A 53,092-nucleotide genomic window follows, 5' to 3' on the forward strand; every position below is an offset into this window, starting at 1 on the left:
GCGCTATCTCAATCCCGGCGCCGGGATTGAACGGTGCAAGGCCCTGCCCGATCAGCCCCTGCCCGTCTCGCCTTTCGAATGGGCGCCACTGGCCGGGCGCGATAACGGGCTTTATGCGCAGGCGGCCTGCGCTGTGCTGATCTGGGCGGCGCATCAGGGGGGCGACCCGGCGATCCTCGCCCGGCTCGACACCGGCACGGCCTTTCCCTGAGCGCAAGGCGGATTGCACTTGACCTTGGCGCGCCTGCGCAGAAAAAGAAGCCATGGCACAGGCATCTCTGAAAATCGACCTCGACGCCGTGGTCGCGAATTGGCGCGCTCTCGATGCGCGCTCTGGTGAGGCAACGCGCACGGCTGCGGTCGTGAAGGCCGACAGCTACGGGCTGGGGGCTGCGACGGTCGCACCCGCCCTCTATCGGGCCGGCGCGCGCGCGTTCTTCGTGGCGCTCACCGAGGAAGGCGCGAAGCTGCGTCCGCATCTGGGCGAGGATGCGCAGATCTTCGTGCTGGGCGGCCATATGGCCGGCGATGCCGAGGCGATCCGCGCGGGACGCCTGATCCCGATGCTGAACTCGCCCGAGCAGATGGCGCGCCATCTCGAGGCGCTGCCCGACGCGCCGTTCGGCGTGCAGCTCGATACCGGCATGAACCGGCTCGGGATGGAAAACGAGGACTGGCAGGAGGCCGCGCCTGCACTGCTCGAACGCGGCATCGAGCTGGTGATGAGCCACCTCGCCTGTGCCGACGAGCCCGAGCATGAGATGAACGCGCGCCAGCTGGCGGAGTTCAGGCGGATGACGGACGGGATGGCCGTAAAGCGCTCCCTTTCGGCCACCGGCGGCATCCTGCTTGGCCCCGATTATCATTTCGACCTCACCCGTCCAGGCATCGGTCTCTATGGCGGACGCCCCTTCGAGGCGGCGCTAGGCGTGGCGACCCTGTCGCTCCCGGTGATCCAGACCCGCGTGGTCCAGCCCGGCGAAACGGTGGGCTACGGCAATGCCTGGCAGGCCGAGCGGATCACCACGATCGCCACCCTCGCCGCCGGTTACGCGGACGGGATCCACCGGGTGCTGTCGAACATCACCGATCTTTATGCGGGCGATATCCCCTGCCCGCTGCGCGGCCGGGTCTCGATGGACCTGCTGACCGTGGATGTGACCGATCTCGACGAGGTGCCCGATACGCTCGACCTGATCGGTCCCTATCAGGGCGTCGATGCGCTGGCCGATGCCGCGGGCACGATCGGCTATGAGCTGCTGACGGCGCTCGGGCCGCGCTACAACCGGGTCTATTCGGAGCAGACCGGGTGAGCGTGCAAGCGCTCACCTCTCCCCTTGCGGCGCTCGGGCGGGCGACGCTGGCGCTTTTCGCCGCCACGGGTCGGCTGACCTTCTTCGTCGGCCAGACGCTGAGCCACCTGATCCGTCCGCCTTTCTACGCGCGTGAATTCTGGCTGGCCTGTCTCAATATCGGCTGGCTGTCACTGCCGGTAGTCGGGATGACCGCGCTTTTCACCGGCGCGGCACTGGCGCTGCAAATCTATGCGGGCGGCGCGCGCTTTTCGGCCGAACAGGTCGTGCCCTCGATCACCGCGATCGGCATGGTGCGCGAGCTTGGCCCGGTTCTGGGCGGCTTGATGGTGGCGGCGCGCGTCGCCTCCAGCATCGCAGCCGAGATCGGCACGATGAAAGTGACCGAACAGATCGACGCGCTGACCACGCTCTCCACCAACCCGATGAAATACCTCACCGTCCCGCGCGTCGTGGCGGCCACGCTTTGCGTGCCGATCCTCGTGGGCATTGGCGACATCATCGGGATCATGGGCGGCTGGATGGTCGGCACGACACGGCTTGGCTTCAACTCGGCCACCTATCTCAAGAACACCTGGGATTTCCTGGAATTTTGGGACGTGGGTTCGGGCCTCGTGAAGGGCGCGGCCTTCGGCTTCATCGTGGCCACGATGGGCTGCTATCACGGGATGAATTCGGGCCGGGGCGCGCAGGGCGTGGGCCGAGCAACGAAATCCGCCGTGGTCGCGGCCTCCGTTGCGATCCTTGCCGCGAACTACCTGCTGACGGAGGCCTTCTTCTCGGCATGATCACGCTTGAAGCCCTCACCAAGAGCTTCGGCTCCAAACATGTGCTGCGCGGCGTGGACCTCGTGGTGCCGACCGGGCAATCGACCGTGATCATCGGCGGTTCGGGCACCGGAAAATCGGTGCTGCTGAAATGCATCCTCGGGCTGATCGAGCCTGATGGCGGCACGATCACGCTGGACGGCGCGGATGTGCGGGTCGGCGACCGCGACGCCTTTCTCGCGCGCTTCGGGATGCTGTTTCAGGGAGGCGCGTTGTTCGACAGCCTCTCGGTCTGGGAAAACGTGGCCTTCCGCCTGCTGCGCGGCTCGCTCAAGCGCCCGAAACCCGAGGCACGCGAGATCGCCATCGAGAAGCTGCGCCGCGTGGGCCTGTCACCGGATGTGGCCGATCTCTTCCCGGCAGAGCTCTCGGGCGGGATGCAGAAGCGCGTAGGCCTTGCGCGCGCCATCGCCGCCGAGCCCGAGATCATCTTCTTCGACGAACCCACGACCGGGCTCGACCCGATCATGGCGGGCGTCATCAACGAGCTGATCCGCGAGATCGTGACCGAGATGGGCGCGACCGCGATGACGATCACCCATGACATGTCCTCGGTGCGCGCGATTGCCGACCGGGTCGCGATGCTGCATGCGGGCAAGATCCGCTGGGAAGGCCCGATCGCTGAAATGGACGCAACACCAGACCCTTACGTGCAACAGTTCATCCATGGTCGCGCCGAGGGCCCGATCGAGACGCTGCGCTGAGAGCGCGTGACTTCGCGCCCCCTTGCGGCTAGACCAAAAATGAAGACCGTCTCGCGAGGGCCCATGCTGAAATTCGCCAATCTGGCGCTGCTGATCCTGTTTCCCATCGCCTGGGCCGCGCCGCTTCTGCGCGCGGGGCTGCTGCCGTTCTTCGGGCTCGACACGATCTCGGTGCTCAGCGGGCTCCAGACGCTGTGGCAAAAGGATATCTTCCTCGCCGTCGTGGTCAGCTTCCTTGCCCTCTTCGCCCCCTATCTCAAGGTGATCGGCATCGCGCTGATCCAGTTCGACCTTGCCTCGCCCAAGCTCAAACCGGCACTGAACCTGCTGGGCAAGCTCGCCATGGCCGATGTCTTCCTGATCGCGATCTATATCGTTGTCGCGAAAGGCGTGGGCGTGGGCCGGCTCGAGACCGGCTGGGGGCTCTACTTGTTTACCGCCTGTGTCGGCGCCTCCTTCGCGATCTCGCATCTGGAGACGAAAAAGGCGCCGCAGGCCTGAGCCCCGGCGCCTTTCGGGTGTTCTTTCGGTTTCAGTCTCAGTGCACCGAGACCGGCGCCAGATCGTTCTGGCGGGCCAGCACGAAGGCCAGCTTGCGATCCTTGACCAGTGCGAGGCGCTCGCCATCGCTGTCATGGACCGCATAGAGATGATCCACGCCAGCCAGCTCCGCCTGCAATTCCTTGGGCAGATCCTGCACCGCCACTTCGCGGACATAGACGATGGGCTGCTCACCCTTGTCGCCAAAATCGAATTTCGTGTTCATGCGCGTCTCCTTTCCTGCCGTTCCTGCCGAGGCCTCATTTCCGGGCGATCGGGATGGTTTGCACAATCGTCTCGGGGTGGGCCCGCTTGAGATCGACATGCAAGAGCCCGTTCTCGGTCGTGGCCCCCGCCACCTCGACGCCATCGGCCAGAACGAAGCTGCGCTGGAAGGCGCGCGCCGCGATGCCGCGATGCAGGAAGATCCTCTCTTCCTCGTCGTCGGATTGGCGTCCCCGGATCACCAGCGCCCGATCTTCGAGCGTGATCGACAGGTCCTCCTCGCGAAAGCCCGCGACGGCCAAGGTGATGCGGAAGGCATCCTCGCCGCGCTGTTCGATATTGTAGGGGGGATAGGCGTCCGACCCTTTCGCGGTGCGCTCCACCAGCCGCTCAAGCTGATCGAAGCCCAGAAGGTAGGGATGTGCGCCAAAGCTCAGTTTCGTCATCAGGCAAGCCCTTGTTCAAGCGACGTTGCGAAAACGGACCCCGGCAACCGGCAATCCGCCTGAAACAAATATGGGCGGGGTGCCCGCGCGCCGCAAGAGGCGGAACTGTAACCAAGGCGCGGATTTTTCTCCTAAGTGTTTCGCAAACTGCTATATTGCAGGTCTCGCCCGGTCGTTTCAGTCGAGTCGGGAGATCGTTGTTTTCGTGACAGGACCGGATGCCGGACATGAATGCCCATATCGAGATGAACCACGAAGAAGTGCTGCGTGTGAAACTCGAGGTACTCAAACGCGAACATCGCGATCTCGACGAAGCGATCCACGCCCTCACCGAAACCGTCCATTCCGATCAACTGCGCTTGGTGCGCCTGAAAAAGCAGAAACTGGCGCTCAAGGACCAGATCGCACGGATCGAGGACCAGCTCACCCCCGACATCATCGCCTGAGCCCGCCGCAAGGCCTTGCCGCGACGGCACAGATTTCTATAGTGCGCGCTCCATCTGCGAGAGGGGATTTCATGGGCGTGAAAGTGGGAATCATCATGGGCAGCCAGTCAGACTGGCCCACGATGAAAGAAGCGGCGACTGTTCTCGACGAACTCGGTGTGGCCTATGAGGCTAAGATCGTCTCGGCGCATCGCACGCCCGACCGCCTCTGGGACTATGGAAAGACCGCCGTCGATCGGGGCCTGCATGTGATCATCGCGGGTGCAGGCGGCGCGGCCCACCTGCCCGGCATGATGGCCTCGAAGACCCGCGTGCCGGTGATCGGCGTGCCGGTCCAGACCCGCGCGCTCTCGGGTGTCGACAGCCTCTATTCGATCGTGCAGATGCCGAAAGGCTTCCCGGTCGCGACGATGGCGATCGGCGCGGCGGGTGCTGCCAATGCCGGCCTGATGGCAGCAGGCATCCTCGCGCTCGATGATCCCGAACTCGCCGCGCGGCTCGATGACTGGCGCGAGGCGCTTTCGGCCTCGATCCCGGAGGAACCGCAAGATGACTAATCCCCTGCCCGCCGGTGCGATCATCGGCATCCTTGGCGGCGGTCAGCTTGGCCGGATGCTCTCCGTCGCGGCCTCGCGCCTTGGCTACAAGACCCATATCTTCGAGCCCGGCGCGAACCCGCCCGCGGGCGAGGTGGCTCATGCGGTGACCACCGCGCCCTATGAGGACGAGGCCGCGCTGCGCGCCTTTGCCGAAGCCGTGGACGTGATCACCTATGAGTTCGAGAACGTGCCGACCTCGGCGCTCGATCTTCTCGAAAGCCTCAAACCCATCCGTCCGAACCGCCGCGCGCTCGCAGTCAGCCAGGATCGTCTGGTCGAGAAGGCCTTCCTCAACGATCTGGGCCTGCCGACCGCACCTTTCGCCGCGGTGGATGATCTGACCGACCTGAAAGAGGCGATCGCCGAGATCGGCTGCCCCGCGATCCTCAAGACCCGCCGCTTCGGCTATGACGGCAAGGGTCAGGTGGTGATCAACGCTCCCGAAGAGGCCGAAGCGGCGCTCGCGGATATGAAAGGCGCGCCCGCGATCCTCGAAGGCTTCGTGACCTTCTTCAAGGAGGTCTCGGTGATTGGCGCGCGTGCAGAAGACGGCGCGATTTCCTGCTTCGATCCGGGCCAGAACAAGCACGAGGACGGCATCCTGCGCACGACCACCGTGCCTGCCGCGATCACCGATGCGCAGCGCACCGACGCGGTGCTGCTCGCGGCCAAGATCCTCAACAAGCTCGATTATATCGGCGTGATGGGGGTGGAGCTGTTCGTCACGCGCGACACCCTGATCGTGAACGAGATCGCTCCGCGCGTGCACAATTCGGGCCACTGGACGCAGGCGGGCTGCGCGGTCGACCAGTTCGAGCAGCATATCCGCGCCGTAACCGGCTGGCCGCTGGGCGATGGTTCGCGCTATGCCGATGTCGAGATGGAGAACCTGATCGGCGACGACATGGACCGGGTGCCCGCGCTTGCGAAACTCGCGCGCTACCAGATCCATCTCTACGGCAAGGCCGAGGTGAAACCGGGCCGCAAGATGGGACATGTGAACCACATTCTCTGAAGCCACGCTGACATAGCAAAAGCGCCGGCCCGTGCCAGCGGGCCGGCGCTTTCGTTTCTGATCCGGTCAGAGTGCTTAACGCAGGTTCACTTCGCCGCCACCGTGAAACGCGTGCCCCAGGGGTCCGTCACGCTGTCACCGAAGCGCTCGGAGAATTGCGCGAGCGCCTCGGGCTCTGCACGTAGCCCCACCTCGGCCAGACCCGTCGCGGGTTGGTGGCGTTCCTTCGCGCCGCGGCTGTTCCAGACGTTCGTCGCGAGGTGGTGGTGATAGCCGCTCCAGCCGTGGAAATTCGCCCCCGGATAGCGCGCCATCACATTGGAGCCAAGCGTATCGCGATAAAAGGGCTCGGCCGGATCGAGCGCGCCCACCTGAAGGTGCACATGCCCGATGACGGTGCCGCTCGGCGCCCCACGCCACGGAGCGCGGGCCTCGGCCATCACGTCGCGCAGATCGAGCCGCTCGGTCGCCATCAGGATCTGATCGCCCTTGCGCGGCCAGTCCTCGCGACCCCGGTCGCGGTAAATCTCGATCCCGTTGCCTTCGGGGTCCGACAGGTAGAGCGCCTCGCTCACGAGGTGATCCGAGGCCCCTTCCAGCCGCCAACCCTTCTCGGCCGCGCGGTTGAGCCAGGCGCCCAGATCTGCGCGTTCGGGCAGAAGGAAGGCGGTGTGAAAAAGCCCTGCCTCTTCGCAGCCCGATTTGCGGGCGGTCTTGTCGGCCTGGAGTTGCACAAGCACCTGACCCCCGACCCCGTAGCGCGCCTCGGAAGCATCGCGAGAGATCCGCTCCAACCCGATCACATCCTCGTAGAAGGTGCCGACCCGATCGAGGTCATGGACCACGAGGGTCACATGCCCGATCTGAACGATTGCATCACTGGTTGCCATCTTGGCCTCCTCTTATTTCCGCGTTGGGCGGAGCGCATAGGCCCCGTCCCCGAGCAGCGCGAGCGCAAATTGCACCGCAGCCCACATCATCGGGTATTCCCAGCCGCCGCCTTGGTTGGCAAAGCTGAACCCATTGGCCCAATGCGCGGTGAAGGCCGCGCCGAGCAGGATGAAGGCAAGCCCGAACGAGACGATCCGCGCGTAGATCCCCGCGATCAGGGCAAGGCCGCCCACAATCTCGGCGATCATCGTCACCACCCCGAGCCAGCCCGGAAGGCCGAGCGACTGGAAGAAACCCATCGTGCCCGCAGGGGTGAAGACCAGCAGTTTGGTCAGCCCGTGCGTCAGGAACAGAGCCCCCGTCACGAGGCGCAGAACGAGAATGCCATAAGGCGCAAGTTTGGTATCGGTCATTTTGATCTCCCGTGGCCGCCGCCTCTCCGAACCCCTGTCCGGTGCCTTGCAGCCTTTGCATGGGCGGAAGATGATCCATCCTTTCTTCCAATGAAATGGTTATGGTATGGAATGACTTTCCACATTATGTTCTCAATGTAATGGATATCACCGATCAGCTCCGCGCCTTTGTCGCCACCGCCCAGACCGGCTCCTTCACCGCGGCCGCCGAGCGGCTGGGGATTTCGAACCGGCTTACCTCGAAATACGTGGCCGAGCTTGAGGAGCGGCTCGGCACGCGGCTCTTGCAGCGCACGACCCGGCGCGTCGGCCTGACCCCCGCAGGCGAGCGAATGCTGGCAGAGGCCCCTGCGCTGCTCGACGGGCTCGACGATCTGCTCAGCGAGGTCTCCGAACAATCACGCGGGTTTTCCGGAAGCCTGCGGATCTCGGCCCCGGTCACGTTCGGCGAGGTCTACGTCGCCGAGATGCTCGCCCGCTTCGCCGCCCCGCATCTGGATCTGACGATCGACCTGCAGCTTTCGGATGCGCAGACCGATCTGGCCGCCGAAGGGATCGACCTCGCTTTTCGTATCGGCATGCTGAGCGATCACAGCCTTCGCGCGCGCAAACTCTGCGATATCGGGATGCGGGTCGTGGCTTCGCCTGATTATCTCGCCCATCGCGAGCGCCCCGAACGCCCCGAGGATCTCGCGCGGCACCGCTGCATCCATGACACAAATCACGGCCCCACCCGGCGCTGGCGCTTCCGTAATGGCGGCAGTGTGCTCGACGTGCCGGTGCCTGCGCAGATCATGGTCAACAGTGCGCGCGCCACCTGCGAGCTGGCGCTGGCCGGGCACGGGATCGCCTATGGGCCCGATTTCGTGATGGCCCCCGAGATCGCGGAGGGACGGCTGGTGTCGGTATTCCCGCCCGAAATCCTCCATGACACCGCGCTTCACGCCGTCTATCTCGACGGGCCGAAACTGCCGCGCAAACTGCGCGCCTTGATCGAATTCGCCCGCGAGGATGCACGCAAGGCCTTCGATCCGCTCTAGGCCAGCGCCGGATCAGCCGCCAGCCGAGCGTTTGAGAGCCTGCGTGATCTGTGGCGGCTCGGGCGCCTGCCCCTCCGCCCGCTGATCCATCATGTCCTCGACAAAGAGGCTCAGAAGCGCGCCGCGACCGTTCACCCCGGCCTTGCGATAGATCGCGGCGCTTTGCGCCTTCACCGTGCCTTCCGAGGTTTCGCGCAGCGCCGCGATCTCGGAGATCGACAGCCCCTTGATCGCGAAAAGCGCCACCTCGCGCTCTGCTGCCGTCAGCCCCCAATCGGCGAAACGCTGCTCGAGCAGGTCCTCGAAGGCCGAGGTCGCAAGCCGCAGCCGATCGCGGGTCCGGGCCCCGTCGCGCAACGCACTGGCAAGCGCGAAGGCCCCCAGCCCGAGCCCGAGGACAAGGCCTAGCGCCGCACCGATCTCGAGGATCTCTCGACTTTGCCAGCTGATCGGCGCGGGATAGAGGCCAAAAACAGAAAGAAGAATATCGGAAACGAAAAACAGCGCGCAGACCGCTTGAAGCAGCAGAATGGCGCCCACGACCGCCGTTCGGCGGTAACGAGACTTCATCGGCCTTTACCTGTCGCCGGCTCAATCGTCATCATCGCCGCCACCGTCATCCCCGCCGCCATCGTCGGACCCGCTATCCGAACCACTGTCGGAATCACTGTCGGAGCCGCCATCGTCAGATCCCTCCGAGCCGCCGCTGTCGCTCTCCGAGTCCGATTCGCTCCGGTCATCGGAGTCGCCGCTGTCCGAGGTCGTCCCAGGCGAGCTTCCACCCCCCTCGGAGCGCAAACGGTCGTTACCGAGGATCGGCGCACGCCCCTTGCGTGACAGATCGCGCAGGATCTCGCCGGTGCGCGGATCAAGGACGATCTCGCGCTCGATATCCTTACGCTCCGCAGTGATCCGGATCCGGCCGAGGAAGGATCGCTCGACCTCGATCTCGCGATAGCCATAGGCACGCAATTGCCGGACCACCGCCTCGGTGGCGGTTTCCGCGACGGCCTGCCCCGTCCCGGCGACCAGCGCCACGAGACCCGCGACCACGAAGCTTCGCCTCTTCATTCCCACGCTCTCCAGATCTTCCTCAAGCGTGACTATGCCCGGTGCATGATGCACCGGGCAAGCCACTCAACCATCAATCGTCGTCGCTGCCGCCCGAGTCGTGATCACCCGAGTCATGATCGCCGGAATCGTGATCACCGGAATCGTGATCGCCCGAGTCATGATCGCTCGTCTCGTGGTCCGAACCCGAGTGATCGTCCTCGCGGTCCGAGCTGTGATCGTCATCCATCGAATCGTGATCCTCCCCGTCATCGTCGGAGAAATCCTCGGAGCGGGTCTGGACGCTCACGCCCTGAGTCATGTCCGCACCGGCCCGCGCCCGGTAGGTTTCCTGGCTGCGGATCTGGCCCGTCGCGCGATCATAGATCACCTCGATCTTCGTGCCGTTCGGGTTGTAGCCCTCGGCCTTGACCTCGGTCGGGCCGACTTCGATCTCGATATTGGTGAAACCGTTCTGCTGCAGATTGGCGGCAATCCCGTCGGTCGACACCTCGGCCAGGGCGAAATGCGCACCAGCGGCCAGAATGGCCAGCGCGGCGAGCGGGGTTTTCATGGTCATCATCGTCATTCCTCCGAATATGGGCTGCCGCGATCACGGCAAGGTGAGGCCAAGATCAGGCCCCTCCCCCCACCGGTCCATCGGTCCGAAGGTTAGACAGCGGGTTTCAAACCTAAGTCGAAAGCCCATAAACCTAGGTTTATGCCGACTCAGCCCTCCATTTCGAAGCCCAGGTGACGCGCTACGGTGAACACGTCCTTGTCGCCACGACCGCACATGTTCATCACGATGATATGGTCTTTGGGCAGATCAGGCGCGATCTTCATCACATGCGCCAGTGCGTGCGAGGGCTCGAGCGCCGGGATGATCCCCTCAAGCCGGCAGGAGAACTGGAACGCCTCCAGCGCTTCCTTGTCGGTGATGTTCACATATTCCGCGCGGCCCGTGTCGTGCAGCCAGCTATGCTCGGGCCCGATGCCCGGATAGTCGAGCCCGGCCGAGATCGAGTGCCCTTCGAGGATCTGCCCGTCCTCGTCCTGCAACAGGTAGGTCCGGTTGCCATGCAGCACGCCCGGGCGCCCGCCGGTGAGCGAGGCGCAATGCTCCATCTTCTCGTCGACACCATGGCCGCCAGCCTCGACGCCGATGATGCGCACCGAAGGATCATCGAGGAATGGGTGGAACAGGCCCATCGCGTTCGAGCCGCCGCCGATCGCCGCGATCAGCGTGTCGGGCAGACGGCCCTCGCCTTCCTGTTCTTCCAGTTGCCAGCGGACTTCCTTGCCGATGACCGACTGGAAATCGCGCACCATCGCCGGATAGGGATGCGGGCCCGCCACCGTGCCGATGCAATAGAACGTGTCGCGCACATTGGTCACCCAGTCGCGCAGCGCATCGTTCATCGCGTCCTTCAGCGTGCCCCGGCCCGATTTCACCGGCACCACCTCGGCGCCCAGAAGGCGCATGCGGAAGACGTTGGGCGCCTGACGCTCGACATCCGTCGCGCCCATATAAACCACGCATTTCAACCCGAAGCGTGCGCAGACCGTGGCCGTCGCCACACCATGCTGACCCGCACCGGTCTCGGCGATGATCCGGGTCTTGCCCATGCGCTTTGCCAGCAGGATCTGCCCCAGCACGTTGTTGATCTTGTGCGCGCCGGTGTGGTTGAGCTCATCGCGCTTGAGATAGATCTTCGCGCCGCCCAGCTCCTCGGTGATCCGGGGGGCGAAATACAAGGGCGACGGACGGCCCACGTAATATTTCCACAGATGGTCCATCTCGGCCCAGAACTCCGGGTCGGTCTTGGCCTTCTCGTATTCCTCTTCCAATGCGAGGATCAGCGGCATCAGCGTCTCGGAGACGAACCGCCCGCCGAAAATGCCGAACCGCCCGTTCTCGTCGGGCACGTTCATGAAGGAATTGATCAGGTCGTCGGCCATGGCTCACCTCGCGCGTCTGTTCCGCAAAGCTCTAGCGTCAAAGCGCGGCGAGATAAATCCCCCCGCCCCTTCTTCTTGACCCAAATATCTCGGGGGAGTCTCCGCAGGAGACGGGGGCAGCGCCCCCTTTCTCGCGCATGATTTGTCGCCATCGGCGACGGGCAGAGCCCCCTTCCCGATCGCCAATCATCGCCCCCCGCAGACAGGGGGCGAAGCGCTTTCCGTCACAGATAATCCGCGCGCGCGAGCCCGTATTTCGCCATCTTCTCGTTGAGCGTCCGGCGCGGCAGGCAAAGCTCTTCCATCACCGCCGAGATAGACCCTTTGTGGCGGCGCATCGTATTGTCGATCAGCATCTTTTCGAAGCTCTCGACATATTCCTTGAGCGGCTTGCCCTCGGTGGTGATCGCGGCCGGTCCCGCCTCTTCGTCATCGGCCATCAGGAGCGACGCGATCGAGCCCGAGCCGCGGCGCGATTGCAGGACGGCGCGTTCGGCCACGTTGATGAGCTGGCGGACATTGCCCGGCCAAGGCGCCTGCAACAGCTGCGCGGCCTCCTGCGCGGTCACCTCGGGCACGTCGCAGCCGTATTCATCGGCGAATTGCTCGGACATGCGGTTGAAGAGGGTCAGGATATCCTCGCCGCGCGCACGCAGCGGCGGCAGGGTAATCTTGAGGGCGGCCAGGCGATAATAGAGGTCGGGGCGCAGCGCGTCCTCGACCGTCTTGCCCTCGCCATGGGTGTTGCAGATGGCGACGATCCGGGTTTCGGCGGGCGCGCCCTGATCGTTGATGAATTGCAGAAGACGTGCCTGAAGCGATTGGCTGAGCGCCTCGACATCCTCGAGACACAGCGTGCCCCCGCGCGCTTCCTCGACGAGCGGCAGACCGCCCTCTTCGACCGGGCCGAAAAGCTTGGCGGCCAGCGCTTCTTCCGTCAGCGCCGCACAGCTCACCACGACGAACTTCTTGCCCGCGCGCGGGCCGGTCGCATGCAACGCATGGGCGACCAACGTCTTGCCGGTGCCGGTCTCGCCGTCGATCAGCACGTGCCCATCGGCCTGGGAGAGATCGAGAATGTCCTCGCGCAGACGCTCCATCGGCTCGGAGGTGCCGATCAGCTTGCCCATCACCTTCTCGCCCTCGGCGAGATCGCGGCGCAGCGCCCGATTGTCGAGCGTCGTGCGGCGCATCTGCGTCGCGCGCTTGGCCAGCTCCGTCATCCGATCCGGCGAGAACGGCTTTTCCATGAAATCCATCGCGCCGAGCCGCATCGCCTCGACCGCCATCGGCACATCGCCATGGCCGGTGATCATGATCACCGGAAGACCGCTGTCGATCCCCATCAGGCGCTTGAGAAAGGCCATCCCGTCCATGCCCGGCATGCGGATATCCGAGATCACCACCCCCGGCCAGTCCGGTCCGATCTCCTTGAGCGCCTCTTCCGCGCTTGCGAAGGTCGCGGTGTCGAATCCCGACAGCGCCAGCCACTGGCTGACCGACTGCCGCATATCTTCCTCGTCATCGACGATCGCCACTTTCAACGTTCTTGCCATGTCTTACTCCGCGGCCCTGATGGACCTGTTCTTGTCCGATAGCAGCGGCAGCTGGACCTCGAAGACCGCACCCCCGCTCTCGGAATTATGGGCGGTCAGACGACCGCCGAAGTCACTAATGATGGAAGAGGAAATCGCGAGACCCAACCCGGTTCCCTCTCCCGGTTTTTTTGTTGTCCAGAACGGCTCGAACAGCTTGTCGAGATCGGTGATCCCGGGGCCGTTGTCGCGCACGCTCAGCACCGCCGTCTCGCCGCTGGTGAGCAGGATCTCGACCTGCGGCTCTTCCACCGATTTGGTGGCGTCGAGCGCGTTTCGCAACAGGTTGATGATAACCTGCTCGAGCCGGATCCGGTCGGCCATCACCATCACGGCGGCGCGCGGCATCGTTCGGATGATGTGGACCTTGCGGGTCTTGAGCTGCGGCTCCATCATCGAGAGCGCCTCGGAGAGCGCCGAGCGCAGATCGACGGGCTCGAAGGCTTCGCCGCCCTTGCGGGCATAGGATTTGAGCTGGCGCGTGATCGCCCCCATCCGCCCGATCAGATCGTCGATACGCTGGAAAGACGACAGCGCCTCCTCGACGCGGGCGCGCTGCAAAAGCAGCTTCGCGCCCGCCAGATAGGTCTTCATCGCGGCCAGCGGCTGGTTGAGCTCGTGGCTTACCGCCGCCGACATCTCGCCCAGAGCCGCCAGTTTCGACGACTGCGCCAGCGTCTGTTCGGCCACGGCGAGATCCTTCTGCGCCTTCTCGCGTTCCGCGATCTCGCGGCTCAGACGGGCGTTGAGCGCGCGCAGCTCCGCCGATTCGGCACGCAGCGCCTGGCTTTGCCGACGCGCGCGCCGCGAGAGGCCATAGAAGACGAAGGCCAGCAGGATCGCGAAGCCCATGATCTGCAAGGCCAGCACCGCATTCACCCGCTCGCGCACGGAATCGTAGCTGGTAAAGGCGATCATCTTCCAGCCACGGAAGGGGATGCGCGCCTCGGTGCGCATCACCGCCTGACCGCGCAAGTAAGCGTCGGGCGCCTCGTTCGCCCAATCGGCCGTCGCCTGAAGCGCGCGCTGGATCGCCGAGGGCGCCGAGCGCGCCGCAAGCGCCTCGGCCATGGTGACGCCGCGCCAGCGCGGCTCGGTCGTCAGGATGATCTTTCCTTCGCTGTCGACCACCGCCAGCGCATCCGAAATCCCCGCCCAGGCCCGCTCGAATTTCGATAGATCCGCCTCGACCACGATCACACCGACGGGACGGTTGTCCTGGATCACCGCGCGCGAATAGTCGAATTCCGTGCCGCCCGCCTCGTTCGTATTGACCGAGAAGATCGTCCCCCGCGATCGCGTCGCATCGACGAAAAAGGGAGTGTTGGAGAAATTCATCCCGATCTGGGTGCGATTGGTCGACGCGACGACGCGGCCTTGCATATCCAGAAGCCGGATCGAGGCGACCGCAACCTCCTTGCGCGCCGTGATCAGCTGCGCCGAGGCAGTGGAATAATCCGTCGTATCGAGCGCCTGCGTGAGCTGCGGATCGCGCGCCAGCAGCAGCGGCACGACGGAAGTCCGCTGCAGCTCCGACATGATGTTGCCGGTGTAAAGCGCCAGACGCAGCTCGGTGCGCACCCGCGTGGTTTCCGTGAAACGCTGGGTAAGCCATTGATTGGTCACCCACATCACCGCCCCCGCGAGCACGAGGATCACCACGACCGCGATGCGCAGCATCCAGCGCGAACGCCGCGTGCGACCGATCGGGCCGAAACCGCTGTCGCCCTCGGGCAGCGGTTCCTGCAGGATCAGCGGGTCTGGCATCGCTTGCGTCATGCGCGAAGTCTAAGCCAGAGGCAAAGCTGCAACAAGCACGGGCGGTTAGGCGCTCTCGAGCACCGAAGTCAACGCGCGGAAAAGCGCCGCCCCGTCGGCGCCGCCTTGCGCATCCTCGATCACACGTTCGGGATGCGGCATCATGCCCAGCACACGGCGGTTTTCCGACAGCACGCCCGCGATATCGTCGACCGAGCCGTTGGGGTTCTCGACATAGCGGAAAGCCACGCGATCCTCGCCTTGAAGCCGCGCCAGCCCTTCGGCGTCGATCTGGTAATTGCCGTCGTGATGGGCGACCGGGATCACGATCTCCTGCCCCGCCTCGTAGCCGGAGGTAAAGGCGCTGTCGGTGGTCGCGACACGCAGCGACAGGGGTTTGGAGACGAATTTCAGCCCCGCATTGCGCATCAGGGCGCCCGGCAGAAGCTTCATCTCGGTCAGCACCTGAAACCCGTTGCAGATCCCCAGCACATAGCCGCCGCGCCCCGCGAAATCGGCCACCGCGCGGCCGATCGGCGAGCGCGAGGCGATTGCGCCGCAGCGCAGGTAATCGCCGTAGGAGAAACCGCCCGGCACGCCGATGATATCGACACCGGCGGGGATCTCGGTCTCCTTGTGCCAGACCTTGACGACCTCGGCCCCGGCCTGCGCGAAGGCCACGCTCAGATCACGGTCGCAATTCGAACCGGGGAAGGTGATGACGGCGGCTTTCATGGGCGCAAACTCCTAGCCAAAAGTTTCGCGCCCTCGAATTGGCGCAAATATCCCAGGGGGTCCGGGGGAGGATCCCCCGGCGCGGCGCGATCAGGCGATCTCGATCGTGTATTTCTCGATCACGGTATTGGCGAGCAGCTTCTCGCACATATCCTTGACCTCGGCCTCGGCCGCAGCCTTGTCGGTCGCGGCCAGATCGAGCTCGATCACCTTGCCCTGGCGCACGGCCTCGACACCGCCGAAGCCCATATGGCCAAGCGCGTGGCGCACGGCCTCACCTTGCGGGTCGAGCACCCCATCTTTCAGCATCACATGAACGCGGGCTTTCATCCGGGAGGCTCCTTTCAGTTGATCAGCGTCGGTTTGATCGGCTGCGTGTTCGTGGGCAGCACGCCCAGACGCTTGGCCACTTCGGTATAGGCATCGGTCAGCGAGCCGAGATCGCGGCGGAACACGTCCTTGTCGAGCTTCTGGCCCGTCTTGATGTCCCACAGGCGGCAGCTGTCGGGGCTGATCTCGTCGGCAACGATCAGGCGCATGAAATCGCCATCCCAGATCCGGCCGATCTCGATCTTGAAGTCGATCAGCTTGATGCCCACGCCGTAGAAGACGCCGGTGAGGAAGTCGTTCACCCGCAGTGCCAGCGCCACGATATCATCGAGATCCTGCTGGTTGGCCCAGCCGAAGGCGATGATGTATTCCTCGGGCACGAGCGGATCGCCGAGCTCGTCGTTCTTGTAGCTGTATTCGACGATCGGGCGCGGCAGCGGCGTACCCTCCTCGAGACCCAGACGCTTCGCGATGGAGCCCGCCGCGAAATTGCGTACGATCACCTCGAGCGGCACGATCTCGACCTGGCGGATCAACTGCTCGCGCATGTTGAGCCGCTTGATGAAGTGGTTCGGCACGCCGATATTCGCGAGGCCCGTCATGAAATACTCGGACAGGCGGTTGTTCAGGACACCCTTGCCTTCGATCGTCGCTTTCTTCTGCGCGTTGAAGGCGGTCGCGTCGTCCTTGAAATACTGCACGAGCGTTCCGGGCTCGGGGCCTTCATACAGGATCTTCGCCTTGCCTTCGTAGATCTTCTTGCGCCGGGGTGCCATCGCGTCTCCGTTCTCGCTAGGCGCGGAAAGGTCGGGTCAGAGGCTGCGCGCCGCAGATAGCGCTTCGCCCCCGCGCGCCTTCCGCGAAAGGGTGTTGATCGCCCTATAGGCCAAGCCCGCCCTTGCCGCAAGGCAAAGCGCAAGGGCTTTCACAATGAAACACACCCACGTCAAAGCGCCCCGAAATGAGATTTTCGGGCCCCTTTGCTCTTGCGGGCGGCGGCAGGGGCGTGCATATCCAAGGTAACGGATACTTTACCGGGAGGAAGCAGGCGATGACCACCTTCGACGATCGCGAAAACGCCTATGAAAACAAGTTCGCCCATGATGCCGAACTTCAGTTCAAGGCCGATGCGCGCTGCAACAAGATGCTGGGCCAATGGGCCGCGGGGCTGCTGGGCAAGACCGGCGCCGAGGCAGAGGCCTATGTCGTCAGCGTCGTGAAATCGGATTTCGAGGAAGCCGGGCACGAAGACGTCTTCCGCAAGCTCTCGGCCGATCTGGGCGAGAAGGCCGACGAGGCCACGATCCGGGCGAAAATGGCCGAATGCATGGCCGAGGCGCGCCGCCAGGTGGTCGAAGAGGCAGAGTAATCTCCGCCTGCCCCAATTCCAAAAGGCCGGGTGCGCGAGCACCCGGCCTTTTTCTTTACGGGCTTCTTTACGGACCACCTTCAACCCGTATCCTCAAACGCCGCTCAAGACCTTCATGAAGGAAAGGAATTTGCCAATTCCGCCCCATCATGGCAGGAGAAGACCCAACCGCCGCGCCCGACGCGGCCCATTTGTATTTTGACGAGGCCCCGATGACCGACGCGCTGAGCCGCCTTCTTGAGACCCGCGACTGGTTGATGACCGATGGCGCGACGGGCACGAACCTGTTCAACATGGGTCTGAGCTCGGGCGATGCGCCGGAGCTGTGGAACGCGGACGAACCGGCAAAGATCGCCAAGCTCTACTCGCTTTCGGTCGATGCGGGCTCGGACCTGTTCCTGACCAACAGCTTCGGCGGCAACGCCTCGCGCCTGAAGCTGCACAATTCGCAACACCGGGTGCGCGAGCTGAACCGGCTGGCCGCCGAGATCGGCCGCGAGGTCGCCGACAAGGCGGGCCGCACCGTGGTCGTGGCGGGCTCGATGGGCCCCACAGGCGAGATCTTCGCGCCGATGGGCACGCTGACCCATGAGCTCGCGGTCGAGATGTTCCATGAACAGGCCGAAGGGCTGAAAGAAGGCGGCGCGGATGTGCTCTGGGTCGAGACGATCTCGGCGCCCGAGGAATACAAGGCCGCGGCCGAAGCCTGCCAGCTTGCGGGCATGCCCTGGTGCGGCACGATGAGCTTCGACACGGCGGGCCGCACGATGATGGGCGTGACCTCGCAGGCGATGGTCAACATGGTCGACAAGCTGGCCTACCCGCCGCTGGCCTTCGGCGCGAATTGCGGCGTTGGCGCCTCGGACCTGCTGCGCACCGTGCTTGGCTTTGCCGCGACCGGCACCGAGCGCCCGATCATCGCCAAGGGCAATGCGGGCATCCCGAAATATGTCGACGGCCACATCTGCTATAACGGCACGCCCGAACTGATGGCCGAATATGCGGTGATGGCGCGCGATTGCGGCGCCACGATCATCGGCGGGTGCTGCGGCACGATGGCCGAGCATCTCGTGGCGATGCGCGAAGCGCTGGAGACCCGCCCGCGCGGCCCGCGCCCGACGCTCGAGGAGATTTCGGCCAAACTGGGCGGGTTCTCGTCCGAAGATGACGGGCTGGGCGAAGGCGGAGCCAAGCGCGAGCGGCGCGGGCGTCGGCGCGGCTGAGAGCGGTCGGGGTCAGATTGGGGGCGCTGCCCCCCGGCCTGACGGCCTCCCCCCGGGATATTTGAACCAAGAGGAAGAGAGGGTCGGGATTTCCCGGCGGATGGAATATGCGCGCGCTGCAGACGAGATCAGAACAGTTCGAGCTGATCGCCCGGCCGGGGCGGGATGTGGAACTGCGTCACGTCCAGTTCGGGCAGCTGGCGCACGAAGCCGAGCCTTTTGCAGCTGAGCCGGAAGCGTTGCTGCAACAGTTCGGCCATCTCGCCTTCCCCCTTCATCCGCGCGCCGAAGCGCGGATCGTTGAGCCGTCCGCCGCGCATGTCGCGAATCCGGCCCAGAACTTTTTCAGCCTTGCCGGGGTGGTGACGCTCCATCCAGTCGGCGAAGAGCGGCGCCACCTCATGCGGCAGGCGCACCGGCATCATCGCGGCGGCCTTCGCCCCGGCCCTGCGCGCCTCGGTCAGGATCGCCTCCAGCTCGTGATCGGTGAGGCCGGGGATCATCGGCGCGGCCATCACGCGCACGGGGATGCCGGCGCGCGAGAGTTCGCGGATCATGCGGATACGGGTCGGCGGGCTGGGCGCGCGCGGCTCCATCTGGCGGGCCAGTTTCGCATCGAGAGTCGTGACCGAGACCCCCACCTGCGCGAGCCCTGCCTCAGCCATCGGTGCGAGAATGTCGAGATCGCGCAGGATCGTCGAGCCGCGGGTGACGATCGAGACCGGGTGGCGATAGGTCCAGAGCACCTCGAGCACGCGGCGCATGATCTCCATCTTGCGTTCGATCGGCTGGTAGGGATCGGTACTCGTACCGATGGCCAGCACCTGCGGGCGGTAGCTTTTCTTGCGCAGCTCGTCCTCCAGCACCTGCGGCGCCTCGGGCTTCGCGATCAGCCGGGTCTCGAAGTCCAGACCCGCCGAAAGACCGAGATAGCCGTGGCTGGGGCGCGCGAAACAGTAGATGCAGCCATGCTCGCAGCCGCGATAGGGGTTGAGCGAGCGCTCGAAGGGCACATCGGGCGACTGGTTGCGGGTGATCACCGAGCGCGGGCGTTCCACCGAGACCTCGGTGCGGATCAGGCGTTCCTCTTCCGCGATGTCCCAGCCGTCATGCTCGGGCGCGCGGGCATACGGTTCGAACCGGCCCGCCGGGCGCGAGGCAGCGCCGCGCGCACGCAGGCGCTCGGACGGGTTCGCGGGGTGAAGATCGAAGGGCAGACTCATGCCCGAAATCTAGAACGAAATGAGAACATTTGCCAAGTGGAGTCCCGCCGAACCCGCCTGAGGTCGGACAAAACACCGCGTATGTCGCAATTCGCCAAGACTTGACGGGGCCCCGGCCCCACCACAAAGGTAACACCGGCTCGCAGGAGAACGCACACATGGCCGAAGACGACGACGATATCATCCTCTCCGAACTCGACGATGACGAGCTCACCGCGCAGATGATGGATGACCTCTATGACGGTCTCAAGGAAGAGATCGAGGAGGCCACCCGGATCCTGCTCGATCGCGGCTGGACCCCCTATGACATCCTGACCAAGGCGCTGGTCGCCGGGATGACGATCGTGGGCAACGATTTCCGCGACGGCATTCTGTTCGTGCCCGAAGTCCTGCTGGCCGCGAACGCGATGAAGGGCGGCATGGCCATCCTCAAGCCGCTCCTGGTGGAGACCGGCGCGCCGCGCATGGGCAAGATGGTGATCGGCACGGTGAAGGGCGATATCCACGATATCGGCAAGAACCTTGTCGCGATGATGATGGAAGGCGCGGGTTTCGAGATCGTCGATCTGGGGATCAACAATCCGGTCGAGAACTATCTCGACACGGCCAAGGCCGAAGGCGCGGATATCATCGGCATGTCGGCGCTGCTGACCACCACGATGCCCTACATGAAGGTCGTGATCGACACGATGAAGGAACAGGGCATCCGCGACGATTACATCGTTCTGGTGGGCGGGGCCCCGCTGAATGAGGAATTCGGCAAGGCGATCGGCGCCGATGCCTATTGCCGCGATGCCGCCGTGGCGGTGGAGACCGCGAAGGCCTTCATTTCGCGCAAGCACAATCAGGTCGGCGTCTGATCCCGCGACATCTGAGCGGAATACAGCCCAGCCATGCATCGCAAAGGCCCCGTTTTTTTCAGCGGGGCCTTTTCATATGCCCCCTCGCGCCCCATACTCTAAAAGACGGAGGATACGCGATATGCCGCTGCCACATTTCCTGCTGCTGATCCTGTTCGTGATCGTTCTGGCCGGGGCCACGATCTGGGCCTTTGCCGCCTCGGGCGTGCCGATGGCCACGCTCGGGCTGATGGTCCTGATCGCGGCGGGCGTTGCACGGATGATGGCACGGGTGGAATGACCACCCTTCCCGGTGATGTTACCCTTTCCAAGGACGGTCTGGCGCCCGAAGGCACGGGTCGGCTCTTGCTGATCGCCTGCGGGGCGCTCGCGCGTGAGATCCTGGCGCTCAAGCAGATGAACGGCTGGGATCACATTGACCTGACCTGCCTGCCCGCGAACCTGCACCTTTACCCCGAGAAGATCACCGACGCGGTGACCGCAGCGGTCGAGAAATTTCGCGCTGCCTATGACGATATCTTCATCGTCTATGCCGATTGCGGAACGGGCGGGCAGCTGGAGGCGCGCTGTGCCGAGCTTGGCGTCGAGATGATCGCGGGGCCGCATTGCTATTCCTTCTTCGAAGGCAATGCGCTCTTTGCCGAGAAAGCCGAGGATGAAATCACGGCCTTCTACCTCACCGATTTTCTCGTGCGCCAGTTCGACGCTTTCGTCTGGCGCCCGATGGGGTTCGACCGCCATCCCGAGGTGGTGCCGATGATGTTCGGCAATTACGACCGGCTGATCTACCAGGCGCAGACCGACGATCCGGCGCTCGACGCGAAGGCGCGCGAGGCGGCCGATCGGCTCGGCCTGCGTTATGAGCGGCGCTTTACCGGCTATGGCGATCTGGCCACCAGTCTGACCCAATTCGCCGCCAAATCGGGCCGAGCGGTTTAACTCCGTTTGAAATTTCCTTAAACAGCGACCGAAATGCTTGGCTTCGCTGCATCGCGGCGATATTTGCGAAGCAAATCCGAAATTCACGGCCCGCCCCTCCCCGGTCGCGGGCCTTTGCTTTACAGGAAGAGCCTTATGACTCTGTCGCAATGGCGCAGCCAGTGGACTGGCAACACCCGCGCCGACATCCTCTCCGGTCTCGTGGTGGCGCTCGCGCTGATCCCGGAGGCCATCGCCTTCTCGATCATTGCGGGCGTGGACCCGAAAGTCGGCCTCTATGCCTCCTTCATGATCGCCACCGTGACTGCGCTTTTCGGCGGCCGTCCGGGCATGATCTCGGCCGCGACGGCGGCAACGGCGGTGCTGATGGGTACGCTGGTGCGCCAGCACGGGCTCGACTATCTGCTCGCCGCCTCGATCCTCGCCGGGGTGATCCAGATGATCGCGGGCGCGCTGAACCTCGGCACGGTGATGCGCTTCGTGTCGAAATCGGTGATGACCGGCTTCGTGAACGCGCTGGCGATCCTGATCTTCATGGCGCAATGGCCGGAGCTCGATCCCAGCAAGGTGCCGCCGATCACCTATGCGCTGGTGATCGCCGGACTTGCGATCATCTACCTTCTGCCGCGCGTCTTCCGCGCCATCCCCTCGCCGCTGATCGCGATCCTCGTCTTGAGCGCGGTGACCATCGGCCTCGGCCTCGACGAGGTGCATACCGTGGCCGATATGGGCGCCCTGCCCGACCAGCTTCCCTCGCTGTTGATCCCCGACATCCCCTTCACCTTCGAGACCTTGCAGATCATCCTGCCCTATTCGGTCGCGGTGGCGGTGGTCGGGCTTCTCGAAAGCCTGATGACGCAGAACATCGTCGACGAGATGACCGACACGCGCTCGGACCGCAAACAGGAATGCTATGGTCAGGGCATCGCGAATGTCTGCTCGGGCTTCATCGGCGGCATGGCCGGTTGTGCGATGATCGGCCAGTCGGTGATCAACGTGACTTCGGGCGGGCGCACGCGCCTGTCGACCCTGACCGCAGGCGTCGCGCTCCTGATCTTCTGCGTGGTGCTGGGCGAATGGGTCGGCCGCATCCCGATGCCCGCGCTCGTGGCGATCATGATCATGGTCTCGATCGGCACCTTCAGCTGGGCCTCGATCGGCCAGCTGCGCACGATGCCGATGTCGTCGAACGTCGTGATGCTGGCGACCGTGGCTTTCGTCGTCGTCACCCATAACCTCGCGATCGGCGTGCTGGTGGGCGTTCTGCTGTCGGGGATCTTCTTCGCGGGCAAGATCGCACAGATGACCGAGATCACCTCGCGCCTGAACGAGACCCACAACCTGCGCACCTATTACATCAAGGGCCAGGTCTTCTTCGCCACGGTCGAAGAGTTCAACCGCGCCTTCGACTTTCAGGAAAAGCTCGAGCGCGTCGTGATCGACCTCACCCATGCCCATATCTGGGATATCTCCTCGGTCGCGGCGCTGGACCGGGCAGTGGGCAAGTTCCGCCTCGCGGGCACGGAAGTGAAGGTCGTCGGGATGAACCACGCGACCGAGACGATCATCGACAAGCTGTCGAATGGCGGTCAGGTCGCAGCCGGGCACTGAGCCGGCGCACGCCTTCCTGCGAGGGCGTCCGAAACGCAATGAGGGGGCCGAAGCCCCCTCATTCAGACCCGCCAGAGCGGATCGCTCGGATCATTCCTCGACGGTGGCCGAGACGATGTAATCGGGCTCTTCCACGACGCCGTTGCGGCCCGGATCGCCCTTCTTGATCTGGTCGACCACATCCATCCCGCTCACCACGTGACCGACGACGGTATATTGCCCGTCGAGATGGGGCGCGGGCGCGAACATGATGAAGAACTGCGAATTCGCCGAGTTCGGATTGGCCGCGCGCGCCATGCCCACGATGCCGCGCTGGAAGGAGACGTTCGAGAACTCCGCGGGGAGATCCGGCAGGTCCGAACCGCCCATACCCGCCATCGAGGTGTCGCCACCCTTCTTGCCGAACTGAACGTCGCCGGTCTGGGCCATGAAGCCGTCGATCACGCGGTGGAAGACGACGTCGTCGTATTTGCCTTCCTTCGCGAGCGTTTCGAGGCGCTCGACGGCCTTCGGCGCCTTGCCGGGCAGCAGGTCGATCACGACCTTGCCCGAGGTCGAGCCGCCGATCTCGAGGACAAGCTTCGGCCCGCCCGTATCGGGCACGCCCGAGCTGTCTTGCGCGAAGGCCGCGGGCGCTGCGAGCGCGAGCGCTGCGGCCAGGACGGTGCGGCGGGCGATATTACGCATCGGCGGCCACCTTCACCGAGATCATGCGGTCGGGATTGCGCGGCGGCTCGCCGCGCGCGATCTTGTCCACATGCTCCATGCCCGAAATCACGCGGCCATAGACCGTGTATTGACCGTTCAGGAAATGGTTGTCCTTGAAGTTGATGAAGAACTGCGAATTCGCCGAGTTCGGGTTCATCGAACGCGCCGCACCCAGCGTGCCGCGATCATGCGGGAGCTTCGAGAACTCGGCCGGAAGATCGGGATATTGCGACCCGCCGGTGCCTGCGCGTCCGGGGTTGTAATCCTTCTCCATATTGGCGTTCTGCACATCGCCCGTCTGGGCCATGAAGCCCTCGATCACACGGTGGAAGGCCACGTTGTCATAGGCGCCGTCGCGGGCGAGCTGCTTCATGCGCTCGGCGTGCTTGGGGGCCACATCGGAAAGAAGTTCGATCACGACCGGCCCGTCCTTGAGCTCGATGATGATGGTGTTTTCGGGATCCTTGATCTCGGCCATTGGGTCCTCCTTTGAGATTTGGCCGACCATAGGAGCGGGGCCCTTGCCCGGCAAGGACAAAGCGCCGCAGTCTGGCCGCGATCGTTGACGCGACCCATCGCCGCAGGGCAAGAATATCGCAAGCCGCGGGAGCGGGCCGCACGATCGATGGCCCCCCGCGTCCCAAGGGAGAGAAACATGGCTTGGAAAACCCTCGATGAGGTCGATCTTGCGGGCAAGGTCGCACTGGTGCGTGTCGATATCAACGTGCCGATGGAAAACGGAAAAGTGACCGACGCGACGCGGATCGAGAAGATCGTGCCCACCGTGCGCGACATCCTCGCCAAGGGCGGCAAGCCGGTGCTGCTGGCGCATTTCGGCCGCCCCAAGGGACAGGTCGTCCCCGAGATGAGCCTCGCGCCGCTGGTGCCCGCACTGCAAGCCGCGATCGGCGCGCCGGTGAAATTCGCAAGCGACTGCGTCGGCGGTCCGGCGAAGGAAGCCGTGCAGGCGCTTGGCGCGGGCGAGGTGCTCTTGCTCGAAAACACGCGCTTCCACGCGGGTGAGGAAAAGAACGACCCGATGCTGGCCGCCGAGATGGGTGCGCTGGGTGAGATCTATGTCAACGACGCCTTCTCGGCCGCGCACCGGGCGCATGCCTCGACCGAGGGAATCGCGCGTGTTCTTCCGGCCGTCGCGGGCCGACTGATGGAGGCCGAGCTGAAGGCGCTCAACGCCGCCCTTGGCGATCCCAAGCGCCCGGTCACGGCCGTGGTCGGTGGCGCGAAGGTCTCGACCAAGCTCGACCTGCTGGGCAACCTCGTGAGCAAGGTCGACCACCTGATCATCGGCGGCGGCATGGCCAATACCTTCCTCGTGGCGCAGGGCGTCGACGTCGGCAAATCGCTGGCCGAGCGCGACATGGCCGACACGGCGCGAGAGATCATGGACAAGGCGAAGTCTGCCGGCTGCGCGATCCACCTGCCCGTCGACGTGGTCGTCGCGCGCGAATTCAAGGCGGGCGCCGAGAACGAGACCGTCGCGAACGACGCCTGCCCCGCCGACGCGATGATTCTCGATGCGGGTCCGAAATCTGTGGAACAGATTGCCTCGGTCTTCGAACATTCCAAGACGCTGATCTGGAACGGCCCGCTCGGCGCCTTCGAGATCGCGCCTTTCGATGCCGCCACCAATGCGGCGGCGGCCAAGGCGGCAGAGCTGACCCGCGCGGGCAAGCTGATCTCGGTCGCGGGCGGCGGCGATACGGTGGCGGCCCTCAACAAGGCCGACGCGGCGAAGGACTTCACCTATATCTCGACCGCCGGTGGTGCTTTCCTCGAATGGATGGAAGGCAAGGAGTTGCCCGGCGTGGCCGCCCTCGAGCGGGGCTGAGATGACGGGCCCGCGTGGCTGGGCGCTGGTGACCGGGGCCTCTTCGGGCATCGGTCTGGAGCTGGCGCGCTGCGCGGGCGCCGAGGGCTACAATCTCGTGCTCTCGGGGCGGGACGAGGCGGCGCTGGCCGATCTCGCCCGCCATATCGAGGCGGCGAGCGGCGTGACCGCTCGTCCCTGCCCTGCGGATCTATCGAAACCCGGCGCGGCCGGGGATCTGTGGACGCGGGCCTGCGCGCTCGCCGAAGGGCCGATTCATGTGCTGGTGAACAATGCCGGTCTCGGGCGCTATGGTGATTTCGCCTCCGATACGGATGGCGACGCGCGGGAAGACGAGCTGATCACGGTGAATATCGTCGCCGCGACCGAGCTGATGCGGCTCGCCATTCATGCCATGCGCCATCGCGGCGCGGGGCGGGTGCTGAACGTGGCCTCTGCGGCGGGCTTCATGCCGGGGCCAAACATGAGCGTCTACCACGCCTCGAAAGCCTACCTGCTGCATCTGAGCGAGGCCGTCGCCGAGGAACTGAAATCCACCTCGATCACCGTCACGGCGCTGTGCCCCGGCGCAACCCGCACCGCGTTTTTCGAGCGCGCCGAGACCGAGACGACCTGGCTGATGAAACTGACACCGATGCCGAGCGCTGAAACTGTCGCGAAAGCGGGCTGGCGGGCCTGCATGGCGGGGCGGCGCGTGGTGGTGACGGGCGCCGACAACAAGCTTTTCACCTTCCTGACCCGGCTCGCCCCTCGGCGGTTGGTGACGATGCTGACCGGCTGGTTTTTGCGCCGCGCGGGCTGAAATTCGCGTCCTTACCGATTGTTAGCGTCACCAGCGTTGCATCGACTCTGCACAAAACCTATCCCTTCGGTGACCCACATCCCGCAGGAGGAATCCCCATGTCGAACGCCCAGCAAACCGAAAAGATGCGCGAAGGCAACGGCTTCATCGCAGCCCTCGACCAGTCCGGGGGCTCCACGCCCAAGGCGCTGCGGCTCTATGGCATCGAGGAAGACGCCTATGACGGCGAAGAGCAGATGTTCGACCTGATCCACGAGATGCGCTCGCGGATCATCAAATCGCCCGCCTTCACCGGCGAGAAGGTCGTGGGCGCGATCCTGTTCGAACAGACGATGGACCGCGAAATCGACGGCATTCCGACCGCCACCTATCTCTGGGAAAAGCGCGGTGTGGTGCCCTTCCTGAAGATCGACAAGGGGCTGGAGGCCGAGGCGAATGGCTGCCAGCTGATGAAGCCGATCCCGGGCCTCGACGAGCTTCTGTCGCGCGCGGTCAAGGCGGGCATCTTCGGCACGAAGGAACGCTCGGTGATCTCGGCGGCCAATCCCGCCGGCATCAAGGCGGTGGTCGATCAGCAGTTCGAGCTGGGCGCGCAGGTGCTGGGCCATGGGCTCATGCCGATCATCGAGCCGGAAGTGACGATCTCGATCGCGGACAAGGCCGAGGCCGAGGAGATGCTCCTGTCCGAGATCCTCACCCATCTCGACGCCCTGCCCGAAGGCAAGCAGGTGATGCTGAAGCTCTCGCTGCCCACGAAGGCGAACCTCTACAAGCCGCTGGTCGATCATCCGAAGGTGCTCAAGGTCGTGGCCCTCTCGGGCGGCTATTCGCGCGACGAGGCCAATGCGAAGCTCGCGCAGAACACCGGCATGATCGCGTCGTTCAGCCGTGCGCTGACCGAGGGGCTTTCGGCACAGCAGACGGATGCGGAATTCGACGCGATGCTGGGCGAGGCGATCTCTTCGATCCACGCGGCTTCGGTGGCTGGCTGATCGCAGGCGGCCTTCGCCACTCACCGGCGGCAGACCTTACGGGCCAAGGGGGCGCTGCCCCCTCGCCCGTTCCGGGCTCACTCCCGGGAATATATTTATCCAAGTCGAAGGCAGGAGCGTTTCAGCGCGCTCCTGCCTTTCGCGTTTAAGAAAAGCTGTCTTGCCCGTGCAACAGCACCGCGGAGCCGCGAAAATCTTTGAGAAATCGACCATCTGGGGGATTCCCTTGGCGAATCACTTATGCGATGATTCCCGAAACGGCCCGAGAGAGGCCGGGGCACGCACCGGACAGGCGGCCCCAAGATGCGAGGCAGGATGATGACGTTGAAGCGCCCCACGATCGGGCCCCTGATTTCCGTGACCGTGGCAGTGGTGCTGGGCACCTATTTCGCCTTCTCGGCCGTGCAGGGCGAGTACGGCATCCTGCGTCGCGTCCAGATCGAGGCGGAGATCGAAGCCAAGCGCGCCGAACGTGATGACCTACGCGTTCAGGTCGACCGGATGGCCAATCTCACCCATCGCCTTTCGGATGATTATCTCGACCTCGATCTTCTCGATGCGCGTGCCCGCGAGGTTCTGGGCGCCATGCGCTCCGACGAGATCGTGATCCGCTAGGGCCTCGGTCGAAACCGCGCCCTTCTGCCCTATTTCAATCGTGATAGCCATTTTCCCCGCGCCATGCCGCGGGGTCATTGCCATTGCCCCGGCTTTGATATATGAAATGGTTTAACGTTGAACTATTCCGGCCAAGGGAGGTCTGACCAATGGCAGTACGGAAAGGCTCGGCGAGCGGCGCCAAAGCGGGCGCGAATGTCTCGGCCGAGGAACTCAAGAAATTCTACAATGACATGCTGCTGATCCGGCGCTTCGAAGAGAAGGCGGGTCAGCTTTACGGCATGGGTCTGATCGGCGGCTTCTGCCACCTCTATATCGGGCAGGAAGCGGTGGTCGTGGGCCTCGAGGCCGCCGCGAAAGAGGGCGACAAGCGCGTGACCTCCTATCGCGATCACGGACATATGCTGGCCTGCGGGATGGACCCGAAAGGCGTGATGGCCGAGCTCACCGGGCGCGAGGGTGGCTACTCGAAGGGCAAGGGCGGCTCGATGCACATGTTCTCGAAAGAGAAGCATTTCTACGGCGGCCACGGCATCGTGGGCGCGCAGGTACCGATCGGCGCGGGCCTCGCCTTCTCGGACAAGTACAAGGGCAATGACAACGTCACCTTCGCCTATTTCGGTGATGGCGCAGCCAACCAGGGTCAGGTCGCAGAGACCTACAACATGGCCCAGCTCTGGGATCTGCCGGTCGTCTTCGTGATCGAGAACAACCAGTATGCGATGGGTACGAGCGTCAAGCGCGCCACCAAGTCGCCCGATTTCTACGAGCGCGGCATCGCCTACGGGATCGCGGGCGAAGAGGTCGACGGGATGGATGTGCTGGCGGTGAAGGCCGCGGGCGAAAAGGCGGTCGCGCACTGCCGCGCGGGCAAGGGCCCGTATATCCTCGAGATCAAGACCTATCGCTATCGCGGCCACTCGATGTCGGACCCTGCGAAATACCGCACCCGCGAGGAGGTCCAGAAGATCCGCGAAGAACGTGACGCGATCGAACATGTCCGCCAGCTGCTGCTGACCGGCAAGCATGCGACCGAGGACGAACTCAAGCAGATCGACAAGGACATCAAGGCGATCGTCAACGAGTCCGCAGATTTCGCCAAGGAAAGCCCCGAGCCCGCGCTCGAGGAGCTCTGGACCGACATTTACGCCGAAACGGCGCCGCAGAACGCCTGAGGGGGGAAGAACAGATGGCAACCAAGATTCTGATGCCCGCGCTCTCGCCCACGATGGAAGAGGGCACGCTGGCGAAATGGCTCAAGAAAGAGGGCGATGCGATTTCGGCCGGTGACATCATCGCCGAGATCGAGACCGACAAGGCGACGATGGAATTCGAAGCGGTCGATGAGGGCACGCTGGGCAAGATTCTCGTGCCGGAAGGCACGAGCGGCGTGAAGGTCAATGACCCGATCGCGGTACTGCTTGAGGAAGGTGAGGATGCGTCGGCGGCGGACGAGGCCGAAGCGCCCAAGACCGAGGCGGCTCCGGCTCCGGCCAGCGCCCCGGCCAAGGCGAAGGCACCCGAGGCCGAGGACATGCCCAAGCCCGACACCAGCCCGGACTGGCCGGAAGGCACGAAGATGAAGACGCAGACCGTGCGCGAGGCGCTGCGCGATGCGATGGCCGAAGAGATGCGGCGTGACGAGTCCGTCTTCCTGATGGGCGAGGAAGTCGCCGAATATCAGGGCGCCTACAAGGTCAGCCAGGGGCTGCTCGACGAGTTCGGTGCGCGCCGCGTGATCGACACGCCGATCACCGAGCACGGCTTTGCCGGCATCGGCGTCGGGGCGGCGTTCGGTGGACTTCGTCCGATCGTCGAATTCATGACCTTCAACTTCGCGATGCAGGCGATCGACCAGATCATCAACTCGGCGGCGAAGACGCTTTACATGTCCGGTGGCCAAATGGGTGCGCCGATGGTGTTCCGCGGCCCGAACGGCGCGGCCGCTCGCGTGGGCGCCCAGCACAGCCAGGATTACGGCGCGTGGTACGCCCATATTCCGGGCCTGAAAGTCGTGCAGCCCTATTCGGCGGCCGATGCGAAAGGCCTGCTGAAATCGGCGATCCGCGATCCGAACCCGGTGATCTTCCTCGAAAACGAGATCCTTTACGGCCGCTCCTTCGAGGTGCCGGATCTGGAAGATTTCACCATCCCCTTCGGCAAGGCGAAGATTTGGCGCGAGGGTGCAGACGTCACCATCGTCAGCTGGGGCATCGGCATGAGCCACGCGCTGGAAGCGGCTGAAAAGCTTGCGAAAGAGGGGATCGAGGCCGAGGTGATCGACCTGCGCACCCTGCGTCCGATCGATTACGATACGGTTCTGGCCTCTGTGATGAAGACCAACCGCTGCGTGACCGTCGAGGAAGGCTTCCCGGTCGCAAGCTTCGGCAACCACCTCTCGGCAGTGATCATGGAGCGCGCCTTCGACTATCTCGACGCGCCGGTGATCAACTGCACGGGCAAGGACGTTCCGATGCCCTACGCGGCGAACCTCGAGAAGCTGGCGCTCGTGACCTCCGACGAGGTCGTCGAGGCGGTCAAAAAAGTCACCTATCGGTAAGGGGATAGCGCAATGGCAACCCAGATTCTGATGCCCGCCCTGTCGCCCACGATGGAGGAAGGCACGCTCGCGAAATGGCTCGTGAAAGAGGGTGATACCGTCTCCTCGGGCGACATTCTCGCGGAGATCGAGACCGACAAGGCTACGATGGAATTCGAGGCCGTGGATGAAGGCGTGATCGGCAAGATCCTCGTGGCCGAGGGCACGTCGAGCGTGAAGGTCAACGAACCGATCGCAGTGCTGCTGGAAGAAGGTGAAGACGCTTCGGCCGCAGATGCCGCGGGCGCACCTGCTGCCGCGCCAGCGCCGGACGCCAAGGAAGAGCCCGCGCCTGCGAAAGCGGAAAGCAAGCCCGCCGCCCCTGCCCCGGCCGCGCCGCAAGGCTCTGACGGCAAACGCATCTTTGCCTCGCCGCTCGCGCGTCGCATCGCCGCCGACAAGGGCGTCGATCTTGCCGCTCTGTCGGGCTCGGGCCCGAAAGGCCGGATCGTGAAGGCCGATGTCGAGGCAGCCCAAGGTGGCTCGGCCGCAGCGCCCGCCGCATCCTCCGCAGCCGCCCCGGCCCAAGCCGCGGCCCCTGCCCCGGCCGCCGCGCCCAGCGTCTCCGCCTCGACTATCGCCAAGATGTACGAGGGCCGCGAATACGAGGAGATCGCCCTCGACGGGATGCGCAAGACCATCGCCGCGCGTCTCACCGAGGCCAAGCAGACAATCCCGCATTTCTATCTGCGCCGCTCGGTCAAACTCGACGCGCTGATGAAATTCCGCTCGCAGCTCAACAAGCAGCTCGAAGGTCGCGGCGTGAAACTTTCGGTCAACGATTTCATCATCAAGGCCTGTGCTCTCGCGCTGCAGGCGGTGCCGGATGCGAATGCGGTCTGGGCTGGCGATCGGGTGTTCAAGCTGAAACCCTCGGACGTGGCCGTGGCGGTCGCGATCGACGGCGGGCTGTTCACGCCGGTGCTGAAAGATGCGGAGAGCAAGTCGCTCTCGACCCTATCGGCCGAGATGAAAGACCTCGCCACCCGGGCCCGCGACCGCAAGCTCGCGCCGCATGAATATCAGGGTGGCAGCTTCGCGATCTCCAATCTCGGCATGTTCGGGATCGAAAATTTCGACGCGGTCATCAACCCGCCGCATGGCGCGATCCTCGCCGTGGGCGCGGGCATCAAGCAACCGGTGGTGAACGCCGAGGGCGAGATCGAGGTTGCCACGGTCATGTCGATGACTCTCTCGGTCGATCACCGCGTGATCGACGGTGCGCTTGGCGCCGAGCTTCTCAAGGCGATCTGCGAGAACCTCGAAAACCCGATGCTGATGCTCGCCTGAGCGCGACCGAGACCTGGAAACGACAGAAACGCCCGGACCGATCGGCCCGGGCGTTTCTCTTTTCATATCAGCAATCTAATCTTCACGCATCTCGCGCTGACGCATCGGCATCGCGTCGATTGTGGCAAATAGCACCTCCGCCGGAATTGGCGCGGCACGGTCGATCTTCACCCCGCCATCCTTGCCGATCAGCAGCATCCGGAACCCGTCGACCCCAAGCTGCGCACGCAGCCCGCCTCCCGCGTCCGGCGAGGCATCGACCAGAACGACGATATCGCGTTCGACAAGACCGGCTTTCTGCCCCAGCATCGTCTCGCGCGCAACAATATAGCGTTGATCATGCGGTGAAGGGGCAAAGATCACGATCAGCCGCTGCCTCCATCGGTAGAGCGAGAGGTCCTCCATCGTCCCGACAAACGCCTGAATTAGCGGTTCACTCGCCAGCGCGAATGACCCGCCCCCACCCACGGCGCAAAACACCGCAGTGGCAAGACCCATCTTGGTTCTCCAGATCATCGCATTCTCCCGTCGAGCGTCTCAGGAAATACGCAAGCGGGCGCAGATCGGCTTGAAATTTCAGCACTTCGATCGGTCAATTAAGGCGATTTCACATTTTTTCGATCCGCGTTGATCTCAGTCACCGACAGGAAAACACAGTGCGGTAGATTCGGCCTGCTCTCACATCCAGAACAGGAGTTCGACCATGGAATGGAAAAAAGAAATCGCCACCGTAAAGGACAATATGGGCGATTACGGAGCGAAACAGCCGGCCAGCGCACAGGGCTTCGGCGCTCTGCATCAAGCCGCTCTTGCTCCCGGTGCGCTTGGGACGAAAGAAAAGGAACTGATCGCGCTGGCCATCGCGATTGCCAAGCAATGTTCCTATTGCATCGGCTTCCACGTGCAGGCCTGTATCGAAGCGGGCGCCACGCGCGAGGAAGTCGAGGAGACGGTCAATGTGTCGGTCCTCATGGGCGGTGGCCCCGCGATGATGTATGGCATGAAGACACTCGAGTGTTTCGACATTCTCTCGAAGGGATGACCTTCGGGTTCTCCTGATCGCCAAAACAAAAAAAGAGGGCGAGCACCGCAGCGCTCGCCCTCTTCTCAAACTCGATATCCGATCAGCCGTTATGCAGGAGCTGGTCCATTTCGGAAGCCGGACGATCGCAGCCCGCATCGCCCACGATCTTTGCAGGCACGCCTGCGACGGTCTTGCAGCACGGCACTTCCGAGAGAACGACCGACCCGGCCGCGATCCGGGAATTGTCGCCCACCTTGATATTGCCCAGCACCTTTGCGCCTGCCCCGATCAGCACACCATTGCCGATCTTGGGGTGACGATCCTCGTCCTCCTTGCCAGTCCCGCCAAGCGTCACCGAATGGAGCATGGAGACATTGTCACCAACGACGGCGGTTTCGCCGATTACGATCGAATGGGCGTGATCCATCATAATGCCCCGACCGATGCGTGCACCGGGATGGATGTCGACACCGAAGAGTTCCGAGGCCCGCATCTGCACGAAATACGCCATGTCGCGCCGACCGTTGGCATAAAGCCAATGCGCGACCCGATAGGCTTGCAACGCCTGGAACCCCTTGAAGAACAAGAGCGGCTGGAGAAGCCGGTGGCAGGCCGGATCACGCTCGAGCACCGCAACCAGGTCAGCCCGCGCCGCCTGCCCGAGATCGGGATCGGCGCGATAGGCCTCGTCAGCGATTTCGCGCAGGATCTGTTCACTCATCTCGCCCGAGGCGAGCTTCATCGAAAAGCGATACGCCAGAGCGCGCTCCAGCGACGGATGATGCAGCAAACCAGCATGGATCAACGCACCAAGAAGCGGTTCGTCACGCACCGCCGCGCGTGCCTCGTCGCACAGCCGTGTCCAGACTGGATCGACCGCCGCCACTTTCACCTGTTGTCTCGACATCGGAACTCTCCCTCTTGGCGCGTGAGCCTAACACATAGGCTTTTTGTCGGATAGAGGAAGGGCTCGGCCCGATTATCTCCTCCCAGTGCGCCAAAGCTCGAAAGCCTGACAGACGGCACCCAGCGTCGCGACCGGCAGCGTTCTTTCGTCCAACCCCACGCCAATTCGGCCCAGCGCCGCCGCCATAAGAGTCCCGTCACCCCAAATCGGATGGAGCCGCCCCAGCCGCTTGCGATAGAGATCCGCCGCATGAGCCTCGTCGAAAAGGCGCATCAACCGTCCATGGCGCTCTGCCTCGGGCCACAGCGTTGCGACCCGCGCCGCCGTAAGCAGATCTCCCTCACGCGCTCTCCGCATCACTCAGGCAAGAACCTGCACACGCTCAGTCAAACCGGGTCCGAAGACATCAGAGAGCTGCGCCACCTCAACCCAGAACGCTCCGGCAATGCCATCCACGGCCTTCTGCGCAGTCGAATAGGTCCATTCCGAATTGGTCAGAACGACCTCGCGCCGGATCGCCTCTCCTTCGAGTATCCGCAGCAGGTAACGCTCGGCCACCTCTCCAAGCGGAACATCCATCGCCTCCCAGTCATCGCCACCAATCCGCGTGCGCCGGACCCAGCTGAGCTTCCAGCCATCGGCTTTCTGCACCACCCGCAGATGGCATGGGGAAAGTGGTCGCAACCCGTTGCCAGCGAATGCCTGGACTGTGTGGATATAGGACGGGTCGTCGTAAGGGCGCGCAGCCGATCCAATCCGGTAGTGCCTTGCCATGTTGCGCGCGGCTGGGGCGAGCGCGATCTGTTGTGCCCGCCCATCCAGAAGCACCACAACCGAGCCTTCGGGCCAGACCACTGGCATCAGCGCATCGGTCCCGAGCTGTCCCCGGAGCCGCAGACTGAGATCCCAGATCCCCGGTTCGACCGGCTCCGCACGCTGGAACTGCAAGATCTCCCAATTGTCCGAAGACCCGTTTCCGATCGCGAGCGCATTGAGCCCCGACAGGACACCCGCTTCCAACGCCGTCTCGAACTCTCCAGAGATCAGCTCAACCCGCAAAGGCTCTCCCCGATCCCACAGGCCGCTTCGTGCCATTCTGAGTGGTGAAAGCGTTGTGCCGATCACCGCTTGGGTCCCGAATTTCGAGTTCAGCTCATAGCCTGCGTCCTGAAGCCCCGAATAGACCGCGACCGCACCCGGCCATGGGCTGGCCGCGACAGCGAGATGCGGCGCATAAGGGTCTTCGGCCCCGGTCATCAGCGGCAGGTCGAGAAAGACCGGCGTCACCGGCACGGGCGGTACATAGGGTGCAAGGCGGGCGCCCTCCTCCTCTTCCTCAGCCGGTTCGTAGATCCCCGGCTCGACCCGCACCGCTTCAACCTGGATCGTCTCCGCGCGCTCGATACGATCGATCCTGTAACGGTCGGTGCTCGTATCTTTCTCCAGGTTGACGACATCACCCGGCCCCAGCCATCCAAGTGAAGGCGGCAGCGTGAAACGCGCCCGGTCTTGCGCCACGCGCGCCTCGGAGAGCCACCGATCCACGACACGCATTCCCTCCGAGCGCGTCATCGCGAGTGGCACCTCGCTCGCGGCAGTGGGACCATTCTCCTCATCAGGGAAAATGCTCTCGACCGCGCGGACCTCGAAACAGCCATCCGCCTCGACATAGGACAGCCTCACCCGCCCGGCGATTTCCGCTTCGGGTGCGCGCTGGGTCTCTAGGCCCACATCCTGATCATCAAGTGCAAGCTGCGGCGGCCAAAGCTGCGCATCGACCGAAGCATCACGCATCCGGAAGACCAGCAACCCATCGCGCTCCAGCGCATCGAACCCATATATGATACTGAGCGATTGCAGAGCTCCGCGCGGCGTGATTCCGCCTTGCATGGCAAATCCACGCACGACCCCGTAAAGCGCGCTCACGTCAATATCACGCACGCCTGCCATCTCACAGATTTCGGCCACGACATTCGCCAGCGGTTGCGCGCTCGAGCGCCCCGAAAGCCAATGCCCCCGCGCGTAATTCCTCGCATCGCTCCAGACATCGTCCAGACTGGGAAACTGTGGATAGGGTCGCGCGTCCCAGGCCCATACATGCGCGCGCGACATGTCGACCATTGGTCCACCGTAGATATCGGAAACCGGGTTTACCACCGGATCCGCCCAATAGCTCGTCATCGCGCGCAAATATTGCATCTGGATCGTGTCATCGCGCCGGCCGTCGGAATAATGCGGCAAAGCACTTTCCGAGCTTTTCGGATCGAGAAATTTATTGGGCTCATTTGTACCCTTGTCGATCGCGGCGCAACCTAGCTCGGTGAACCAGATAGGTTTTGAGCGCGGCACCCAGGCGGTGGGCTCCTCGAGCCTTTCGCCATTGATCCGGTCATGGTGATCATGATCCCACCAGCCACGAATGTCCTTGTAACGCCAAAGCCAGGGCTCATCATGCGCCCCGTCGATGATTGGCGTTCGGATCTGCGCATCGCGATGCTGCGCCGAGGCATAATACCAATCATACCCTTCACCGCCCTCGATATTCGAACGCAGGTAGTCGAGATTGTAGATAGCCCCCCAATGCGCGTCGGCATGATGCTCACCATCACGCCAATCCGACAGCGGCATGTAATTGTCGATTCCGATGAAGTCGATCGCATCATCCGCCCAAAGGGGGTCAAGATGGAAAAAGCAATCGCCGTTGCCCGGATGATAACCGAAATACTCGCTCCAGTCCGCAGCATAGCCGATCTTGCAGTCCTGGCCGAGGATCTGTCGCACTTCTCCTGCCAGAACACGCAGCGCTTCCACCGCCGGGAAACTGTTGTTCATGCCGCGGATTTGCGTCAGCGCGCGCATCTCGGAGCCGATGCAAAACGCCTCCACACCGCCCGCGAGTTTGCACAGATGAGCATAGTGCAAAACGAAGCGCCGGAAGGACCACTCCGCTGGACCGGAATAGGTGACCGTCTCTCCCGTCGGCGCAAAGTCACCCATTGCAGCGGTCCCGAAGAAGCTCGCAACCTCGTCTACAGCGTGACTGGTCCCGTCCGGCGACCCTGCGTGCCCCGGTGCCGCTGATGTCGTGATCCGTCCACGCCACGGCAGCGCCGGTTGTTCTGCCCCATCGCTCCAGGGGTCGGGCAATCCGTTCCCTTCGAGTTGATCCATGAGAATGAACGGATAGAAGGTCACCGCCTTACCCGCGTCATGCAGCGCCTTGATCGCGTCTATGACCGCCGCATCCGCGGGCGTCCCGCCATAAACCGAGCGATCATCAAGTTTGGGAACCGCATCAACCGCCCCGCGCCCGACACCCGACACCCGCCAGCTCATTTCGCGCCCGTCGACCGACTTCGAAGCAACTTTTGGCTGCACCTTACAGTTGCCGCAGCGTAGATCATTCCCGAACCAGGACACGACGAGCGAAACTGTCCCGCAATTCGGCAGCTCCTCATCGAGCATCCCGAGGCTCATCTCGAAATCCGTCTGCCCGCTCGGCGAATGCTGATTCACTGGATTGACCTCAGCCGTGATCCCCCAGCCATTGAAAAAGAAAAGCGACGAAGTCGCCGGATACTCGAGCGGGGTCGAACGAATGCGCTGTTCGCTCACCGGGCGCGTGGCCAGCGAATACTCTCCCGTCCCCGGAATCAGGGCGACCGCCTCGATCGTCTGGCTCAGATCCGTATCGCTCGGCAGCCCCTCCCCCTGTGCCGCGCGCACCACCTCGAAAGTGAATTGCGGCACGCGATTACCGAAGGGACTGAGCTCGAGGTTTTCGAACACGACATAAGCGATCCCGCGATAGCTCGGCGCTTTCTCCATCCCCTCGACAGCCGCGATCTTCGGGTCGGGCTCTTGGGTTTCGCTCCCACTATAAACACGCATATTCAGATCGCGCGTATCGAGCTCGACACCGTCAGCCCAGACGCGCCCGACCCGCAGAATCTCGCCCTCTCCCAGCGCAACCGCAAGGCTGACCGAGTAGCTATAGCTCACGATCGAGGGTTCGCCCTTCCCTCCCCCCGATTTCTTCTTCGCTTCGAAAAACCGCGTGGCCCAGATCACCTGCCCGGCCATCCGCATTCGCCCCCAAATGCGTCCGAGACCTTCACCTTCCGAAGCCGTGGTCAACCGCAATCTGTCGACCCGTCCGGTTTCGACTGTGCCGGACCCTCCGCCCAGCAATTGCTGGTCTATTACCCGGCCCAGCGTTGCCCCGACCGCACGTCCGATGACAGCGCCGGAAAGCCCCAGAACCGTCCCGCCAAAAGCCCCGCCGATCGCGGCCCCCGCCGCAGAGAGCAAAATCGTCGCCATTCACCTGGCTCCTTCATGAAATTGAAAACGCGCGACGATCCGGCGCCGCCACGGCGTGCTCAGCGGGCTCTCGACGACCCCATGGCCGCGATAGGCATGCACGAAACTCGGCTTCTGGCCGACCGAAGCCGCGATCCCGACATGCTTGGCCACCGAACCCGAGCGCATTCGAAACAACAGCACCTCACCGGGCACGGGCACGCCACGCACTTCGCGCATCTGCGCCCGCAGCCCGCGCCAGAGCTGTTCGTCGCGGCTCGGCTCGGACCAATCGGGCGTATAGGCGGGCACCCCATCGGGCTCATGACCGCAATGCTCTCGCCAGATCCCGCGCAACAAACCTAGGCAATCCGATCCGACACCTCGTAGCGAGCCCTGATGCAGGTAAGGCGTACCAATCCAGCTCCGCGCGATCTCGACAACCCGCTCACGCGGCGCCTGCCAATCACTCATGCGAACAGGCTCCCGCCGTCATTGGTGCCTCCCTGAACTGGATAAGACACCAGCCAATCCTCGCCTGGAATATGCGGAAAGCCGCGAAAATTGACGAAATTGCCAAATTTTCCGCGACAGGTTTCGCCCCGCTTGTCACACCCTGCCTCCAGCCGAACCGTATCCCCTGCTGCGATCTCCGCCCCGATGCGTTGCCAAAGCTCGATCTCGCGCGCGCCGCCCGGAACAACGCGATCCGCCTTGATCACCCCAACAAGCCCTGCTGCAGCTCCCGTCAGCACACGAAACCGCCCCTTTTCGAACCACCGCGGCTCGAATCCGGCCAGAACGTCGAAGCGAAATAGCACCGAATCTTCGACAAGGTTCAGCGGGGCTTCGTGAAAATAGCCCCGCTGGTTCAAATCAAAGCGGCATTTTCCGTCCCCGAGAACCGCCGCACAGCGCGGATGATAGATCCGCCCGCGTTCTAGCCCCAGAGGCTCGCTCAGCCCACGCAGCTCAGCATTGAACGCTCCCGCCGATCGGGTGATCTCGCCCAAATGCCCGCGAAACAAGAGAGCGCGCTGCGTGACATCGGCCCAATTTACCACCCAGACCCTAACCTCCGCCCCGTCAAAGCGACCGGCGAGGATATCAGCCTCCGAGATCGCTTCGGAATTCAACGCGCCAAAGACCTCGCTATTGTCCACGGCGAGCCCGGTCCCCTGCGCCACCGCCTTGGCTGTCATACCGCTGTCAGGTTCGAAGGCGATCCCCTCGAAACTCAGCCCTCCATCATGATCGGTAAAGCCCAGCGTCAGCCCATCGCGCCGGGTGACCGCCCACACCCGCGCGATCGTCGTTGCACCCGTCTCGAGATGGGCACGCAGCTCTTCAGGATAGCTCATCAGATCCGCACCTCCACAACCGGCACCTGCGGCATATTCCCGGCCTGAAAACTCTGGACCGAGACCTGGATCGCATCGGTATCAAAGCGCACCGGCACATCGAACTCGAACCCCGCGGTGATTGGCGCACCTTCGGCGGGAGCCGCGAAGAACCGTACCGCGCCGGTCTCAAGATCGACCTCCCAATCCACGGCTTCAGCCTGATAACCGCCTTGAACGCCGAGTTTCACCGTGCCGGCGACCGGCTTGGTAACCGGGCGGCGATATTCCACATCTCCAGAGACATAGGCCTTGGAAAGCTGAAACTTCGTCGTCACCCCATCGCCTTGGCCGATCAGCTGATCCTCGTAATCGACCGCCTGCGAGGGAGCGCAGCTCTTGTAATCCGCCCAGTCCTTCCAGCGAAACGCATGCAGCTGACCGCTGCGCGCCTCGAAAAACGCGAGCATCCGTTCCACATCGTCGAGCGAACGCAAACCCACGCCTGCATCATAGCGTCTGCGTGAATGGGCCCATGGGCTGTTGCGCTCTTCGAACCCGTTGGAAAGCGTCACGATTTCCGTGCGCCGCTCCGGCCCGCCCACCGAGCCGAAGCTCAGGTTGGCGGGGAACCTCACCTCGTGAAAGGCCATCTATCCCTCCTCAGCGATTGCGTTCGCCCCGCGCCAGAGCGCGGTTGATCTGTGCGGCGACTTGGCTCGAACTGCGCTGGAAACTCGCCGCGTCGGGTGTCGAAACATTCACCACGACATTGACCGCGCGTCCGCCGCCCTGCGCGACGACCCCGAGCCGCCCGTCGGCACCCCGGGTCAGCGGCATGATCGCTTCTGGTCCCGCCTCGCCCATCAGCCCTGTCGCGCCACGCATCGGAAAGCTCGTCGGACTGCTGACGACGCCGCCTTTTGCGAAGGGCATCACACGACCATGCGAGAAGGCCGCCCCGTCAGCAAAGGGGAAAACCCCGCTCAACAACCCGTTTAGCCCCGACGCCAGTGCTCCGCCAAGCGCTTGCTGTACCGGCTTCATCGCGACGTTATAGACGCTGTCGGCCATGCTCTGCGCGACTTGGCGTAAAGCATCCGAAAGTCGCATCCCGTCGAAAACCACCCCGTCGAACGCACGCCGCAGACCCGAGCCGAAAGAGGTGCTCAGGCTCGTCACCTCTCGACCCGTGAAGACGAGGCTTTCGCGCATCGTCGCCAGTTCCTGGTTAAACACTTCCGTCACAGCGACCGCACCGCCTAGCGAACGCTCCAGCTCGATCGCCTGCTGGCTCAGCCCGTCGATCCCGTCCGAGTCCGTCATCTCTCACTCCTTCGATTGGCCGCCAAGCCATCGGGAAAGCGTTCAATCAGCTCTTCAAGCCGACCACGTCCCATCGGCCGCGCGCCCGTCGCCCCCTCACCCAGCATCAGCGCGAGCTCCGCTGGGGTCAGCGCCCAGAACTCTGCCGGACGCAGACCGAGCCGGTGCAACCCGGCTCGCATAAGCCCCGGCCAGTCGAGCGCCTCGCTCACGTCGCGCCCTCGCCCGGCACCGAGAATGCCCGCGCCAACAGCTGCGCAGCCTTGCGCGCGGCGTCCATCGGCCCGCCACAGATCTCGACCGCGCCGAGATCCCCGACCCGGCCCTGCCAGCCCCCTCCGCGCAAGCCAGCGACGACCACCGCCAGAACGTCGCGGCTCGTGAAGCGCCCCGCCTCGAAGCGCTCGACAAGCGCGATCATGCCGCCACTCTCGCCAATCTCCGTCTCGAGCTCCGCCAATGCGCCCAGCGTCAACTTCGCCACATGTCGCTGCCCATCGAGCGCGATCTCGACCTCACCTGCCCAAGGATTTGCCATCATGCGCCTCAGATCGCCGTGAAGCTCAGCGCGCCGGCCGACGCCATCGCGATCTCGTAGCTTGCCTCGCCGTCATGCGCCCCTGCGTAGTCGATCGAGGTGATCATGAACGGCCCCTGCACGATGCCGAAATCGGGGATGATCACCTGGAACTGTGGAACCTCACCATCGAAGAAGATCTGGCGCGCGCGTTCATCCGTACCCGCATCCTTGAACACGCCCGAGCCCGAGATCTGCGCCGAACGCACGCCTGCACCACCCAGCAGCTCGCGCCAGCGCCCCTCGCTTTCGAGAGAGGTCACATCAACCGTCTCCGCATTGAAGGTGATCCGCGTGGCGCGCAGCCCCGCGATGGTCTCGAAGGTCTGATCCCCGTTCAGGTCCAGTTTGATCAAAAGATCCTTGCCGTTTTGCGCCGCCATGGCCAATTCTCCGAATTTGGATAATTTGTTTCCGATCGGGAAATACTCCCCCGACGAAATGTTGAGAAAGTGAAAGCCCCCCTCAGGCTTCAACCCGCGCGCGGAAGGTCAGGTCGAGCCTGCGCGCGGCCCCCTTGTCGACGCGCCGCGCCTTCGCCTTGAGAAACCACAATCCCACAAGACGACCGCGCGCCAACGTGAGCGGGCTCGCAAGCAGCGTGTCCGAGATCGCCTCGCCCACCTGTTTCGCCAGCTGAAACCCCGCGACATCGCTGACCACCGACACGGTAAAATCATGCACCGCGCCGTCGCCCGTCATATCCGAGGCATCGCGCGCATCTTCCGGACCGAGGCTGACATATGTGCCGCTCACCGTCCCTGCTGGCGCTGCGTCATAGACCGCGGATCCGACAAGCCCCGTGACACCCGGATCATCCTGCAATCGCGCATAGACCGCCGCCTGCAAAGCGGCTCCGATCGCGTAACTCATGCCACCACCTCCTCACGGGCGAAACAAGTCAGGTAATGCGCGCCGCGATCGGCCTCCGCGACCGCGAGGATGCGAAACACGCGTCCTCCTTCGCGGAAGCGCTGCTCCGGGCGCGGTCTGCGCGGCGAGCCCTCGGGAGCTGCCCGCACCGTGATTTTCCAGGGCACCGAAGCCAGCGTCACGAACTCGCCCGCGCGCTCGACCCCGGTCCCCGGCACCATCTGCGCCCAGAGCTCACCGAGCGCAGTCCAGATTTCGGTGAACCCACCCGCGCCGTCGGCGACACGCTCGGGCGCCTCCAGGACCAGCTTGCGATTGAGATCCGGCACGCTCATGCGCCGCCTCCAAGCATCCGCACCGTACGCCAACGCTCGATCAGCGCCGTCACGCCGAAGGGCATCCCGCCACCTTCACCCGCTGCCTCATGGCGCAGCTCGTAGTACTGCGCCGAGAGCAGCATCACCGCCTGTGCCAGATCCGCCGGCAGATCCGACCACTGGGAACCAAAACCTGCAGTAAAGCGGATCTCGACCACACCACCCGAAGGCACCGCCGGCAAAACCGTCCCCTGCGCCGCAACGCGCGGGCGCTGCAAATCCTCGATCAGCCGATAGCTTTCCTCGGGGAGCACGGCGAACACCCCCGCCGCATCAACCAGCCGGATCTCCGACACGGCACGCACCGGCGCGACCGGCAACGGATGGTCCACCGCTCCGCGCCAGGCCGTGAGCGTCAACACGAAATCCCGTGCCAGCAGCACCTTGGCCGTGCGCGCCTCGATCGCCGCGATCGCGGCCCGCAGGTAAGCCTCCAGCGCTGCGTCCTCCGCGCCCACATCCGCGAACCCTGTCCCGAGCCGCAAGTGATCGCGTAACGCCGCAACCGGCAGTGCGCCCGAGGCGACCGCCGTCTCTTCTTTCAACATCATGGGAACTCTCCGAAAGTCACGAGACAGCACCCCGGCTCCTCGGGGTGCCATCTGTCATATCGGGCGCGGGCCCCGCCGCCGCTCGAACGGAGGGAGCAGCTAGGCGACGGCCGACAGCCCCGCGCCCGCCTCGGAACCGGTTACCCGGCCCAAGGACCGGAAGGCCCCCGCCCCCCGATCCGGCTCACGCGCCTCAGGCGATCGCGAATTTCAGCAGTTTGATCGCCGCGAAATCGCTCACATCGCCACCAACGCGCTTTGACGCATAGAACAGGACATGCGGCTTGGCCGAGAAGGGATCACGCAGCACGCGCAGGTCCGGGCGCTCGGCGACGGTGTAGCCCGCGTCGAAATCGCCGTAAGCGATCGCGAAGCTGTCCGAAGCGATATCGGGCATGTCCTCGGCAATCAGCACCGGGTAGCCCATCAGGCGCGGCGGCTCACCGGCGGCCAGACCATCCGTCCAAAGGAACCGGCCATCGGCATCCTTCATCTTGCGCACGGCGCCGGCGGTCTTCGAATTCATCACGAAGCTCGCATTGGCGCGGTATTCGGCGTCGAGTGCATAGACCAGATCGACCACCGCATCGGCCGGGTTCGCCCCCAGAAAATCGCCATCGGCACCAGTTGCGACATAGCCGAGCGAGCCCCAATCCCAGGCGTCATTGGCCAGTTTCGGATGGGTAAGGAAGCCGGTCGGCTTGTCGATACCGTCACCCGAGATGAAGGCCGCGGCCTCGGCACGGGCGAATTTCTCCGCGATGCGCTGCGCGAGCCAGCCCTCGACGTCGAAGGCGCTGTCGTCGAGCAGGCGCTGCGAGGCCTTCGGCATCGCCGAAAGCTCATGCAGCGGGATCGAGATGCGGTCGATCATCGGCGTCGCGGTCTCGGTCAGAGCTGCGGTCTCGGTCGCCCAACCGGTGCCGACATCGGTGCGGTCGACCAGGACGTCGTAGGAGGTCGCCTCGACATTCACGACATTGGCGATCTGGCGGATCGACGCGGTCGCTTTGAGCACCGACCGGATCGATTCCGAGGTCTGCGGATCGACGAGATAGCCACCCTCGGCCGCCACGGCCGTATTCAGCGCCTTGCCCTCAAGCGAGAGCCCACGCAAAGCGTCGTCGTCACCCGAACGCAGATAAGCGGCAAAGGCCTTCAGATGCGGCGCCTCCTCAGAAGCAGCGGCGGAAAGGGCGGGACGCCCGGCGGTCATGGTCTTGGTCTGCAGCATCGTCAAACGCTCACTTTGTTGTTGCATCTTCACTTCAACTTCGTCGCGGAAGTTTTTGACTTCCTTCACGAACCCGGCCAGCGCTGTCTTCACGTCAGCTGCCGGATCCGGGCCTTCGGACATACCCGTCCCGGCCCGAGCCTTGGTCTCGGTCTTCATCGTCGCTCCATCTCCAATGGGGTCAGAGGCCGGGCCGCGTCAGCGGTCAGCCAGTTCCGCCGCGGCGCCGTTCAGCGCCTCGGCCAGATCACGCAGGCTGTTCTCCAGGCTTTCTCCCTTCGCCCCGACCCGCGCTTCGCGAAGCATCGGAAAGGTCACCAGCGAGACCTCCCAAAGCTCCAGTTCCGCAAGTAGCCGCTGGCCTTTTGCGTCCTTCTCGGCGGCAACCGTGCGATACCCGATCGACAGCCCGTCGATCGCCCCCGCCGCGATCAGCGCCGCCGCTTCCTTCGCACGCGCCACATCGGGCAGCAGCCTGCCCTTGACGTAGAGCCCGCGCGTATCCTCAAAGATTTCGTCCCAGATCCCGATCGGCTGGGCCGGGTCGTGCTGCCAGAGCATCTTGACGTTGCCGCCCCGCGCCGCGAGGCGTTCCAGCCCTTTCGCATAGGCCCCCTTGCACACGATATCGCCGCCCTGATCTGGCAGACCGAAGAGGCTCGCATAGCCTTCGATGATCGTCCCATCAGTGACGCGCACCGGCTGCGCCTCGGCGGAACAGAACTTCAATTCCAGACCGTAATCATTTGTTTTCATGACATATCCCCTATTTCGGACCGACCTCGATCAGGCTCAGAACTGCCTGCGTGAGGATCACTGCGACCACGCCGTAAACCGCCATCCAGAGTCGCCGCTCCAGCCGTTCGATCATGTTCTCGATCTTGCCGAGCCTCTGTTCGACCTGCGAAAACTGCAGGTCCATGATCTTCTCGGTCGCCTGCATCCGCTCCTCGTGTGCGGCGAAGGGCTCCTTGAGATAGCGCGAACCGGAAGCCGTCATCTCACTCCTCCGCCAGCGGCGGCAGCCCCAGAAGCCCGCGCTTCTCCGCATCGCTCAGAAAACTCACCTCGCCGATGCGCTTCCATTGCTGGTCGCGCTCGATCGCGAGCGCCGGGATCTGATCGAGATCGGGCTTGAGGTTCACGCGCTCGCCCGCCCAGGTCGACAGCCACCACGCGATATCGGCCGCCACTTTGGTTGCGAGCGGCAGCACCGTCAGCCGGTAGAAAGCGCGATGCGCCTCGGCGTAATTCGCATAAGTCGCATCGCCGGGGATACCGAGCAGCATCGGCGGTACGCCGAAGGCCACCGCGATCTCGCGCGCCGCGGCGATCTTGGTCTCGTGGAACTCCATATCCGACGGGCTGAACCCCATCGGCTTCCAGTCGAGCCCCCCTTCGAGCAGCATCGGCCGCCCCGCATTGCGCGCGCCCTGATGATGAGTCTCCATCTCGAACACGAGCCGGTCATATTGATCGGGCGACAGCGTGCCCTGCCCGTCCGTGCCCTTGTAGACGATCGCCCCCGATGGCCGCGCGGCATTGTCCAGCAATGCCTTCGACCAGGCCGAGGCCGCATTATGCACGTCGAGCGCCACCGCCGCCGCCTGCAACGGGCTCAGGCCGTAATGGTCGTCCTGCGGGTGGAAGCTTTTCAGATGACAGATCGGTTCGGGGCCGCCCGTCATATCGAACCGATGCTTGCGCCCGGCAACCGTGTAATCATAAGCGATCGGCCAGCCATCCGCTCCCGGCACGATGCTCATCCGGTCCGAGCGCAGCACATGCAACTCGCGCGGCAGGCCCGGCTCCATCGCGACCGCCTCGAGATAGCCATTGCCCGAGAGAAGCATCTGCCCGTAAAGCGCCTCGAAGAACTCGCCCTTGCCCTGCGCCGCATTGGGCCGCGCGATCAGGTCGAGCATCGGGTGGATATCGTAACGCCGCTCCGCATCTTGGCACACCAGCGGCAGCGCGGCGGCGGCTTCCGCGATCAGCTTCACGCAACGAAATCCGATCGGGTTGCCAGTGAAGCCCTGCCGCGTCAGGGAGCCTACGTCGCGTGGCGACCAGACGACGCGCCCCGATCCGCTCGCCATCGCGACGATCCGCCCCGTCGCCGAGGCCTTCACTTCCGGCGGGCCCGCGCCTTCGGATTTGCGAAAGATGTTCCAACCCATTCCCGTCTCCTTCTCGCGGCCCCAGATCGAGACCGGCTGGCAAAGAAAAAGGGCCGGAGGTTCGACCTCGGCCCTTGCTCTTGAATTCATCTGTCCCGCGCCGGGGGCGCTGCCCCCGGACCCCCGGGATATTTCGACCAAGAGGAAGAAGGTTTCCTCTCAGAGACCCCGCATCTGCGGTCGGCGCCAATGTGCGGCGGGCTCCAGGATCAGCTCTGCGATCGCCCAGACCAACGCATCCACACGGTCGGGCGAGCCCTTGCCCTGATAGCCTTGCAGTCCCATTCGGCACATCTGATCTTCCAGAAGCCCCAGATCCGCGGATTTGAGATGCGTCACCCGGCCCTGTTCGTAGAGCGCCGCCACCGGTTCAGCGCGCGCAGATTTGCCTCGGCTCGCCCTCAGCGCCTTGAACGGGATCAGCGGGTCGATCTGGCGCAGCATCGTCTCGATCAGATCGCCGCCCTGATTGACCTCCGCCACCAGCTTCTCCGCGCCCCAGCGCTCCATCGCCGCGATGCCCGCGCGCGCCCAGTCGATCGGCTTGCCGCGCGAGCTCGCATCTTCCAGCACCACCGCGCGCCAGTCCTGCACCGGGCCTTGGGTCTTCGCGCCGACCACCACGATCCCGCATTCGTCCGACACCGCCTTGCCGCTGACCGAAGGGTCCAGCGCCACGACGATCCGGTCCAGATCGCCCGCAGTCCCGACCCGCGCCGCCTCCAGCATCCGCGTCGTCCAGAGCGCACCTTCGACATCGTCAAGCAGCACGCCATCCAACTCCTGCCGCCCCAGCCGCGTGCCTGCATAGCGCGCCCGGACCTCTTCGAGGAAACTCTCGGCCAGATACGCCCGGTTCGCCTCGGTCGGGGCATGGGTCAAGACAGTCGAGGGGGTGTTCAGGATCGTCTTCAGCACCCCCACATTGCGTGGCGTCGTGGTGATCACCTGCTGCGGATGATCGCCCAGCCGCAGCGCGAATTGCAGCATGTCCCAGACCTCCTCGGCCTTTTTCCATTTCGCCAGCTCATCGACCCAGGCGGCATCGAATTGCGGGCCGCGAAGCGCCTCTGGCTCATGGGCCGAGAACGCCTGCGCGGTCGCCCCGTTCGGCCAGACCAGTCGTTTGCGTCCCGCCTCCCACGTTGGGCGGCGGTCGGGCGGAGAGCAGGACAGGATCCCGCTCTCCCCCATCACCATCACGTCGCGCACCTGGTCGAAGGTTTCTCCGACCAGGGCCACCCGCCTTGCCCGGCCGGGGTCGAGCGGTCTGGCGCCTTCCACCATGGAACGCACCCACTCGGCCCCGGCCCGCGTCTTGCCGGCCCCGCGGCCGCCCATGATCACCCAGCTTTTCCAGGCACCTGCGGGCGGCAGCTGATGCGGCAAGGCCCAGAATTCGAAAATCCAGGGCAAGGCCAGCAACGCGTTTTCCTCGAGCCCGTCGAGGAAGGCGTCAACATCCTCCTGCGTTGCGGAGGCGAGCCAGACGGCGCCCGATTTCAGCTCGGGCGGCGTCGAAATCGAGCGCGACATCGCGCCCGGCGGCAACGCCCGCCAGCTGTCTGCGGAGTTTCTCGACACGAGAGCGCTCCTCCATCACCAAATGAAAAGCGGTGCGGAGGTCCTTGACCGCCTGCACCGCTGCTTTCGCCTCGGAAATCTGGCCGCGCCGCACCCCCTGCAACGCTTGCGCCAATTCCTCGGCCACGTCTCGATAGAGCGTCTCGGTGATCTCCAGAAGATCGACCGAAGCGCCCGCCTCACCCACCTTGTCCCTTAGCATGTAGTCGAACCCACCCTTCAAAGTTGGTCCGTTCGAGAGAAACAAAAAAGCGCCGTCGGGTTTCCCCGCGGCGCCTGCCCACTTCTCCTAGCATGCCACATATCTACTTTAGAGCGTTCGCAGAGTCAAGCGCTAAATCTCCGGTTGTTATCCCGAGGCAAAGAAAAACCCCGGCGCAAACCGGGGTTTTTCTTTCAAATCAATTGCCTGAGGCGGAATCCTGTCGTTGCTTTTCGATCTCGCGCCACTTCGCGACGTTCTTGTTATGCTCGTCGATCGTGGTCGCGAAGGCATGCCCGCCCGACCCGTCAGCCACAAAGAACAGATACGGCGTCGAATCGGGATGCATCGCCGCCTCGATGGCAGCCTTGCCGGGATTCGCGATCGGCGTGGGCGGCAGCCCGTCGATGACATAGGTGTTGTAGGGCGTGGCCTTGCGCAGTTCCGACTGGCGCAGCCCGCGGCCCAGAATGCCCTTGCCCTCGGTCACCCCGTAGATCACCGTCGGGTCGGTCTGCAACTTCATCCCCTTCTCGAGACGGTTGATGAAGACGCTCGCGACCTGCGCGCGCTCGTTCGGCACGCCGGTTTCCTTCTCCACGATCGAGGCCATGATCAACGCCTGTTCGGGGTTTTCATAGGGCAGCCCTTCGGCACGTCCCGCCCAGGCATCGGCGAGGATCTTCGCCTGACGGTCCTTCATCAGATCGACCAGAGCCTGCCGGTCGGCCCCGCGCTTGACCTCGTAGCTGTCGGGCGCAAGCGTCCCTTCGGCCGGAACGCCGTCAATCGCACCGGCAAGGAAGTTCGCCTCCTTGAGGCCCTGCACGATCTGCCAGCTGGTCACGCCATCGACGACCGTCACACGGGCGCGCACATCTGCGGCTTCGGCTTTCGTCTCAAAGCCCTCGGGCGGCTTCTCGGTCTCGGGGTTGTACTCCGCGACCTTCTCGTAATTGCCGGTTTTCGGGTCCAGTTCACGCAGAAGAACCTCGTTGCCGCCCACGCCGATGCGGAACACCAGCTCGGTGCCGCAGGTGGAGGGGCCGCCCGCCGTGATCTGATCCACGATCTGCTGCATCGAGCTGTTCGGCTCGATCAGGTAGGAGCCGAATTTCAGCTTGCCCGCCTTCTCTTCATATTGCGCGCCGGTGCGGAAGATGTAGGCCGAAGTGACGGCGCCATGATCCACGAGATCCCCCGAGACACCCTGGATGCTCGCCCCAGGCGCCACGCGCAGGCACATCGGCTGCGCCAGCGGGCCGGGCTCGGTGTATTGGCGCTTCGCCCATGCGACGAGCCCGCCAAGCGCGACCAGGATCACGATCAGCAGAGTGAGGAAATTCGAGACGATGTTACGCCACATCAGTCCTGCACCTTGCCCAGCACGAGGCTCGCATTGGTTCCGCCAAAGCCGAAGCTGTTCGACAGGGCCACGTCGATCTTGCGCTTGACCGCCGTCTTCGGCGCAAGGTCGATCACGGCTTCTTCGGGCGGAGTGTCGAGGTTGAGCGTCGGCGGCGCGATCTGGTCGCGGATCGCAAGCACGCAGAAGATCGCCTCTACCGCACCCGCCGCGCCGAGAAGGTGGCCGACCGAGGATTTGGTCGAGCTCATCGTCGCCGTTTTCACCGCATCACCGAGCAGACGCTGAACCGCGCCCAGTTCGATCACATCGGCCATCGTGGAGGTGCCATGCGCGTTGATGTAGTCGATCTTGTCGGGCGTCAGCCCGGCGCGCGCGAGGGCCGCCTTCATCGCGCGGAATCCACCATCCCCATCTTCCGAGGGCGCCGTGATGTGATAGGCATCGCCCGAAAGGCCATACCCCAGAACCTCGGCATAGATCTTCGCGCCACGCGCCTTGGCGTGCTCGTATTCCTCCAGCACGACGCAGCCTGCACCCTCGCCCATCACGAACCCGTCGCGATCGGCGTCCCAGGGGCGGCTCGCGCTCTCGGGCTCGTTGCCGCGTTTCGTGGACAAGGCCTTGCAGGCGTTGAAGCCCGCGATCCCGATCTCCGAGATCGGGCTTTCCGCGCCACCCGCGACCATCACGTCGGCATCGCCGAGCATGATCAGACGCGCCGCATCACCGATCGCATGTGCGCCGGTCGAACAAGCGGTGACGACGGCGTGGTTCGGCCCCTTGAAACCGAAACGGATCGAGACCTGCCCCGAGACGAGGTTGATCAGCGCACCCGGAATGAAGAACGGGCTCACGCGGCGTGCACCCTTTTCCTTGAGGATGATGGCGGTCTCAGCGATCGAGGTCAGACCGCCGATCCCCGAACCGATCATCACGCCGGTGCGCAGACGGCTTTCTTCGTCCTCGGGCGTCCAGCCCGCATCCTTCACCGCCTGCTCGGCGGCGGCCATGCCATAGAGGATGAAATCGTCGACCTTGCGGCGCTCTTTGGGCTCCATCCAGTCATCGGGATTGAACGTGCCGTCCGAGCCATCGCCGAAAGGGATCTCGCAGGCATATTTCGTGGTCACGCCCGACGCGTCGAAGCGCGAGATCGCTCCGGCACCCGATTGTCCTGCGATCAGCCGCGACCAGGTCTCCTCGACCCCGCAAGCCAGCGGCGTAACCATCCCAAGACCCGTGACAACAACCCGGCGCATGCCCGACCTCTTTCGCTGCTAATTCTCAGGAAGACCTGATACACGCGGCAGCGCATCGGCGCAATCACAACACTTTACGCATTGGCAGCCGCGCGCCGCCGAGCCGTCGCTCGCGCGCCAACGCGCGGGGAACTCAGCTCTCTGCGTCGCCCGCTTTCGACCCGGACGAAGAGCCACCCGCGCTCGGCGCGAATTCCGAGAGATCGACCTGCACCGCTCCCTCGCCGTCGGCGATCATCACCCGATTGCGCCCCTTGGCCTTGGCGCGGTAGAGCGCGTGATCGGTACGTACATAGATGTGCTGAAAACTCTCGCCGGGACACCATTGCGCCACGCCGACCGAAGCCGTCACCGGCACCCGATGGCCTTTCAGAGTGGCAAGGTGCGCCCCCGCGATCGACTGGCGCAGCCGCTCCGCTACCTCGAACGCCGCTTCAAGATCCGCCCCGGGAAGCAGGACGGCAAATTCTTCGCCACCGATCCGCGCAAGCGTGTCGTCATGACGCAAGGCCCCGAGCATCACCTTCGCCGCGCGGCGCAGCACCGTATCGCCGAAATCATGCCCGCCAAGGTCATTGATGCGTTTGAAAAAATCGAGATCCAGCATCAGGAACGCAAAGGGCACCCCGTGCTTGTTGCCCTGCACCACAGCCCGGGAAAACCTCCGCTCGAGCATCGCGCGGTTGAACAACCCCGTGAGCCCGTCCTCCAATGCCTGCTGCGCCATCTGCCGCTCAAGCTCGCGCCGGGCATAATCGGTCCGCTCGAAAGACATCGCCATCAGAGAGATCAGACCGATATTGAACCCGGCAATGGTCACGACCAGCAGCAGCACTTCGGCGTGAACCGTGCGCTCCTGATCCACGAGAATGTAGAAGAAGCCGAAAATCAGCGGGCCGGCCACGCCGAGCAGGATCTGCATGCGCGCCTGACGGCCCGAGGCATGGGTATTGAGCAGCACCCGCATCACCCCGCGATTGGCCCGCCCAAGCATCCCCCCGATGGCAAGCAGCAAGAGCATCACCGCCGTGGCCAGCGACATCGCCCCGATTACATCGCGCATCTGAAAAAGGTTCGCGGCGATCTGGACGATCCCGCTGCCAAGCGCCACGTAGAACAGTCCGGCACCCAACAGGAATGCGCCACGCTCTTGCGCGAGGATCGCGGCCGCGACCAGCCCAAGGCTGATCGCCGAGTGACGTGCCACCGAGTAAGGGCTCTGCACGCCATAGAATCTTTCGAGCTCCGGCACGAACCGTCCCAAGGACAGCATCAGAACAGCGAACGCCAGCGCCACCACGACGCGCGAAACGGTTTCGCGCGGCGCACGCGGTCCGCGCAGCCCGATCGCAAGCGCCAGAGCCAACCCTGCCACCGATGTCAGTTCATGCATTCCGTAGCTGCTGGGAAAGACGCGAAACATCCAGCCCTGCCGCGCCAGGTGCCCAACCAACGCCCACAGCGCCAGCGCCCCGGCCGCGAAAGCGAGGGGCCGGATCAGCAGAGATGCGGCGCGAAATAACGACATACCTAACCCGATTGCCCCGCAGAGCCGTGATGACAGAACCGTCATCCTCCCGGGAACTTCTCGGGATACTACCCCAAAACTCGGGACGAAGCTGCACCTAACTGGCAAAAAACCGCTTCCGAAGGGAAGTTTCCGCTCAAATCCGCACATCCGGGCCGTATTGCGCCAGAACCTCGTGGCGTGGCGCGCCCTGCCCTAGCGTCGATCGCACCATCGCCAGCCGATCCGCATGAAAGGGAGAAAGCGCCACATCGCCCTGCGCACTCAGGAACTGCCCCAGCCGCGCGAGCTCCCCCGGCCCCGCCCCCTTGCGAAACCGCGCCAGCGTCACATGCGGCCGGAACCGCCGCCGCGCAAGCACAAGCCCCACTGCGCGCGCAGCCCCCAGCACCGCATTGTGCCAGCGCGTCAGCTCTCGATCCGCGCGCACGCCCAGCACCAGCGCCTCGGGGCGCTCGGCCGACCCGAAGACCTCGAGCCCCGCCAGCGC

Annotated in this window: 63 protein-coding genes (2 of these 63 only partly in view); 23 read left to right on the forward strand and 40 right to left on the reverse strand. The window is 64.2% G+C overall.

Going from position 1 to position 53,092, the window contains the following annotated elements; translation table 11 throughout:
- From BMG00_RS01575 to BMG00_RS01595, 5 genes are all read left to right on the forward strand, one after another.
- Positions 1–211, forward strand: the end of a protein-coding gene (locus BMG00_RS01575) for a hypothetical protein (protein WP_078573193.1). The gene continues 500 nt to the left of window position 1, outside the view; the window shows 211 of its 711 coding nt (coding positions 501–711); its start codon lies beyond the left edge, outside the window; its stop codon occupies positions 209–211.
- A 52-nt stretch (positions 212–263) separates the two neighbouring features.
- Positions 264–1,313 (forward strand): alanine racemase, encoded by a 1,050-nt coding sequence (gene alr, locus BMG00_RS01580; protein WP_078573194.1) that lies wholly within the window; start codon positions 264–266, stop codon positions 1,311–1,313.
- A gap of 2 nt (positions 1,314–1,315) precedes the next feature.
- Positions 1,316–2,101 (forward strand): MlaE family ABC transporter permease, encoded by a 786-nt coding sequence (locus BMG00_RS01585; RefSeq protein ID WP_078574223.1) that lies wholly within the window; start codon positions 1,316–1,318, stop codon positions 2,099–2,101.
- A complete protein-coding gene (locus BMG00_RS01590) occupies positions 2,098–2,844 on the forward strand; it encodes an ABC transporter ATP-binding protein (RefSeq protein ID WP_078573195.1) in 747 nt (248 codons plus the stop codon). Before BMG00_RS01585 ends, BMG00_RS01590 begins: the two co-directional genes overlap by 4 nt.
- 63 nt (positions 2,845–2,907) lie before the next feature.
- Positions 2,908–3,345 carry a paraquat-inducible protein A gene (locus tag BMG00_RS01595; protein ID WP_078527934.1) on the forward strand — a complete coding sequence of 146 codons (438 nt, stop codon included), beginning with the start codon at positions 2,908–2,910 and terminating at the stop codon, positions 3,343–3,345.
- Positions 3,346–3,382: 37 nt separating this feature from the next.
- On the opposite strand, the gene BMG00_RS01600 is transcribed toward BMG00_RS01595, so the two are convergent.
- Positions 3,383–3,610, reverse strand: a complete 228-nt coding sequence (locus BMG00_RS01600) for a DUF1150 family protein (RefSeq protein WP_078527936.1) — start codon at positions 3,608–3,610, stop codon at positions 3,383–3,385.
- Positions 3,611–3,644: 34 nt separating this feature from the next.
- A complete protein-coding gene (locus BMG00_RS01605) occupies positions 3,645–4,055 on the reverse strand; it encodes an Hsp20 family protein (RefSeq protein WP_078527938.1) in 411 nt (136 codons plus the stop codon).
- A 227-nt stretch (positions 4,056–4,282) separates the two neighbouring features.
- On the opposite strand from BMG00_RS01605, the gene BMG00_RS01610 reads away from it, so the two are divergent.
- The 3 genes from BMG00_RS01610 to BMG00_RS01620 all read left to right on the forward strand — a co-directional run bounded on the left by BMG00_RS01610 (position 4,283) and on the right by BMG00_RS01620 (position 6,115).
- Complete coding sequence (locus tag BMG00_RS01610) at positions 4,283–4,501, forward strand: YdcH family protein (protein WP_078528153.1); 219 nt, start codon at positions 4,283–4,285, stop codon at positions 4,499–4,501.
- A gap of 71 nt (positions 4,502–4,572) precedes the next feature.
- Positions 4,573–5,058: a 5-(carboxyamino)imidazole ribonucleotide mutase gene (gene purE / locus BMG00_RS01615; RefSeq protein WP_078527940.1), complete on the forward strand. Its 486-nt coding sequence runs from the start codon at positions 4,573–4,575 to the stop codon at positions 5,056–5,058.
- Entirely contained in the window at positions 5,051–6,115 is a 1,065-nt protein-coding gene (locus BMG00_RS01620) for a 5-(carboxyamino)imidazole ribonucleotide synthase (protein ID WP_078573196.1), read from the forward strand. The genes purE and BMG00_RS01620 overlap by 8 nt, the downstream gene beginning before the upstream one ends.
- Before the next feature lie 86 nt (positions 6,116–6,201).
- On the opposite strand, the gene BMG00_RS01625 is transcribed toward BMG00_RS01620, so the two are convergent.
- Both BMG00_RS01625 and BMG00_RS01630 read right to left on the reverse strand, forming a co-directional pair.
- Positions 6,202–7,005: a VOC family protein gene (locus BMG00_RS01625; RefSeq protein WP_078573197.1), complete on the reverse strand. Its 804-nt coding sequence runs from the start codon at positions 7,003–7,005 to the stop codon at positions 6,202–6,204.
- Between the two features lie 12 nt (positions 7,006–7,017).
- On the reverse strand, positions 7,018–7,419 hold the full coding sequence (locus BMG00_RS01630) for a DoxX family protein (protein WP_078573198.1): 402 nt from the start codon (positions 7,417–7,419) through the stop codon (positions 7,018–7,020).
- A gap of 140 nt (positions 7,420–7,559) precedes the next feature.
- On the opposite strand from BMG00_RS01630, the gene BMG00_RS01635 reads away from it, so the two are divergent.
- A complete protein-coding gene (locus tag BMG00_RS01635; protein WP_078573199.1) occupies positions 7,560–8,459 on the forward strand; it encodes a LysR family transcriptional regulator in 900 nt (299 codons plus the stop codon).
- 12 nt (positions 8,460–8,471) lie between these two features.
- Here the strand turns inward: BMG00_RS01635 and BMG00_RS01640 are convergent, their stop codons facing one another.
- From BMG00_RS01640 to purC, 9 genes are all read right to left on the reverse strand, one after another.
- Positions 8,472–9,029: a helix-turn-helix transcriptional regulator gene (locus BMG00_RS01640; protein ID WP_078573200.1), complete on the reverse strand. Its 558-nt coding sequence runs from the start codon at positions 9,027–9,029 to the stop codon at positions 8,472–8,474.
- 21 nt (positions 9,030–9,050) lie between these two features.
- Positions 9,051–9,530: a PepSY domain-containing protein gene (locus BMG00_RS01645; RefSeq protein ID WP_078573201.1), complete on the reverse strand. Its 480-nt coding sequence runs from the start codon at positions 9,528–9,530 to the stop codon at positions 9,051–9,053.
- Between the two features lie 73 nt (positions 9,531–9,603).
- Positions 9,604–10,089 (reverse strand): hypothetical protein, encoded by a 486-nt coding sequence (locus tag BMG00_RS01650; RefSeq protein WP_146642532.1) that lies wholly within the window; start codon positions 10,087–10,089, stop codon positions 9,604–9,606.
- A 149-nt stretch (positions 10,090–10,238) separates the two neighbouring features.
- Positions 10,239–11,471 (reverse strand): tryptophan synthase subunit beta, encoded by a 1,233-nt coding sequence (trpB, locus tag BMG00_RS01655; RefSeq protein WP_078527956.1) that lies wholly within the window; start codon positions 11,469–11,471, stop codon positions 10,239–10,241.
- A gap of 224 nt (positions 11,472–11,695) precedes the next feature.
- Complete coding sequence (locus tag BMG00_RS01660) at positions 11,696–13,027, reverse strand: sigma-54-dependent transcriptional regulator (RefSeq protein ID WP_078527958.1); 1,332 nt, start codon at positions 13,025–13,027, stop codon at positions 11,696–11,698.
- Positions 13,028–13,030: 3 nt separating this feature from the next.
- Positions 13,031–14,845 (reverse strand): sensor histidine kinase, encoded by a 1,815-nt coding sequence (locus BMG00_RS01665; protein WP_425443992.1) that lies wholly within the window; start codon positions 14,843–14,845, stop codon positions 13,031–13,033.
- Positions 14,846–14,890: 45 nt separating this feature from the next.
- Complete coding sequence (gene purQ, locus BMG00_RS01670; RefSeq protein WP_078527962.1) at positions 14,891–15,559, reverse strand: phosphoribosylformylglycinamidine synthase subunit PurQ; 669 nt, start codon at positions 15,557–15,559, stop codon at positions 14,891–14,893.
- A gap of 90 nt (positions 15,560–15,649) precedes the next feature.
- On the reverse strand, positions 15,650–15,889 hold the full coding sequence (gene purS / locus BMG00_RS01675; RefSeq protein WP_038073125.1) for a phosphoribosylformylglycinamidine synthase subunit PurS: 240 nt from the start codon (positions 15,887–15,889) through the stop codon (positions 15,650–15,652).
- A 14-nt stretch (positions 15,890–15,903) separates the two neighbouring features.
- A complete protein-coding gene (purC, locus tag BMG00_RS01680; protein WP_078527964.1) occupies positions 15,904–16,665 on the reverse strand; it encodes a phosphoribosylaminoimidazolesuccinocarboxamide synthase in 762 nt (253 codons plus the stop codon).
- A gap of 275 nt (positions 16,666–16,940) precedes the next feature.
- Here purC and BMG00_RS01685 point away from each other — a divergent pair, with 275 nt between their 5' ends.
- Together BMG00_RS01685 and bmt are read left to right on the forward strand one after the other, a co-directional pair.
- A complete protein-coding gene (locus tag BMG00_RS01685) occupies positions 16,941–17,258 on the forward strand; it encodes a DUF1476 domain-containing protein (RefSeq protein WP_078527966.1) in 318 nt (105 codons plus the stop codon).
- A gap of 212 nt (positions 17,259–17,470) precedes the next feature.
- Complete coding sequence (gene bmt, locus BMG00_RS01690; protein WP_078528156.1) at positions 17,471–18,481, forward strand: betaine--homocysteine S-methyltransferase; 1,011 nt, start codon at positions 17,471–17,473, stop codon at positions 18,479–18,481.
- A 128-nt stretch (positions 18,482–18,609) separates the two neighbouring features.
- Here bmt and BMG00_RS01695 read toward each other — a convergent pair whose 3' ends face one another.
- A complete protein-coding gene (locus tag BMG00_RS01695) occupies positions 18,610–19,704 on the reverse strand; it encodes a PA0069 family radical SAM protein (RefSeq protein WP_078573202.1) in 1,095 nt (364 codons plus the stop codon).
- Between the two features lie 158 nt (positions 19,705–19,862).
- Here BMG00_RS01695 and BMG00_RS01700 point away from each other — a divergent pair, with 158 nt between their 5' ends.
- From BMG00_RS01700 to BMG00_RS01710, 4 genes are all read left to right on the forward strand, one after another.
- Positions 19,863–20,564, forward strand: coding sequence for a corrinoid protein (locus tag BMG00_RS01700; RefSeq protein ID WP_078527970.1), 702 nt, complete (start codon positions 19,863–19,865; stop codon positions 20,562–20,564).
- Between the two features lie 121 nt (positions 20,565–20,685).
- Positions 20,686–20,844, forward strand: coding sequence for a hypothetical protein (locus BMG00_RS17700; RefSeq protein ID WP_168172740.1), 159 nt, complete (start codon positions 20,686–20,688; stop codon positions 20,842–20,844).
- The gene (locus BMG00_RS01705) at positions 20,841–21,503 is read left to right on the forward strand and encodes a DUF1638 domain-containing protein (RefSeq protein WP_078573203.1); all 663 of its coding nucleotides are present in this window, start codon (positions 20,841–20,843) and stop codon (positions 21,501–21,503) included. Before BMG00_RS17700 ends, BMG00_RS01705 begins: the two co-directional genes overlap by 4 nt.
- 135 nt (positions 21,504–21,638) lie before the next feature.
- A complete protein-coding gene (locus BMG00_RS01710) occupies positions 21,639–23,114 on the forward strand; it encodes a SulP family inorganic anion transporter (RefSeq protein WP_078527974.1) in 1,476 nt (491 codons plus the stop codon).
- Between the two features lie 90 nt (positions 23,115–23,204).
- On the opposite strand, the gene BMG00_RS01715 is transcribed toward BMG00_RS01710, so the two are convergent.
- On the reverse strand, positions 23,205–23,801 hold the full coding sequence (locus BMG00_RS01715; protein ID WP_078527976.1) for a peptidylprolyl isomerase: 597 nt from the start codon (positions 23,799–23,801) through the stop codon (positions 23,205–23,207).
- Positions 23,794–24,300, reverse strand: a complete 507-nt coding sequence (locus BMG00_RS01720; RefSeq protein ID WP_078527978.1) for a peptidylprolyl isomerase — start codon at positions 24,298–24,300, stop codon at positions 23,794–23,796. Before BMG00_RS01720 ends, BMG00_RS01715 begins: the two co-directional genes overlap by 8 nt.
- 177 nt (positions 24,301–24,477) lie before the next feature.
- Here BMG00_RS01720 and BMG00_RS01725 point away from each other — a divergent pair, with 177 nt between their 5' ends.
- From BMG00_RS01725 to BMG00_RS01755, 7 genes are all read left to right on the forward strand, one after another.
- Entirely contained in the window at positions 24,478–25,671 is a 1,194-nt protein-coding gene (locus BMG00_RS01725; protein WP_078527980.1) for a phosphoglycerate kinase, read from the forward strand.
- A 1-nt stretch (position 25,672) separates the two neighbouring features.
- Positions 25,673–26,473 carry an SDR family NAD(P)-dependent oxidoreductase gene (locus BMG00_RS01730; protein WP_078573204.1) on the forward strand — a complete coding sequence of 267 codons (801 nt, stop codon included), beginning with the start codon at positions 25,673–25,675 and terminating at the stop codon, positions 26,471–26,473.
- Positions 26,474–26,571: 98 nt separating this feature from the next.
- Entirely contained in the window at positions 26,572–27,465 is an 894-nt protein-coding gene (locus BMG00_RS01735; RefSeq protein ID WP_078573205.1) for a fructose bisphosphate aldolase, read from the forward strand.
- 315 nt (positions 27,466–27,780) lie between these two features.
- Entirely contained in the window at positions 27,781–28,080 is a 300-nt protein-coding gene (locus BMG00_RS01740; protein ID WP_420604778.1) for an FtsB family cell division protein, read from the forward strand.
- A 149-nt stretch (positions 28,081–28,229) separates the two neighbouring features.
- Positions 28,230–29,255, forward strand: a complete 1,026-nt coding sequence (gene pdhA, locus BMG00_RS01745) for a pyruvate dehydrogenase (acetyl-transferring) E1 component subunit alpha (RefSeq protein WP_078527986.1) — start codon at positions 28,230–28,232, stop codon at positions 29,253–29,255.
- 14 nt (positions 29,256–29,269) lie between these two features.
- Complete coding sequence (locus BMG00_RS01750; protein WP_078573206.1) at positions 29,270–30,640, forward strand: pyruvate dehydrogenase complex E1 component subunit beta; 1,371 nt, start codon at positions 29,270–29,272, stop codon at positions 30,638–30,640.
- Between the two features lie 12 nt (positions 30,641–30,652).
- Positions 30,653–31,969, forward strand: coding sequence for a pyruvate dehydrogenase complex dihydrolipoamide acetyltransferase (locus tag BMG00_RS01755; RefSeq protein ID WP_078573207.1), 1,317 nt, complete (start codon positions 30,653–30,655; stop codon positions 31,967–31,969).
- Positions 31,970–32,044: 75 nt separating this feature from the next.
- Here BMG00_RS01755 and BMG00_RS01760 read toward each other — a convergent pair whose 3' ends face one another.
- A complete protein-coding gene (locus BMG00_RS01760; protein WP_078573208.1) occupies positions 32,045–32,485 on the reverse strand; it encodes a DUF4174 domain-containing protein in 441 nt (146 codons plus the stop codon).
- Positions 32,486–32,672: 187 nt separating this feature from the next.
- Here BMG00_RS01760 and BMG00_RS01765 point away from each other — a divergent pair, with 187 nt between their 5' ends.
- On the forward strand, positions 32,673–33,011 hold the full coding sequence (locus BMG00_RS01765; protein WP_078527994.1) for a carboxymuconolactone decarboxylase family protein: 339 nt from the start codon (positions 32,673–32,675) through the stop codon (positions 33,009–33,011).
- An 82-nt stretch (positions 33,012–33,093) separates the two neighbouring features.
- Here BMG00_RS01765 and cysE read toward each other — a convergent pair whose 3' ends face one another.
- The 23 genes from cysE to thpR form a co-directional block, all read right to left on the reverse strand.
- Positions 33,094–33,900 (reverse strand): serine O-acetyltransferase, encoded by an 807-nt coding sequence (gene cysE, locus BMG00_RS01770; protein ID WP_078527996.1) that lies wholly within the window; start codon positions 33,898–33,900, stop codon positions 33,094–33,096.
- A 72-nt stretch (positions 33,901–33,972) separates the two neighbouring features.
- Entirely contained in the window at positions 33,973–34,257 is a 285-nt protein-coding gene (locus BMG00_RS01775) for a DUF7742 family protein (RefSeq protein ID WP_483887646.1), read from the reverse strand.
- A gap of 3 nt (positions 34,258–34,260) precedes the next feature.
- Complete coding sequence (locus BMG00_RS01780; RefSeq protein WP_078573210.1) at positions 34,261–38,223, reverse strand: baseplate multidomain protein megatron; 3,963 nt, start codon at positions 38,221–38,223, stop codon at positions 34,261–34,263.
- Positions 38,224–38,676, reverse strand: coding sequence for a C40 family peptidase (locus BMG00_RS01785; protein ID WP_078528002.1), 453 nt, complete (start codon positions 38,674–38,676; stop codon positions 38,224–38,226).
- Entirely contained in the window at positions 38,673–39,563 is an 891-nt protein-coding gene (locus BMG00_RS01790; protein WP_078573211.1) for a DUF2163 domain-containing protein, read from the reverse strand. The genes BMG00_RS01785 and BMG00_RS01790 overlap by 4 nt, the downstream gene beginning before the upstream one ends.
- Positions 39,563–40,195, reverse strand: coding sequence for a DUF2460 domain-containing protein (locus tag BMG00_RS01795; RefSeq protein WP_078528006.1), 633 nt, complete (start codon positions 40,193–40,195; stop codon positions 39,563–39,565). Before BMG00_RS01795 ends, BMG00_RS01790 begins: the two co-directional genes overlap by 1 nt.
- 10 nt (positions 40,196–40,205) lie before the next feature.
- Positions 40,206–40,868 (reverse strand): phage tail tape measure protein, encoded by a 663-nt coding sequence (locus tag BMG00_RS01800; protein ID WP_078528008.1) that lies wholly within the window; start codon positions 40,866–40,868, stop codon positions 40,206–40,208.
- The gene (locus BMG00_RS01805; protein ID WP_078528010.1) at positions 40,865–41,080 is read right to left on the reverse strand and encodes a rcc01693 family protein; all 216 of its coding nucleotides are present in this window, start codon (positions 41,078–41,080) and stop codon (positions 40,865–40,867) included. The genes BMG00_RS01800 and BMG00_RS01805 overlap by 4 nt, the downstream gene beginning before the upstream one ends.
- Positions 41,077–41,406 carry a gene transfer agent family protein gene (locus tag BMG00_RS01810; protein ID WP_078528162.1) on the reverse strand — a complete coding sequence of 110 codons (330 nt, stop codon included), beginning with the start codon at positions 41,404–41,406 and terminating at the stop codon, positions 41,077–41,079. The genes BMG00_RS01805 and BMG00_RS01810 overlap by 4 nt, the downstream gene beginning before the upstream one ends.
- An 8-nt stretch (positions 41,407–41,414) precedes the next feature.
- Positions 41,415–41,828, reverse strand: coding sequence for a phage major tail protein, TP901-1 family (locus tag BMG00_RS01815; protein WP_078573212.1), 414 nt, complete (start codon positions 41,826–41,828; stop codon positions 41,415–41,417).
- Positions 41,829–41,910: 82 nt separating this feature from the next.
- Complete coding sequence (locus BMG00_RS01820) at positions 41,911–42,318, reverse strand: DUF3168 domain-containing protein (protein WP_078528014.1); 408 nt, start codon at positions 42,316–42,318, stop codon at positions 41,911–41,913.
- Positions 42,315–42,653 carry a head-tail adaptor protein gene (locus tag BMG00_RS01825; RefSeq protein ID WP_078573213.1) on the reverse strand — a complete coding sequence of 113 codons (339 nt, stop codon included), beginning with the start codon at positions 42,651–42,653 and terminating at the stop codon, positions 42,315–42,317. Before BMG00_RS01825 ends, BMG00_RS01820 begins: the two co-directional genes overlap by 4 nt.
- On the reverse strand, positions 42,650–43,246 hold the full coding sequence (locus BMG00_RS01830; RefSeq protein ID WP_078573214.1) for a head-tail connector protein: 597 nt from the start codon (positions 43,244–43,246) through the stop codon (positions 42,650–42,652). Before BMG00_RS01830 ends, BMG00_RS01825 begins: the two co-directional genes overlap by 4 nt.
- 193 nt (positions 43,247–43,439) lie before the next feature.
- Positions 43,440–44,639, reverse strand: coding sequence for a phage major capsid protein (locus tag BMG00_RS01835; RefSeq protein ID WP_093469864.1), 1,200 nt, complete (start codon positions 44,637–44,639; stop codon positions 43,440–43,442).
- 39 nt (positions 44,640–44,678) lie between these two features.
- Positions 44,679–45,236: an HK97 family phage prohead protease gene (locus BMG00_RS01840; protein WP_078573215.1), complete on the reverse strand. Its 558-nt coding sequence runs from the start codon at positions 45,234–45,236 to the stop codon at positions 44,679–44,681.
- 10 nt (positions 45,237–45,246) lie between these two features.
- Positions 45,247–45,480, reverse strand: coding sequence for a GTA head formation protein, RCAP_rcc01685 family (locus BMG00_RS01845; protein WP_078528023.1), 234 nt, complete (start codon positions 45,478–45,480; stop codon positions 45,247–45,249).
- 1 nt (position 45,481) lies between these two features.
- On the reverse strand, positions 45,482–46,660 hold the full coding sequence (locus BMG00_RS01850; protein ID WP_078573216.1) for a phage portal protein: 1,179 nt from the start codon (positions 46,658–46,660) through the stop codon (positions 45,482–45,484).
- Between the two features lie 159 nt (positions 46,661–46,819).
- Positions 46,820–48,196: a DNA-packaging protein gene (locus BMG00_RS01855; protein WP_078573217.1), complete on the reverse strand. Its 1,377-nt coding sequence runs from the start codon at positions 48,194–48,196 to the stop codon at positions 46,820–46,822.
- A complete protein-coding gene (locus tag BMG00_RS01860) occupies positions 48,117–48,467 on the reverse strand; it encodes a hypothetical protein (protein WP_245794931.1) in 351 nt (116 codons plus the stop codon). The genes BMG00_RS01855 and BMG00_RS01860 overlap by 80 nt, the downstream gene beginning before the upstream one ends.
- A gap of 178 nt (positions 48,468–48,645) precedes the next feature.
- A complete protein-coding gene (gene mltG / locus BMG00_RS01865) occupies positions 48,646–49,812 on the reverse strand; it encodes an endolytic transglycosylase MltG (protein WP_078573218.1) in 1,167 nt (388 codons plus the stop codon).
- Positions 49,812–51,074 (reverse strand): beta-ketoacyl-ACP synthase II, encoded by a 1,263-nt coding sequence (fabF, locus tag BMG00_RS01870; RefSeq protein ID WP_078528031.1) that lies wholly within the window; start codon positions 51,072–51,074, stop codon positions 49,812–49,814. Before fabF ends, mltG begins: the two co-directional genes overlap by 1 nt.
- 133 nt (positions 51,075–51,207) lie before the next feature.
- Entirely contained in the window at positions 51,208–52,467 is a 1,260-nt protein-coding gene (locus tag BMG00_RS01875) for a GGDEF domain-containing protein (protein ID WP_158521665.1), read from the reverse strand.
- Positions 52,468–52,738: 271 nt separating this feature from the next.
- Positions 52,739–53,092 carry the 3' portion of an RNA 2',3'-cyclic phosphodiesterase gene (gene thpR, locus BMG00_RS01880; RefSeq protein WP_078573220.1) on the reverse strand. The gene runs 204 nt beyond the window's last position, so 354 of the gene's 558 nt are visible here — the last part of the coding sequence; its start codon lies off the right edge, out of view; the stop codon is at positions 52,739–52,741.

Origin of the sequence: Thioclava marina (assembly GCF_002020135.1) — a bacterium.
GTDB lineage: Bacteria > Pseudomonadota > Alphaproteobacteria > Rhodobacterales > Rhodobacteraceae > Thioclava > Thioclava marina.

What these genes read in the sequence shown, in the direction of transcription:
- alr (WP_078573194.1), top strand. Translation starts at nt 264, where the DNA reads ATGGCACAGGCATCTCTGAAAATCGACCTCGACGCCGTGGTCGCGAAT.
- BMG00_RS01590 (WP_078573195.1), top strand. Translation starts at nt 2,098, where the DNA reads ATGATCACGCTTGAAGCCCTCACCAAGAGCTTCGGCTCCAAACATGTG.
- BMG00_RS01595 (WP_078527934.1), top strand. Translation starts at nt 2,908, where the DNA reads ATGCTGAAATTCGCCAATCTGGCGCTGCTGATCCTGTTTCCCATCGCC.
- BMG00_RS01600 (WP_078527936.1), bottom strand. Translation starts at nt 3,610, where the DNA reads ATGAACACGAAATTCGATTTTGGCGACAAGGGTGAGCAGCCCATCGTC.
- BMG00_RS01605 (WP_078527938.1), bottom strand. Translation starts at nt 4,055, where the DNA reads ATGACGAAACTGAGCTTTGGCGCACATCCCTACCTTCTGGGCTTCGAT.
- BMG00_RS01610 (WP_078528153.1), top strand. Translation starts at nt 4,283, where the DNA reads ATGAATGCCCATATCGAGATGAACCACGAAGAAGTGCTGCGTGTGAAA.
- purE (WP_078527940.1), top strand. Translation starts at nt 4,573, where the DNA reads ATGGGCGTGAAAGTGGGAATCATCATGGGCAGCCAGTCAGACTGGCCC.
- BMG00_RS01620 (WP_078573196.1), top strand. Translation starts at nt 5,051, where the DNA reads ATGACTAATCCCCTGCCCGCCGGTGCGATCATCGGCATCCTTGGCGGC.
- BMG00_RS01625 (WP_078573197.1), bottom strand. Translation starts at nt 7,005, where the DNA reads ATGGCAACCAGTGATGCAATCGTTCAGATCGGGCATGTGACCCTCGTG.
- BMG00_RS01630 (WP_078573198.1), bottom strand. Translation starts at nt 7,419, where the DNA reads ATGACCGATACCAAACTTGCGCCTTATGGCATTCTCGTTCTGCGCCTC.
- BMG00_RS01635 (WP_078573199.1), top strand. Translation starts at nt 7,560, where the DNA reads ATGGATATCACCGATCAGCTCCGCGCCTTTGTCGCCACCGCCCAGACC.
- BMG00_RS01640 (WP_078573200.1), bottom strand. Translation starts at nt 9,029, where the DNA reads ATGAAGTCTCGTTACCGCCGAACGGCGGTCGTGGGCGCCATTCTGCTG.
- BMG00_RS01645 (WP_078573201.1), bottom strand. Translation starts at nt 9,530, where the DNA reads ATGAAGAGGCGAAGCTTCGTGGTCGCGGGTCTCGTGGCGCTGGTCGCC.
- BMG00_RS01650 (WP_146642532.1), bottom strand. Translation starts at nt 10,089, where the DNA reads ATGACCATGAAAACCCCGCTCGCCGCGCTGGCCATTCTGGCCGCTGGT.
- trpB (WP_078527956.1), bottom strand. Translation starts at nt 11,471, where the DNA reads ATGGCCGACGACCTGATCAATTCCTTCATGAACGTGCCCGACGAGAAC.
- BMG00_RS01660 (WP_078527958.1), bottom strand. Translation starts at nt 13,027, where the DNA reads ATGGCAAGAACGTTGAAAGTGGCGATCGTCGATGACGAGGAAGATATG.
- BMG00_RS01665 (WP_425443992.1), bottom strand. Translation starts at nt 14,845, where the DNA reads ATGACGCAAGCGATGCCAGACCCGCTGATCCTGCAGGAACCGCTGCCC.
- purQ (WP_078527962.1), bottom strand. Translation starts at nt 15,559, where the DNA reads ATGAAAGCCGCCGTCATCACCTTCCCCGGTTCGAATTGCGACCGTGAT.
- purS (WP_038073125.1), bottom strand. Translation starts at nt 15,889, where the DNA reads ATGAAAGCCCGCGTTCATGTGATGCTGAAAGATGGGGTGCTCGACCCG.
- purC (WP_078527964.1), bottom strand. Translation starts at nt 16,665, where the DNA reads ATGGCACCCCGGCGCAAGAAGATCTACGAAGGCAAGGCGAAGATCCTG.
- BMG00_RS01685 (WP_078527966.1), top strand. Translation starts at nt 16,941, where the DNA reads ATGACCACCTTCGACGATCGCGAAAACGCCTATGAAAACAAGTTCGCC.
- bmt (WP_078528156.1), top strand. Translation starts at nt 17,471, where the DNA reads ATGACCGACGCGCTGAGCCGCCTTCTTGAGACCCGCGACTGGTTGATG.
- BMG00_RS01695 (WP_078573202.1), bottom strand. Translation starts at nt 19,704, where the DNA reads ATGAGTCTGCCCTTCGATCTTCACCCCGCGAACCCGTCCGAGCGCCTG.
- BMG00_RS01700 (WP_078527970.1), top strand. Translation starts at nt 19,863, where the DNA reads ATGGCCGAAGACGACGACGATATCATCCTCTCCGAACTCGACGATGAC.
- BMG00_RS17700 (WP_168172740.1), top strand. Translation starts at nt 20,686, where the DNA reads ATGCCGCTGCCACATTTCCTGCTGCTGATCCTGTTCGTGATCGTTCTG.
- BMG00_RS01705 (WP_078573203.1), top strand. Translation starts at nt 20,841, where the DNA reads ATGACCACCCTTCCCGGTGATGTTACCCTTTCCAAGGACGGTCTGGCG.
- BMG00_RS01710 (WP_078527974.1), top strand. Translation starts at nt 21,639, where the DNA reads ATGACTCTGTCGCAATGGCGCAGCCAGTGGACTGGCAACACCCGCGCC.
- BMG00_RS01715 (WP_078527976.1), bottom strand. Translation starts at nt 23,801, where the DNA reads ATGCGTAATATCGCCCGCCGCACCGTCCTGGCCGCAGCGCTCGCGCTC.
- BMG00_RS01720 (WP_078527978.1), bottom strand. Translation starts at nt 24,300, where the DNA reads ATGGCCGAGATCAAGGATCCCGAAAACACCATCATCATCGAGCTCAAG.
- BMG00_RS01725 (WP_078527980.1), top strand. Translation starts at nt 24,478, where the DNA reads ATGGCTTGGAAAACCCTCGATGAGGTCGATCTTGCGGGCAAGGTCGCA.
- BMG00_RS01730 (WP_078573204.1), top strand. Translation starts at nt 25,673, where the DNA reads ATGACGGGCCCGCGTGGCTGGGCGCTGGTGACCGGGGCCTCTTCGGGC.
- BMG00_RS01735 (WP_078573205.1), top strand. Translation starts at nt 26,572, where the DNA reads ATGTCGAACGCCCAGCAAACCGAAAAGATGCGCGAAGGCAACGGCTTC.
- BMG00_RS01740 (WP_420604778.1), top strand. Translation starts at nt 27,781, where the DNA reads ATGATGACGTTGAAGCGCCCCACGATCGGGCCCCTGATTTCCGTGACC.
- pdhA (WP_078527986.1), top strand. Translation starts at nt 28,230, where the DNA reads ATGGCAGTACGGAAAGGCTCGGCGAGCGGCGCCAAAGCGGGCGCGAAT.
- BMG00_RS01750 (WP_078573206.1), top strand. Translation starts at nt 29,270, where the DNA reads ATGGCAACCAAGATTCTGATGCCCGCGCTCTCGCCCACGATGGAAGAG.
- BMG00_RS01755 (WP_078573207.1), top strand. Translation starts at nt 30,653, where the DNA reads ATGGCAACCCAGATTCTGATGCCCGCCCTGTCGCCCACGATGGAGGAA.
- BMG00_RS01760 (WP_078573208.1), bottom strand. Translation starts at nt 32,485, where the DNA reads ATGATCTGGAGAACCAAGATGGGTCTTGCCACTGCGGTGTTTTGCGCC.
- BMG00_RS01765 (WP_078527994.1), top strand. Translation starts at nt 32,673, where the DNA reads ATGGAATGGAAAAAAGAAATCGCCACCGTAAAGGACAATATGGGCGAT.
- cysE (WP_078527996.1), bottom strand. Translation starts at nt 33,900, where the DNA reads ATGTCGAGACAACAGGTGAAAGTGGCGGCGGTCGATCCAGTCTGGACA.
- BMG00_RS01775 (WP_483887646.1), bottom strand. Translation starts at nt 34,257, where the DNA reads ATGCGGAGAGCGCGTGAGGGAGATCTGCTTACGGCGGCGCGGGTCGCA.
- BMG00_RS01780 (WP_078573210.1), bottom strand. Translation starts at nt 38,223, where the DNA reads ATGGCGACGATTTTGCTCTCTGCGGCGGGGGCCGCGATCGGCGGGGCT.
- BMG00_RS01785 (WP_078528002.1), bottom strand. Translation starts at nt 38,676, where the DNA reads ATGAGTGATTGGCAGGCGCCGCGTGAGCGGGTTGTCGAGATCGCGCGG.
- BMG00_RS01790 (WP_078573211.1), bottom strand. Translation starts at nt 39,563, where the DNA reads ATGAGCTATCCTGAAGAGCTGCGTGCCCATCTCGAGACGGGTGCAACG.
- BMG00_RS01795 (WP_078528006.1), bottom strand. Translation starts at nt 40,195, where the DNA reads ATGGCCTTTCACGAGGTGAGGTTCCCCGCCAACCTGAGCTTCGGCTCG.
- BMG00_RS01800 (WP_078528008.1), bottom strand. Translation starts at nt 40,868, where the DNA reads ATGACGGACTCGGACGGGATCGACGGGCTGAGCCAGCAGGCGATCGAG.
- BMG00_RS01810 (WP_078528162.1), bottom strand. Translation starts at nt 41,406, where the DNA reads ATGGCAAATCCTTGGGCAGGTGAGGTCGAGATCGCGCTCGATGGGCAG.
- BMG00_RS01815 (WP_078573212.1), bottom strand. Translation starts at nt 41,828, where the DNA reads ATGGCGGCGCAAAACGGCAAGGATCTTTTGATCAAACTGGACCTGAAC.
- BMG00_RS01820 (WP_078528014.1), bottom strand. Translation starts at nt 42,318, where the DNA reads ATGAGTTACGCGATCGGAGCCGCTTTGCAGGCGGCGGTCTATGCGCGA.
- BMG00_RS01825 (WP_078573213.1), bottom strand. Translation starts at nt 42,653, where the DNA reads ATGAGCGTGCCGGATCTCAATCGCAAGCTGGTCCTGGAGGCGCCCGAG.
- BMG00_RS01830 (WP_078573214.1), bottom strand. Translation starts at nt 43,246, where the DNA reads ATGATGTTGAAAGAAGAGACGGCGGTCGCCTCGGGCGCACTGCCGGTT.
- BMG00_RS01835 (WP_093469864.1), bottom strand. Translation starts at nt 44,639, where the DNA reads ATGAAGACCGAGACCAAGGCTCGGGCCGGGACGGGTATGTCCGAAGGC.
- BMG00_RS01840 (WP_078573215.1), bottom strand. Translation starts at nt 45,236, where the DNA reads ATGAAAACAAATGATTACGGTCTGGAATTGAAGTTCTGTTCCGCCGAG.
- BMG00_RS01845 (WP_078528023.1), bottom strand. Translation starts at nt 45,480, where the DNA reads ATGACGGCTTCCGGTTCGCGCTATCTCAAGGAGCCCTTCGCCGCACAC.
- BMG00_RS01850 (WP_078573216.1), bottom strand. Translation starts at nt 46,660, where the DNA reads ATGGGTTGGAACATCTTTCGCAAATCCGAAGGCGCGGGCCCGCCGGAA.
- BMG00_RS01855 (WP_078573217.1), bottom strand. Translation starts at nt 48,196, where the DNA reads ATGTCGCGCTCGATTTCGACGCCGCCCGAGCTGAAATCGGGCGCCGTC.
- mltG (WP_078573218.1), bottom strand. Translation starts at nt 49,812, where the DNA reads ATGTGGCGTAACATCGTCTCGAATTTCCTCACTCTGCTGATCGTGATC.
- fabF (WP_078528031.1), bottom strand. Translation starts at nt 51,074, where the DNA reads ATGCGCCGGGTTGTTGTCACGGGTCTTGGGATGGTTACGCCGCTGGCT.
- BMG00_RS01875 (WP_158521665.1), bottom strand. Translation starts at nt 52,467, where the DNA reads ATGCATGAACTGACATCGGTGGCAGGGTTGGCTCTGGCGCTTGCGATC.